At 40.4% G+C, this 57,671-nt stretch carries 50 protein-coding genes and 2 pseudogenes (1 of these 52 running past the window's edge); 25 read left to right on the top strand and 27 right to left on the bottom strand.

Annotated elements, in window-relative coordinates:
* Positions 1-67 (bottom strand): annotated as a pseudogene (locus FTT94_RS16835) (helix-turn-helix domain-containing protein); the annotation flags it as partial.
* A gap of 362 nt (positions 68-429) precedes the next feature.
* On the opposite strand from FTT94_RS16835, the gene FTT94_RS07515 reads away from it, so the two are divergent.
* A complete protein-coding gene (locus FTT94_RS07515; protein WP_180170519.1) occupies positions 430-1,728 on the top strand; it encodes an MgtC/SapB family protein in 1,299 nt (432 codons plus the stop codon).
* A 23-nt stretch (positions 1,729-1,751) separates the two neighbouring features.
* Here the strand turns inward: FTT94_RS07515 and yddG are convergent, their stop codons facing one another.
* Positions 1,752-2,675 carry an aromatic amino acid DMT transporter YddG gene (yddG, locus tag FTT94_RS07520; protein WP_180170520.1) on the bottom strand — a complete coding sequence of 308 codons (924 nt, stop codon included), beginning with the start codon at positions 2,673-2,675 and terminating at the stop codon, positions 1,752-1,754.
* A 265-nt stretch (positions 2,676-2,940) separates the two neighbouring features.
* Between yddG and FTT94_RS07525 the strand changes: the two genes are divergently transcribed.
* The 7 genes and pseudogenes from FTT94_RS07525 (at position 2,941) to FTT94_RS07555 (ending at position 8,296) form a co-directional block, all read left to right on the top strand.
* Positions 2,941-3,144, top strand: a complete 204-nt coding sequence (locus tag FTT94_RS07525) for a hypothetical protein (protein WP_180170521.1) — start codon at positions 2,941-2,943, stop codon at positions 3,142-3,144.
* Positions 3,145-3,168: 24 nt separating this feature from the next.
* Positions 3,169-3,336, top strand: coding sequence for a hypothetical protein (locus FTT94_RS07530; protein WP_180041432.1), 168 nt, complete (start codon positions 3,169-3,171; stop codon positions 3,334-3,336).
* Between the two features lie 959 nt (positions 3,337-4,295).
* Complete coding sequence (locus FTT94_RS07535) at positions 4,296-4,862, top strand: hypothetical protein (protein ID WP_180170522.1); 567 nt, start codon at positions 4,296-4,298, stop codon at positions 4,860-4,862.
* Between the two features lie 96 nt (positions 4,863-4,958).
* Positions 4,959-5,921: an allantoinase PuuE gene (gene puuE / locus FTT94_RS07540; RefSeq protein WP_180170523.1), complete on the top strand. Its 963-nt coding sequence runs from the start codon at positions 4,959-4,961 to the stop codon at positions 5,919-5,921.
* A 143-nt stretch (positions 5,922-6,064) separates the two neighbouring features.
* On the top strand, positions 6,065-6,568 hold the full coding sequence (gene uraD, locus FTT94_RS07545; protein WP_180115657.1) for a 2-oxo-4-hydroxy-4-carboxy-5-ureidoimidazoline decarboxylase: 504 nt from the start codon (positions 6,065-6,067) through the stop codon (positions 6,566-6,568).
* A complete protein-coding gene (gene uraH / locus FTT94_RS07550; protein WP_180023718.1) occupies positions 6,565-6,885 on the top strand; it encodes a hydroxyisourate hydrolase in 321 nt (106 codons plus the stop codon). The genes uraD and uraH overlap by 4 nt, the downstream gene beginning before the upstream one ends.
* A gap of 30 nt (positions 6,886-6,915) precedes the next feature.
* A pseudogene (locus tag FTT94_RS07555) lies at positions 6,916-8,296 on the top strand (nucleobase:cation symporter-2 family protein).
* Between the two features lie 207 nt (positions 8,297-8,503).
* Here the strand turns inward: FTT94_RS07555 and FTT94_RS07560 are convergent.
* Together FTT94_RS07560 and alc are read right to left on the bottom strand one after the other, a co-directional pair.
* Positions 8,504-9,004, bottom strand: a complete 501-nt coding sequence (locus tag FTT94_RS07560; RefSeq protein WP_180170524.1) for an ureidoglycolate lyase — start codon at positions 9,002-9,004, stop codon at positions 8,504-8,506.
* Positions 9,005-9,093: 89 nt separating this feature from the next.
* Positions 9,094-10,101 carry an allantoicase gene (gene alc, locus FTT94_RS07565; RefSeq protein ID WP_180170525.1) on the bottom strand — a complete coding sequence of 336 codons (1,008 nt, stop codon included), beginning with the start codon at positions 10,099-10,101 and terminating at the stop codon, positions 9,094-9,096.
* Between the two features lie 208 nt (positions 10,102-10,309).
* Here alc and hpxO point away from each other — a divergent pair, with 208 nt between their 5' ends.
* Positions 10,310-11,467 carry an FAD-dependent urate hydroxylase HpxO gene (gene hpxO, locus FTT94_RS07570; RefSeq protein ID WP_180022858.1) on the top strand — a complete coding sequence of 386 codons (1,158 nt, stop codon included), beginning with the start codon at positions 10,310-10,312 and terminating at the stop codon, positions 11,465-11,467.
* A gap of 104 nt (positions 11,468-11,571) precedes the next feature.
* On the opposite strand, the gene FTT94_RS07575 is transcribed toward hpxO, so the two are convergent.
* Positions 11,572-12,501, bottom strand: a complete 930-nt coding sequence (locus tag FTT94_RS07575) for a LysR family transcriptional regulator (RefSeq protein ID WP_180111494.1) — start codon at positions 12,499-12,501, stop codon at positions 11,572-11,574.
* 248 nt (positions 12,502-12,749) lie between these two features.
* Here FTT94_RS07575 and FTT94_RS07580 point away from each other — a divergent pair, with 248 nt between their 5' ends.
* Positions 12,750-13,805, top strand: coding sequence for an aromatic ring-hydroxylating dioxygenase subunit alpha (locus tag FTT94_RS07580; RefSeq protein WP_180050827.1), 1,056 nt, complete (start codon positions 12,750-12,752; stop codon positions 13,803-13,805).
* Positions 13,806-13,892: 87 nt separating this feature from the next.
* Here FTT94_RS07580 and FTT94_RS07585 read toward each other — a convergent pair whose 3' ends face one another.
* On the bottom strand, positions 13,893-14,333 hold the full coding sequence (locus FTT94_RS07585; RefSeq protein WP_168379617.1) for a DUF2147 domain-containing protein: 441 nt from the start codon (positions 14,331-14,333) through the stop codon (positions 13,893-13,895).
* A gap of 524 nt (positions 14,334-14,857) precedes the next feature.
* Here FTT94_RS07585 and FTT94_RS07590 point away from each other — a divergent pair.
* On the top strand, positions 14,858-15,694 hold the full coding sequence (locus FTT94_RS07590) for an SDR family oxidoreductase (RefSeq protein ID WP_180170526.1): 837 nt from the start codon (positions 14,858-14,860) through the stop codon (positions 15,692-15,694).
* Positions 15,695-15,873: 179 nt separating this feature from the next.
* Here FTT94_RS07590 and benE read toward each other — a convergent pair whose 3' ends face one another.
* From benE to catA, 6 genes are all read right to left on the bottom strand, one after another.
* A complete protein-coding gene (gene benE / locus FTT94_RS07595) occupies positions 15,874-17,097 on the bottom strand; it encodes a benzoate/H(+) symporter BenE (RefSeq protein ID WP_180111500.1) in 1,224 nt (407 codons plus the stop codon).
* A 63-nt stretch (positions 17,098-17,160) separates the two neighbouring features.
* On the bottom strand, positions 17,161-17,946 hold the full coding sequence (gene benD / locus FTT94_RS07600; protein ID WP_180073801.1) for a benzoate diol dehydrogenase BenD: 786 nt from the start codon (positions 17,944-17,946) through the stop codon (positions 17,161-17,163).
* Positions 17,947-17,960: 14 nt separating this feature from the next.
* Entirely contained in the window at positions 17,961-18,977 is a 1,017-nt protein-coding gene (benC, locus tag FTT94_RS07605; RefSeq protein ID WP_180022863.1) for a benzoate 1,2-dioxygenase electron transfer component BenC, read from the bottom strand.
* A 94-nt stretch (positions 18,978-19,071) separates the two neighbouring features.
* Entirely contained in the window at positions 19,072-19,581 is a 510-nt protein-coding gene (gene benB / locus FTT94_RS07610) for a benzoate 1,2-dioxygenase small subunit (RefSeq protein WP_180111504.1), read from the bottom strand.
* Entirely contained in the window at positions 19,578-20,975 is a 1,398-nt protein-coding gene (benA, locus tag FTT94_RS07615) for a benzoate 1,2-dioxygenase large subunit (RefSeq protein WP_180027181.1), read from the bottom strand. Before benA ends, benB begins: the two co-directional genes overlap by 4 nt.
* 85 nt (positions 20,976-21,060) lie before the next feature.
* Positions 21,061-21,981: a catechol 1,2-dioxygenase gene (catA, locus tag FTT94_RS07620; protein WP_078193335.1), complete on the bottom strand. Its 921-nt coding sequence runs from the start codon at positions 21,979-21,981 to the stop codon at positions 21,061-21,063.
* A 280-nt stretch (positions 21,982-22,261) separates the two neighbouring features.
* On the opposite strand from catA, the gene FTT94_RS07625 reads away from it, so the two are divergent.
* The 4 genes from FTT94_RS07625 to FTT94_RS07640 all read left to right on the top strand — a co-directional run bounded on the left by FTT94_RS07625 (position 22,262) and on the right by FTT94_RS07640 (position 28,676).
* Positions 22,262-23,176, top strand: coding sequence for a LysR family transcriptional regulator (locus FTT94_RS07625; protein WP_180170527.1), 915 nt, complete (start codon positions 22,262-22,264; stop codon positions 23,174-23,176).
* A gap of 191 nt (positions 23,177-23,367) precedes the next feature.
* A complete protein-coding gene (locus FTT94_RS07630) occupies positions 23,368-24,741 on the top strand; it encodes an MFS transporter (RefSeq protein WP_180170528.1) in 1,374 nt (457 codons plus the stop codon).
* A 123-nt stretch (positions 24,742-24,864) separates the two neighbouring features.
* Complete coding sequence (locus FTT94_RS07635) at positions 24,865-26,178, top strand: DcaP family trimeric outer membrane transporter (RefSeq protein WP_180170529.1); 1,314 nt, start codon at positions 24,865-24,867, stop codon at positions 26,176-26,178.
* A 368-nt stretch (positions 26,179-26,546) separates the two neighbouring features.
* Positions 26,547-28,676: a TonB-dependent receptor domain-containing protein gene (locus FTT94_RS07640; RefSeq protein WP_180170530.1), complete on the top strand. Its 2,130-nt coding sequence runs from the start codon at positions 26,547-26,549 to the stop codon at positions 28,674-28,676.
* Positions 28,677-28,784: 108 nt separating this feature from the next.
* Here FTT94_RS07640 and FTT94_RS07645 read toward each other — a convergent pair whose 3' ends face one another.
* Both FTT94_RS07645 and FTT94_RS07650 read right to left on the bottom strand, forming a co-directional pair.
* A complete protein-coding gene (locus FTT94_RS07645; protein ID WP_180170531.1) occupies positions 28,785-30,221 on the bottom strand; it encodes an amidase in 1,437 nt (478 codons plus the stop codon).
* A 120-nt stretch (positions 30,222-30,341) separates the two neighbouring features.
* Positions 30,342-31,766 (bottom strand): PLP-dependent aminotransferase family protein, encoded by a 1,425-nt coding sequence (locus FTT94_RS07650; RefSeq protein ID WP_180109357.1) that lies wholly within the window; start codon positions 31,764-31,766, stop codon positions 30,342-30,344.
* Between the two features lie 197 nt (positions 31,767-31,963).
* On the opposite strand from FTT94_RS07650, the gene FTT94_RS07655 reads away from it, so the two are divergent.
* Complete coding sequence (locus FTT94_RS07655) at positions 31,964-32,785, top strand: hypothetical protein (RefSeq protein ID WP_180170532.1); 822 nt, start codon at positions 31,964-31,966, stop codon at positions 32,783-32,785.
* A 213-nt stretch (positions 32,786-32,998) separates the two neighbouring features.
* On the opposite strand, the gene FTT94_RS07660 is transcribed toward FTT94_RS07655, so the two are convergent.
* Positions 32,999-33,157, bottom strand: a complete 159-nt coding sequence (locus FTT94_RS07660) for a hypothetical protein (protein ID WP_168379604.1) — start codon at positions 33,155-33,157, stop codon at positions 32,999-33,001.
* A 121-nt stretch (positions 33,158-33,278) separates the two neighbouring features.
* Entirely contained in the window at positions 33,279-34,160 is an 882-nt protein-coding gene (locus tag FTT94_RS07665; RefSeq protein WP_218955996.1) for a LysR family transcriptional regulator, read from the bottom strand.
* A 163-nt stretch (positions 34,161-34,323) separates the two neighbouring features.
* Here FTT94_RS07665 and FTT94_RS07670 point away from each other — a divergent pair, with 163 nt between their 5' ends.
* The 9 genes from FTT94_RS07670 (at position 34,324) to FTT94_RS07710 (ending at position 44,770) form a co-directional block, all read left to right on the top strand.
* Positions 34,324-35,841, top strand: coding sequence for a CoA-acylating methylmalonate-semialdehyde dehydrogenase (locus tag FTT94_RS07670; RefSeq protein WP_180170534.1), 1,518 nt, complete (start codon positions 34,324-34,326; stop codon positions 35,839-35,841).
* Positions 35,842-35,856: 15 nt separating this feature from the next.
* Positions 35,857-36,750, top strand: coding sequence for a 3-hydroxyisobutyrate dehydrogenase (gene mmsB, locus FTT94_RS07675; RefSeq protein WP_180114644.1), 894 nt, complete (start codon positions 35,857-35,859; stop codon positions 36,748-36,750).
* A 91-nt stretch (positions 36,751-36,841) separates the two neighbouring features.
* On the top strand, positions 36,842-38,497 hold the full coding sequence (locus FTT94_RS07680; RefSeq protein ID WP_180170535.1) for an AMP-binding protein: 1,656 nt from the start codon (positions 36,842-36,844) through the stop codon (positions 38,495-38,497).
* 120 nt (positions 38,498-38,617) lie between these two features.
* On the top strand, positions 38,618-39,745 hold the full coding sequence (locus FTT94_RS07685; RefSeq protein ID WP_078190717.1) for an acyl-CoA dehydrogenase family protein: 1,128 nt from the start codon (positions 38,618-38,620) through the stop codon (positions 39,743-39,745).
* Between the two features lie 81 nt (positions 39,746-39,826).
* A complete protein-coding gene (locus FTT94_RS07690) occupies positions 39,827-40,600 on the top strand; it encodes an enoyl-CoA hydratase (RefSeq protein WP_180170536.1) in 774 nt (257 codons plus the stop codon).
* A gap of 23 nt (positions 40,601-40,623) precedes the next feature.
* Positions 40,624-41,649, top strand: coding sequence for an enoyl-CoA hydratase/isomerase family protein (locus FTT94_RS07695; RefSeq protein WP_180054714.1), 1,026 nt, complete (start codon positions 40,624-40,626; stop codon positions 41,647-41,649).
* A 202-nt stretch (positions 41,650-41,851) separates the two neighbouring features.
* The gene (locus FTT94_RS07700; RefSeq protein ID WP_180008152.1) at positions 41,852-43,189 is read left to right on the top strand and encodes an MFS transporter; all 1,338 of its coding nucleotides are present in this window, start codon (positions 41,852-41,854) and stop codon (positions 43,187-43,189) included.
* Positions 43,190-43,707: 518 nt separating this feature from the next.
* On the top strand, positions 43,708-43,944 hold the full coding sequence (locus FTT94_RS07705; protein WP_078193741.1) for a VF530 family DNA-binding protein: 237 nt from the start codon (positions 43,708-43,710) through the stop codon (positions 43,942-43,944).
* Between the two features lie 127 nt (positions 43,945-44,071).
* Entirely contained in the window at positions 44,072-44,770 is a 699-nt protein-coding gene (locus FTT94_RS07710) for a DUF1826 domain-containing protein (protein WP_180170537.1), read from the top strand.
* 105 nt (positions 44,771-44,875) lie between these two features.
* On the opposite strand, the gene FTT94_RS07715 is transcribed toward FTT94_RS07710, so the two are convergent.
* The 11 genes from FTT94_RS07715 to FTT94_RS07765 form a co-directional block, all read right to left on the bottom strand.
* Complete coding sequence (locus FTT94_RS07715) at positions 44,876-48,031, bottom strand: efflux RND transporter permease subunit (RefSeq protein WP_180170538.1); 3,156 nt, start codon at positions 48,029-48,031, stop codon at positions 44,876-44,878.
* The gene (locus FTT94_RS07720) at positions 48,021-49,247 is read right to left on the bottom strand and encodes an efflux RND transporter periplasmic adaptor subunit (protein ID WP_180170539.1); all 1,227 of its coding nucleotides are present in this window, start codon (positions 49,245-49,247) and stop codon (positions 48,021-48,023) included. Before FTT94_RS07720 ends, FTT94_RS07715 begins: the two co-directional genes overlap by 11 nt.
* Positions 49,248-49,260: 13 nt before the next feature.
* Positions 49,261-50,583: a TolC family protein gene (locus FTT94_RS07725; protein WP_180170540.1), complete on the bottom strand. Its 1,323-nt coding sequence runs from the start codon at positions 50,581-50,583 to the stop codon at positions 49,261-49,263.
* A gap of 47 nt (positions 50,584-50,630) precedes the next feature.
* A complete protein-coding gene (locus FTT94_RS07730; RefSeq protein WP_218948337.1) occupies positions 50,631-51,062 on the bottom strand; it encodes a cation efflux protein, CzcI-like in 432 nt (143 codons plus the stop codon).
* A gap of 198 nt (positions 51,063-51,260) precedes the next feature.
* Positions 51,261-52,664: an amino acid permease gene (locus tag FTT94_RS07735; RefSeq protein ID WP_180170541.1), complete on the bottom strand. Its 1,404-nt coding sequence runs from the start codon at positions 52,662-52,664 to the stop codon at positions 51,261-51,263.
* Positions 52,665-52,877: 213 nt separating this feature from the next.
* Entirely contained in the window at positions 52,878-53,516 is a 639-nt protein-coding gene (locus FTT94_RS07740) for an ATP-binding cassette domain-containing protein (protein WP_180170542.1), read from the bottom strand.
* Positions 53,503-54,201, bottom strand: coding sequence for a molybdate ABC transporter permease subunit (gene modB, locus FTT94_RS07745; RefSeq protein WP_180027004.1), 699 nt, complete (start codon positions 54,199-54,201; stop codon positions 53,503-53,505). The genes FTT94_RS07740 and modB overlap by 14 nt, the downstream gene beginning before the upstream one ends.
* Before the next feature lie 3 nt (positions 54,202-54,204).
* Positions 54,205-54,966 (bottom strand): molybdate ABC transporter substrate-binding protein, encoded by a 762-nt coding sequence (modA, locus tag FTT94_RS07750; protein ID WP_180170543.1) that lies wholly within the window; start codon positions 54,964-54,966, stop codon positions 54,205-54,207.
* Positions 54,967-54,975: 9 nt separating this feature from the next.
* Positions 54,976-56,226: a molybdopterin molybdotransferase MoeA gene (locus FTT94_RS07755; protein ID WP_180170544.1), complete on the bottom strand. Its 1,251-nt coding sequence runs from the start codon at positions 56,224-56,226 to the stop codon at positions 54,976-54,978.
* Positions 56,223-57,146: a bifunctional molybdenum cofactor biosynthesis protein MoaC/MoaB gene (gene moaCB, locus FTT94_RS07760; RefSeq protein ID WP_180170545.1), complete on the bottom strand. Its 924-nt coding sequence runs from the start codon at positions 57,144-57,146 to the stop codon at positions 56,223-56,225. The genes FTT94_RS07755 and moaCB overlap by 4 nt, the downstream gene beginning before the upstream one ends.
* 60 nt (positions 57,147-57,206) lie before the next feature.
* Positions 57,207-57,671, bottom strand: partial view of a molybdenum cofactor biosynthesis protein MoaE gene (locus tag FTT94_RS07765; RefSeq protein WP_180170546.1) — the 3' portion only. Its footprint extends 99 nt past the window's final position; the window shows 465 of its 564 coding nt (coding positions 100-564); its start codon lies off the right edge, out of view; the stop codon is at positions 57,207-57,209.

The following is a 57,671-nucleotide window of genomic DNA, read 5'->3' on the forward strand; positions in this document are numbered from 1 at the left end:
GCTTGGCCAGAAAAATGAGTCGTTCTCGCTGTTCTAAACTAAGTGGTACAGAAACAATTCGAGGCATGTGTGAACATCTGTTAACTAAAAAAACTTTTTCGCATGATTAGTTATTTTTGTCAACTTAGTGGTGATTGCGGCGATTATGGTGATTTGGGCTTAATATGTGCTTTAAACAGTCATGAAGGAAAATAAAGGCCAAATTTAAGTCAGATTTTCGAATATTTTTTTAATTAAAATATGAGAAAAATTAATGTTTACTAAGATATTTATCATGGAATTGTTTATGATTTAAAAGATGATTAAACTTTGAACATGATTGAAAATGCTCAATTTGTCCAATTTATATATTTATTTTTCGAATTTTAGCGTTAATTTTTTTTATTTATATTACCAAAATAATCAATGTTTTGATGGGAGGGCTTAAATTTGGAAATACTCATACAAACATTATCCTTCCCCGCATTGTTAACGATTTTAGCTTCGGCTTTAGGCTGTGGATTGCTCATCGGTTTGGAGCGTCAACGTAACAACAATTTAGACAGTGAACAGAGCTTTGCCGGTTTACGCTCATTTACCATTTGTGCATTGTTAGGAGCACTGTGTTTTTTAATCCATTTAGCTGTTGGTGTGCTCGGTGCAATTGTCGTCAGTATGTTTAGCTATTATGGATTAAGCCAACAAAAACAAGATATTGGAACAACCACTGAACTTGCTTTTGTCATGACTTATTTAATCGGCGCCGCTTGTGTTTTTAATATTCCATTGGCTGCGTGTTTGGCTGTGGTGCTGACCCTCATATTATTTGGAAAAAAAGGCTTACATCATTTTGCAGCACATTGGATCAAAGACTATGAGTTAAGAGATGGGGTCTTTTTACTGGCATTGATCCTAATTGCCTTACCTTTAACTCCAAATCAAGCCTATTGGGGTTCAGTATTAAATCCCTATGTGATTTTAAAATTACTGATATTGATCTTGGTGGTGCAGTCATTAGCGCACATCGCCAAGCGGCTTCTATCTTCTGATAAAGCGATTATCTTATCGGCCTTGGCATCAGGTTTTGTGTCGAGCACAGCAACAATCGCAAGCTTAGGCATGGAAGTACGAGCAGGAAAAGCCAGTGCCAAAAGTAATGCAGGGGCAGGACTTTTTTCATGTGTTGCGACATTGGTTCAACTCTTGATCATCGTCCTTGGGGTGAGTTTTGCATGGTTTAAAATATTAGTTATACCAAGTATCGTCGGCATCTTGATATTGGTCCTTGCTGCGCTATATCTGATTTATGGCTCATCTCAAGTTCAGCATAATAAAGAGACAGAACCCGAAAAACTTTGTGTAGAAGCGAATGAACCAGCGCCGTTAGAAAATACCGATAGTCGAATGTTTAGCTTAAAACAGGCGGCAATCATTGCCATCACGCTTACTTTGATCCAAGCACTTGTTTATGGATTAAATCTCGCTTTAGGTGATAAAGGCTTAATTTTAGGGACATTATTAGCATCACTCTTTGAAGTCCATGCAGCTATGGCAACCGTGGTGATGCAAGGTAATATCGACAATTTAACATTGGTTTATGCTGTGGTGATTGGATTATCAGCCCATGCGATTTCAAAATGTGTGAATGCATTTCTCACAGGTGGCTGGAAATATTTTCTATATTTTGCACCAACACAGTTACTTCATATGCTGTGCCTAATCGCGGTTTTGCTATTCAGTTTAAGATAAATGAGCCAAGTGACTGCTTCTTATTATTCATGGCGCAATTGCATTAATCTGGCTTTAATTTGTGGCCAACTGGTTGAAATCCAACATACCAGCGAACCTAATGTCACCAAAATGGCACCATGCCAAAAACTTAAAGTCAGTGGTGTCTGTAATATAAACATTGAAATAACCGAAGAAAAAATCGGACTAAAATACGATAAAGTTACCAATATCGTAATATTGCCTTTTATAATACCTACATTCCACGCTGCATAACCCAATGCGGTCACGATGGACACGATTAACATATACTTACCGGTATGTAAGTCTACGGCAGGCATTCGCGGGATACCGTGAAATATCAACATTTTTAGCCATAGCACAATGGTGATCACGACGAAAAAGAATGAAATAGGGTTATGCCCATGACTGTATTTACGTGTAATCACACAATAGAGTGACCATAAACTCGCGCCCATAAAAGCAAGAAAATAGCTAAAGGGATTGGACTGAATGTTGGTAAAGACTGTAGACCAGTTAAAACTTCCGTTACCAGTTTGGATTAAAATAATGCCGCCCAAACTAATGGCTAAACCAATGATTACGAAAAAGTTAAATTTTAATTCTTTAAATAATATTAACGCGGCAATTGTCAGACTCGGCCATAAATAATTGACCAAACTGATTTCAATCGCTTGTTGAGCTGTTTGAGCCAAAGCAATGGCATACGAAAAACACAACTCATAAATCACAAATAAAAGGGTGGCGTATATCAAAAATTGGCGCGGAACCAGTTTAAGGTTTGGAATTTTAAATAAGAGCAATAGAATAATTGCGCTCAAGGTATACATAAAGAGCACAGCAAGATCAGGGCCAATACTGAAACTAATTTTCTTAAGTAAACCAACAATAGAAGACCATTGTAAGATTGCACTGAATCCAATCAGCGTTGCAAGATTTTTGGACATGATTGCTCGAAGATTTCGCAAATGGCGAATGAATTTTTAATTTTTATTATAGTCTTTATTCAGTCGTTTAGTATAAGCGTGAAATTATCAAACTCTATTTAATTAAAAAGATTTAGAGCTCGTCGTACGTCAAGAGCAGCATGGCGATGAACTAGGTTTAGATTCTGGCTTATTAACGCACGATTTAAAACTTGGACAATGTATTCATGCCTATATTCGCGCGAATCCAAATTTTCACTTAGCAGAGGGCGTTAAGTCGGCAATTATGATTGGCAATGGCTCAGGAATGGCGGGTTTGCTTTCACATCTTAAGCAACGTGTCGCAACAGAGCACTATCAAAACTGGTTAATTTATGGTGAGCGTCAACAAGATTTCGATGCAATTTTTGCTGATGAACTGCATGAATTACAAAACCAAGGTAAAATTGCAGAAATCGATCGGGTATTTTCTCGTGATGGATTTGCTTAAAAATATGTGCAAGATGTCCTAGTTGTGAAAAAAGCTGAATTGATTGATTGGCTAGAGCAAGGGGCTTGTCTCTATATCTGCGGCAGTTTAAATATGGTTAAAGCGGTAGATGCCACTTTGCAAGAGATACTGGGCATTGAACAACTGCATACACTGCGTAAAGCAGGTCGTTACCGCCGTGATGTGTATTAAATAATTGATGTCTACTGAAGAAGTAAATAATGATGCAGTTCGTAATGAGATGGATCGATAGTTTAAAAAGGAACAATAATGGATAAATTTGTAATTAGAGTTTATCACGATTATAAAAGGCTAATTATAGCTATTTTTTTTATTATTGAGTTTTTGATTTTTTTAATAAAGTATTACTTTTTTGGGATAGGTTTCTGGAGTTTTATTGGTGCAGTAGTTTTTTTTATTATCTTTGTTGATCTAATTTATAATGGGAGTTATTTGTTGATCGGGAAGATAAAAAAAGAAAGTGAAGTTTATGAATATTATATTAGGTTTATCTATATTTTTGTAATTTATTTATTTTCAATATATTGCATTGTTGAGTGAAGAGTAAAATTTAAAAATTATGAGTAAATATTTTTTTTAATATTTTGTAGAGTTTTGCTCGTTTATGGCTCTATTGCATAAAGATTCTTAAGACAGACCACCATAAGTCACTAAAACTTATGTAACTTACTTGGATGTGAGGTGGGCCTAATCAAAATCTTTTGTCTTCTCCAAAGCGTGGATTAATCAATTGCTAGCCAATCTTATTGTTTGAATCTTTTATTTGGAACTGAGTGAAAAATGACTTATGAATATAAATTAATTTTCAGAGTTAAGTGTGTTGATTTTACAAAGAATATTTGATCATGACGCTTTAAATTTATCAATAATTAAGTATAGTTATGCCATTAAAAAATTACTAGATTAAACAAACAATGAGAATGCACATTTTTTTAAATTCCTTACTTACGATGTTTTGTTCAATTTCAATATTTATGGTCATTTTTATATATTTTTTATCTAATTGGCAAATATGGGAAAAACATTTTACATTCATTAGCTTAATATCATTTTTAATACTGGCAATTTGTTTTTACTTTAAATATAACGAAAAATTGAATGATGATGATATTTTATTCAAGCAGTTGCCAATGAAAGTACGGCTACCAATAAGAACTTCAACTATATTATTTTTAAACCTAAATTTGGGTTTTATCTTATTTATATTGGCAGTGCTTACAATAGTAATTACAGCTAATATATGGTTTATTACACTTTTTATTTTTAATATTTGGAATGCAATAATTTATCATCCTCATATTTGGTTTGTGGATTCAATTGATTTAAAACAAGATATAAAAAATAAAACAAATGAATTTGAGAGTCTAAGACAGGAGAAAGGTGATTTTGAATATTTTAATGATGGTTTCACTTGTACTACAACTGGGCCTGAATTAAGCACAAAAACTATATTATGGAAAGATATTCAAAGTATAGATGTCGTACGCCAAGATCTTGGACCCTTTGATGAGATTCAACTCTATATATTGTGTTCAAATACAATCATTCATATTACCGAAAATACAGAGGGTTATTACTATTTCATTGATCAACTGCATCAGAATTTTCCAGAAATAGATGAAATTTGGCAAATTTCAATCATTACAGATGATTCAGGGCAACCATTCAATATTTTAAAAAAAGGCAATGGTCATTGATATGAAAAGCTATTTAGCCGTCTACGACATTGGCGCATAATTTGCTTGTTTCTACCTAATTTTTTACTGTTTGATATAACAAATTAGGAAGTTAAAGTGACTACAGGCTACTTACGTGGACAAGACTTAATTGATCAGATCCAACAACAGGATTATTCCAGAGATCTAATTGGATATCATGGCGATGTACCTCAAGTCGTATGGCCTAATCAGGCACGTATCGCAGTGCAGTTCGTGTTGAACTATGAAGAAGGTGGAGAAAACCACATCGAACATGGGGATGCAGGATCAGAACAATTCTTATCCGATATTATTGGAGCGGCCAGTTTTCCTACCAAACATATGTCGATGGACTCGATGTATGAATATGGCTCCAGAACCGGTTTTTGGCGGATACATGAAGAATTTAAAAAACGTGATTTACCCATGACGGTCTTTGGCGTTGGTATGGCTTTAGCACGTAATCCTTATATCGTCGATGCGATCAAACAAGCCAACTATGATGTCGTTTCACATGGTCAACGCTGGTTACATTATCAAGATATGCCGATAGAGCTGGAACGTCAGCACATGGATCAAGCGATTAGTGTGCTTGAAGCATTATTTGGAAAGACGCCTATTGGCTGGTACACAGGGCGTGACAGTCCCAATACACGTCAGCTATTGGCTGAATTTCCGCAAATCAAATATGACTGCGATCACTATGGTGATGATTTACCTTTTTGGAGTCATTTGAAGAATGAAAGTGGTCAAACCCGTCCACATTTAATTATTCCTTATACACTCGAAAGCAATGATATGAAGTTTTGTTCACCGGGTGGTTTCAACAGTGGTGAACAATTTTATCAATACCTTAAAGACGCTTTTGATGTGTTATATGTAGAAGGTGAAAGCGCTCCAAAAATGTTATCGATTGGGATGCATTGTCGTATTTTAGGGCGACCAGGCCGTTTTAAAGCACTACAACGATTCTTAGATTATGTGCAATCACATGAAAAAGTCTGGATCTGTCGCCGTGGTGATATCGCGGAACATTGGTATACACATCATGCAGTCTAATAAAAAAATATTTGGATAAAGAGGAGCTTAGCTCCTCTTTTTTTAGGCCTGTACTTAGGTAACTGACATCATAGACCTAGGTTGGCACTGATATTGCAAAACTAAATTTGAACAATAATTCAATAATTTTAGGCGAATTTATAGTGCAACTTGTTGAATTTAATAAAGCATCCGAAGCAGATGTAAAAACTTTTTTAAAGCACTGTGTGCAAATTGAAGGCTGGGCAGAACACATTGTAGCGCAGCGTCCTTATACCTCTATCACCCAAATCACAGAGCAAGCAGTAAAAGCTGCAAATGCTTGGACTTGGGATGAAATCAAAAATGCTCTAGATAACCATCCACGGATTGGTGAAAAAAAGGCACAGGCTGAATTAAGTAGTTTGGAACAACAATTTTCAAATCGAGAACAGTCTGAAATTTCAGCAGATGAAGAAACTCAATTTGCATTGCTCAAAGGCAATATCGCGTATGAGAAAAAGTATGGTTATCTCTTTTTAATCAAAGCTTCTGGCCTCAGTAGTGAAGATGTACTACAGGCGCTGCAATATCGATTATTGAATGATCCTGAAACCGAAAAACGAATTGTTCATCATCAACTGGCTGAAATTGCCTTATTAAGATTAAAACAGGAGCTTAGCGCATGATTAGCTCACATATTTTAGATACCAATCTAGGCAAACCCGCAGCAAACGTCAGCATTCAATTATTTAATGCACACGGAGAGTTACTAGGTTCAGCCCAAACCAATGCTGATGGTCGCGTTAATGATTTTGCGCTGAAGGACTTTACAGCAGGTGCTTATAGCCTTGAATTTGCGACTGCTGAATATTTTCAGACTTTAAATACCGAAACCTTTTTTCCAAAAGCTGTGATTCATTTTTATGTAAAAGATGCCTCGCAGCATTTTCATATTCCTTTACTCATCAGCCCATTTGCATATTCAACGTATCGTGGCAGCTAAGAGCAAAGTTAAAAAATAGGGGATATAAAAATGACAGAACAAAATAAAACAGTTTCACCAGAACATGAATATTTAGGCGCAGGGAAAAGCCTTGCCTATGGACTACAGCATGTATTAACCATGTATGGCGGTATTATCGCTCCGCCATTGATTATTGGTACAACCGCGGGACTTGAACCTGCGCAGATCGGTTTATTGATTGCGGCGGCGCTTTTTGTCGGTGGCTTGGCGACCATACTACAAACCGTCGGTGTGAACTATATCGGTGCAAAATTACCCTTAGTACAAGGTGTTTCATTTGCAGGTGTGGCGACGATGATTGCCATAGTAACCGCAGGCGGTGGGCTTTCTGCTGTTTATGGTGCGGTGATTGTTGCATCTCTAATTGGCTTTTTTCTAGCACCTTATTTTTCAAAAATTATTCGTTTTTTCCCACCGATTGTGACTGGCTGTGTGATCACCGTGATTGGTCTTTCATTGCTGCCTGTAGCGGTACGCTGGATGATGGGGGGGGAACAATAAAGCACCAGACTGGGGAAGTGCTGAGAACATCAGTTTGGCATTTTTAACTTTGGGTATTGTGATTGCGCTGAATTTAACCCGTAATGCAACCATCCGACGTTTATCTATTTTGTTGGCCATTGTCTTCGGTACAGTGCTGGCTTATGCCTTTGGCTTTGGCGATTTTTCTAAAGTTGCAAATGGTAACTGGATTCAATTTCCAAGCTTCTTTGCTTTTGGTATGCCAACTTTTGAGTTAAGTGCCATTATTACCATGCTGATCGTGACTTTAGTGATTATGACTGAAACCACAGCAGATATTATTGCCGTTGGGGAAATTGTTGGTACTAAAGTGGATGCTGAGCGTATTACCAATGGCTTACGTGCAGATATGCTATCTAGTGCAGCAGCGCCAATTTTCGGTTCATTTATGCAAAGTGCTTTTGCACAAAATGTCGGTTTAGTAGCGATTACTGGCGTTAAAAGTCGCTTTGTTGTCGCAGCGGGTGGGATGATCTTGGTCGTCTTAGGCGTTCTACCAATTATGGGGCGACTGATTGCAGCGATTCCAGTCCCTGTATTAGGTGGTGCTGGTTTAGTTTTGTTTGGAACGGTTGCGGCAAGTGGTATTCGTACCTTGGCGAAAATTGACTATAACGAGCAAAAGAACCTCATCATTGTTGCGACTGCGATTGCAGCAGGTATGATTCCAATTATCGATCATTCTTTCTATGCAAACTTCCCGAAATGGGTGCAAACACTCTTTCATTCAGGCATTAGTTCAACTTGTTTGATGGCGATTATTTTAAATATTGTGTTCAATCATTTGAATTTATTTAAAAATAAGGAAGTGACTATGAGCAAAGATCAGGTTAAAAAACCAAGCATGGCGATAGATGTGCATCATTAATCATGGCAGATCTTGGGTCTTGAACCATACGATGATTCATAGAATATAGTTTGTATAGAATAAATAAAGCCCTCTAAATTGAGGGCTTTTTTAATGCGTTATGTTTAAATTAAATAATATCAAGAGATGAAATAAATTATGTATTAACAGATGGTTAGATGGTTTTTAGTCTATTTAACTCTAAGTATTTAAGCTAAAAATAAACAATTAGTTTGAAATGTGAATAGGCATTGGGAACTGGAACACATCACAATTATGTCCAGTCCCAATACGATCGATGACGGCAAAGCTGCTTGGTGCTTCGAGTGTCAGGAGAGGATGATGCCATGTTCCTGCACGATAGTTGACTCCTTGGCTACCATCAGTGATGAAAGCACATAGCTGTGTAAGATCAGGGCTGTGATCATCCAACGCAGGTGCAACTACCACTAAAAAAGCCTGCGCTTGCATTGGAATAAACGCTTGTGAGCCGTTGGGATGACGCTCCAACATCGAAATCGTAAAAGGCAATTCAGTGGTTTTGATATTTCTAAAGATGCTAATTCCAGCAACCGCATCACCTGAAATTTCTGTTTCTACGAGGGCATGATATCGCTCTGTATGTGCATCATTGATGTGGAAAAAATCATGTCCAGTTGTGCAAATGACCTCTCCAAAAGGCGCAAAGCCTTCAATACTGAGAGCTTGTATTTTTATGCTGTGTGTCATGTTTAGATATCTTATAGGGCATTTAATTAAAAAAATTGAAACCAAACACATAGGAAGCACGAAGGCTTCCTATGTGATTAACACTGCAATTAAGGATGTATTTTTCCCCATAACCGTATGCGACTAATCCCCCCGTCAGGAATCATATTGATGCGGATATGCGATATTTTTTCATGCTTTAAAATCTCACTAACGAAGCTATGAATATGATCCATCTGCATGTCTTGTGCGTCGAGCAAAAACGGCCAGAACATACTTTGCGGAATCAGTTGAGGGTCAGTGGCATCTTCTACATAGATCGCTTGTATGGAAACCTGCGCAGGGAAGTTGCCTTTAAAATGGGCAGTATCAATATCAATTTTTTCAATTGCACCAGATTGACCCAAAGCCAAAATACACCAGTCAAAACCTGGTGCACGGCGACGTTTAGTTTCCCAACCATCTCCCATATTGATGCCGCGACCAGGGTTAATTAAGTTTCGTGGATGTCCAAAATGAGCATCACTATAAGCAATTACGCGTCCACCATTTTCCAGTGCAACAAGGTCTAATGTGCTCGTATTGTCTTGAATTTGAACCTGAACTTCACCATAGACTTTAAATCGTGCAATACCACCGTCTGGGTATATATTTAAACGCACATGGGTAAAAACCTGATCATTTGAGACCTTCAATATATGGTGTTGGCTCGGGCCCAATACGGTATTGTCTAAGATATTGACCCATGCTGCCTGTGCTAGCTCACCATTTGGTGCAAAGCAGGCTTCAACTGATGCGGAAGCTGGATAATTCCCTGTAAAGAATGTTGTATCAATATCTAAGGCTTGAATTCGTCCAGCAACACCGAGTTGGATGATTGCCCAATCATAACCTGCATGGCGTTTACGACGCGTTTCCCAACCATCCATCCATTTGCCATGATCATCAAATTTATCTTCGACGAAGATAGGTGCATTAAATTGAAGCATGCGTTTTGCTTCTGCAAAAAAATCATCTGAACATTCAAGTATTTTTGCACCAATACGGTCATCTGCTAAATTTGTAAGTGTCTGTAATTGTGCAGGAATATCAAAAATTTGTGCGAGTAAAGTCGCCATATATAAAATCCATTCACTATTTTCATTTAAAACATATGCATTTTGTTTTTAGTGTTAAAAATTTAACATTTGATAAAAACTAGCATTTACACGTGTTTAGAAGCACAGCGTGTGCCAACTTTAGATTTTTTTATTGTTTGTTTGAAAAAATGGCATGCTTTTCGCTTTTTAGGAGAAAGATATTTAAAAAAACACAGGGGAGTTATAGATGGACATTACAATTATTGGTGCAGGTATGGCGGGCCTAACGACAGGGATCGCTTTGAAAAAATTTGGACACCAAGTAACCATCTATGAACAGGCAGAACAAATTTTACCTGTTGGAGCCGCTATTTCTTTATGGTCTAACGGTGTCAAATGTTTGAACTATTTGGGGCTAACCGAACAAGTCGAAAAGCTCGGTGGCAAGATGGATCACTTAGCCTATATCGATGGCTTAACTGGTGATGTTATGACGCAGTTTAGTCTGTTTCCTTTAATCGAAGAAGTTGGTCAGCGACCTTATCCAGTTTCACGTGCAGACTTACAAAATATGCTTATGAATGAGTTTGGCCGCGAAAATATTCATCTAGGAAAAAAAATGGTGAGCTTCTCAGAACAAGATGATCAAGTGATCACATGTTTTGCCGATGGAAGTGAGGTTCAGGCTGATTTATTGGTTGGCGCCGATGGTACACATTCATTGACACGGGCGTATGTATTGGGGGAACAAGTTGAGCGCCGCTATGCAGGTTATGTCAATTGGAACGGGTTAGTCGACATTTCAGAAGAATTTGCTGCGGCAGATCAATGGACGACATTTGTAGGAGAAGGTAAACGTGTTTCGCTGATGCCCGTTGCCGACAACCGATTCTATTTCTTCTTTGATGTCCCTTTAGCAGCAGGCTTAGAAAATGACCGCACACAATATAAGGCTTTATTTAAAGAATACTTTAAAGGTTGGTGTGAACCGGTGCAAAAGCTGATTGATGCTGTAGATGCCCAAAAAACCAATCGGGTAGAAATTCATGATATTGAACCTTTTGCAGATTTCTACAAAGGTCGTGTGGTGATCGTGGGTGATGCAGCACACAGTACAACGCCGGATATTGGACAAGGTGGCTGCCAAGCAATGGAAGATGCAATTTATTTAGCCCGTTCTCTGCAAATCAATACTTTAGGCTTACAAGATTCATTGCGTCGTTATCAAAATAAACGTAATGAACGTGCCAATGAATTGGTACTGCGAGCGCGTAAGCGTTGTGATGTGACCCATATGAAAGATGAAAGTGTGACGCGTGAATGGTATGCAGAACTGCGTAAAGAACAAGGCAATCATATTATGAAAGGCATTATTAGTAATATTGTAGGTAATCCATTGGATTAAAAAATAAACAGATAAAACTTTAGCTTTCAGCAGCCAGTACGGGTTATTCGCACTGGCTTTTTTTTACAAAAAATTAAGTGACAAAAAAAGCCTAAATAATGGTTTTAGGGGTTCAAAGATTTTAAATTGATCTTAATTTCTTCCATTTTTTCCACCAAAAGATTAATCATGATCTGAGAAATTCGAGAGGTTTGGCGCTTCGATGCGACACATAAAGCGATGGTCAAACTGTGTAAGCCTTTTTCACGGATCGGTTTAAAAATAATCTTATTATTCTCAAGCAGTGGTAAAGCATCCATGTATGACATCAAACTGATACCTAATTGCTGTTGAACCAATGACAATATCATTCTAATGTCATTACATTCGATCTTTTGAATCGGACTAAACTTATGATGTTTATATAAAGTCTGTACATATTCACTAATAATGAGTGGATCACTCGGCAAAATATGCCGTTCATTTAACATATCTGAAAGATAAATTTTATCCATCCCACCCAAGGTATGATGCGGCGACATCACAAAGCCCAACGGAATTTCTATAAAGGATAAAATCTCTAATTGGCTATGGCTTTTGGGATTTAAAATAATGCCAAAATCTAATTCTGCATCGACGATTTTTCTGGAAATATCTTCACTGCTATTCATGCTGATATTGAGGTTGATCCACGGATAGGTTTCAGCCATCTTTTGAATGCAGTCGACGACGAAACTGTCATTCAAAGCTGCAATAAAGCCCATTTCAATGTTTCCACGGTTTAAGCCTTGGATTTCATCAAATCGAGTTCGTGTCAGTTGATATTCTTTTTGCCATTTTAATAAATCGGCATACAGTAATTCACCCGCAAGCGTCAGTTTTAAGCCCTGAGGGAGTCGTTCAAATAGGGCAACCCCCAGTTCTTCCTCTGCCAAAACGATTTGTCGATGTACTGCCGAGACTGAAATAAAAAGTTGTTCAGCAGCTTTGCGTAGACTTCCAGTCCGTGCAACCGCCATAAAATATTCAGAAAATCTAGAAAAAGTAATCGACATACAGGGTTCAATCTCTATCGCGTGATTAGCGAATTATAATGTTATGCATTTTAAGCGATATTCATGCCAGCTTTATCAAATCGTGCAGAGATCAATGCTTATTGTTCTAAAAAACAGAACAATCTATGCAAATCATTCTAATAGACAGAAATGTGTTTAGATTTTAATTTCGACTTAGAAAATAAGGATTTAGCAAAATTTAAATAGTGCTAAATGCTAAAGAAATATTGAAAATGTCGAGATGAACTATGAATGCCATTCCAGTACTCAATTTATTTACCCAACCTCAGTGCAGTACATTTGATGCCAACGACTGGAATATTTTGGCGCAGCATTGGTATCCCGTTGCACGTGTAGAAGATGTTTCGACTGAACCGCAACAAGTGCAATTACTCGATGTAAAAATGGCGTTATATCAAACTGAAAGTGGAAAAATTCATTTGGTTCGTGACATTTGTCCACATCGAGGGGTGCCATTAACTAAAGGCTGGGTCAAGGGTGAAGACATCATTTGTCCATATCATGGTTTACATTATAACGGCGCAGGAAGGTGTGTAAAAATTCCCGCACAGCCAGAGCTGACTCAAATTTCAGAGCGTTTTTCATTAACTAAATTTCCAGTTGTATTGAAATATGGATTGGTGTGGACCAGTTTATTTAATCGCGATGAATCTACGGCCAATTTTCCAGATTTAGACACGTGGGATAACGAGCAGCACCAATCTATATTGCCACCTTATGTAGATATTGGTGGTTCAAGTGGACGTCAGCTCGAAGGCTTTATTGATGTTGCACATTTCGCATGGGTGCATCATGAGAGCTTTGCAGACCGTGAAAACCCCAAAGTGAAAAAATATTCGACAGTGCGTACAGACTATGGACTACATACAGAATATCTCAGTGATGTGAGTAATTATCCGCATGGCTTACAACATTTAGCGCCAGAAGATTTTTTATGGAAAAGAACGTTTGATGTCTATCCGCCATTTTCTGCAATTTTAACCATCGATTTTCCTGAAAATGGGGTGTTAAAAATCTTAAATGCTTGTTGTCCTGTATCGCATAATAAAACCCGTTTATTTGTGCCTTTAACTCGTAATTTTGATACCACTGGCGATTTGCAAGCGGTCTATGATTTTAATGCACAAATTTTTGCTGAAGATCAGGACATGGTGGAAAGTCAAAAACCAGAGGAATTGCCACTGGATATTAGTATGGAGGCGCATTTCGAAGCAGATCGATCATCGACAACCTATCGTCGCATATTAGCTGAATGGGGGTTAAGCAAACGTTATACCGTTTAATATATAAATTCCAAAATTTTTAAATTTGAAATTTTCATGCAAAAAAGCGACTCAATCGAGTCGCTTTTTGAATTTGTACGATACGGATTAGTTTACACGTATCCATGTCTGGCTGCGTCCAAGCGCGGATACTCCAATATAGCCACGACCATTCAAGGTCTTACCGTCATTCGACATTTTTGCATTGAAGCTATAAGTTTTACCATTTTTCGGGTCAGTAATTTTACCGCCGTCATAGGTATTTTTACCGGTATTTTTCAAACCATTCACGATTTGCACACCGAGTAGTGGTTTATTGTGGAATTTACCTACACATTTTTGGCAGTTTTCTGCTTCACCCGGGGTGAGTACATCAACGATTTTTGCAGATAAAACGCCCTTTGATGTTTCATTAAATTGAACTACAGATAAAGGTTTTTTGGTTTGGTCATCGATGGTTTTCCATTTAGTACCATGCAATGGATCAGCAGCCAAAGCTAAGCTAGACACCAGTGACAAACCGATTAGGCTAAGAGTTGTTTTTATCATTTTAGAACCTCTATTGAACATAGTAAGAGATGTGCATCCCTGATCTCCCAAAGGGTGGATACACAAGACTTGGAAAATTACAAAGCATCAGCCTTGTTGTCTTCAAGGGCTATATTCACAAAAAAATAAGTATATATTGTGGATTTTATATACTGATTTTGAATATGTAGAATCTGGATCGTGTAGAAAAATAGAATAAATGTTGAGCTTTGTTTATAACATTTGGGATTTGTATCACTTTTATAAATATCAAACGCTGTTTGAGCTGAAAAATTTAGAGCTACAATCCCAAAAAAAGCCGGAGCTAAAAGGCTCATTAAAGCTTTTAATTTTTGCTCTAATCATGTTGAATTACATTAATTTGATTTGAAGCAATAACGCTAAAGAGCTATGTATAGCATTCATATTTTACAATTAAATAAAATCATTTCATTCATAGATCAGTTCTCGTTAAGCTTGTGTTATGAATAATATGAAAATGCAGCTTGTTCACTGAACGAGATTAAGTGTGTATAGGAATAACGATGAAAAATTTTAACAACAAAGTCGCAGCCATTACTGGAGCAGGTTCAGGTATTGGGCAGCAGTTAGCCATTCAACTGGCTCAATCAGGTGCGCATCTAGCATTAAGTGATCGCAACCTTGACGGTCTTGCACAAACGGCTGAAATGATTAAGTACACCGGTATGAAAATAATTCAGACCCAATTAGATGTGTCTGATCGTGCCGCTGTAGAGCAATGGGCGGCTGCAACCCAAGCTGAATTTGGCCAGGTCAATTTGATCTTTAATAATGCAGGTGTCGCGTTAGCCAGTACTGTAGAAGGTATGCATTATGATGAAATTGAGTGGATTATGAATATTAATTTCTGGGGCGTGGTATATGGGACAAAAGCATTTTTACCGTATTTAAAACAAAGTGGCGATGGACATATAGTTAATATTTCCAGCTTATTTGGTTTGACGGCTCAACCGACTCAAAGTGCCTATAATGCAACGAAGTTTGCGGTACGAGGTTTTACTGAATCTTTACGCCAAGAATTAGACTTGGAAAATGCTGGAGTCAGCGCAACTTGCGTGCATCCGGGTGGGATTCGAACCAATATTGCAAATAGCGCGCGTATGAGTGACAGTATTCGTGCGTTAGGGATGAACCCAGATAGGGCAACCAAAGCATTTAATAAAGTGCTAAAAACACCGCCTGAAGTCGCAGCAAAAGTCATTTTAGATGCGGTAAAGCAGAATAAACGTCGAGTTTTAATTGGTAATGATGCCAAAATTATTGATTTAATTCAGCGAATTGCACCTACACGTTATGCCCAAGCCATAGATCTACTTAGTGGTAAGAAAAAACGTAAATAATTCAAAGATAAGTAAAAAAGGGATGATGCAACATGATCCCTTTTTTATCCTATAGAGCTCTTAATTTCGAATATTGAATTTTTAAGTTTAAATGACAAGAAAATCAAAAAATTGAGTTTTCGATTAAACAAAGAAGATGTAATTTTCCATCTTCTTTGTATTAGCAATGCGTTTGGATATTATGAACTTTTAGAATCTTGAGTCGTTGTCATTGGCGCTTGTGTAGTTACACGGTTGGTCAAAATGACATGTGCCGCAACACCGATACAAATCCCCCAAAAAACCGAGCTTAGCCCTAAAAAATGCATACCTGAGGCTGTCGCTAAAAAGGTGATCAGCGCTGCATCACGGTTGGCCTCATTTTTCATTGCAACCGACATATTTGTTCCAATCGCACCTAATAACGCTAGACCTGCAAGTGCAGCGACCAACTCTTTAGGTAATAGGCTAAATAACATGACAATGCTGCCTGCAAATAAGCCGCCTAAAATATAAAAAATACCATTGGCAATACCGGCTATATAGCGTTTTTCTTTAAGTTCATGTGCATCTTTGCCCATACACATGGCTGCGGTGATAGACGCTAAAACAATAGTAATGCCTCCGACACATGCTACAGCGAGCGAGGCAATACTGGTCGCTGTAATAATGGGCTTAGCTGGCGTGTCATATCCACTGAGTTTCATGATCGCCATCCCCGGAAGAAATTGACCACTCAGACTGACTAAGATTAAGGGAATCGCCAAATTTAAAGTTGAGTTCCAAGTCCAAATTGGGGCAATAAACTGCGGTATAGCGAGTTGAAAATTCACATCAACAGGATTAATTTTTCCTAATGAAAAACTCAAAACGACTCCAGTCAGTAAGACCCAAATCATCGCGTAGCGTGGCGATAGTCTTTTCGAAAAAAGAAAGACCAATAACATGCCAAAGACAATGATCGGCATACTATCTGTAGCAGTGAACAGTCCAAGCCCAAACTGAAATAAAATACCTGCCATCATTCCCGCAGCGACATCTTGAGGAATCCATTTTAAGAGTTTGTCAAAATAGCCGGTGATGCCAATCAAAAATATAACGATAGCGGATGTGATATAAGCCGCTATGGCTTCATTCAGTGAAATATTCGGAAATAGGGTGACTAAAAGAGCCGTACCGGGCGCTGACCACGCGGTAATCACCGGGGTTTTATATTTAATAGAGAGATAAATACCCGCCAGCGCAGCACCAATAGAAATCCCCCAAATCCATGAAATCATCATGGCTGGGGAAACTTGAGCTTTTTGTGCGGCTTGGAAAAAAATAATTAGTGGGCCTGAATATGAAATCAGCACGGCTAAAAATCCTGCAACCGTCGCTGAGATCGACCAATCTTCTTTTAATGTTTTTAACAGGGGTGCCATCGCTTTTGCCTCCATGCGACTATGTCAATGAGCCTGTTGAATTTAACCAATGATTTTTAGAGATTAACCTTGATCTCCACCACCAACAGGGACGACTGTTCCTGTCATATAAGATGAATCATCGGATGCCAAAAATAAGATGGCATTGACTTGTTCCTGAATTGTGCCATAACGGCCTAAGAATGTGCGGTCAATGGTTTGATCGACCACGTCTTGCATCCATTGTTTTTCATGATCTGACAATGGGTTGGCGTTTCTAGGTACTTTTCGTGGTGGTGCTTCTGTGCCACCTGTGGCTACGGCATTGACTCGAATACCATCTTTTGCATGCTCAAAAGCAAGAGCAGCGGTTAAGCCATTGACCCCACCTTTTGACGCTGAATATGGCACACGGTTAATACCACGGGTTGCAATAGAAGATACATTTACAATCGTCCCTTGCTGATTTTGAATCATTTCAGGTAACACGGCTCGGCAGCACCACATAGTTGGAAATAATGAACGATTAACTTCCTTAATGATTTCTTCTTCTGAAAACTCTTGGAAGGGCTTCATCCAAATCGCACCTCCGACGTTATTGATCAAGATATCAATTCGGCCATATTTTTTAATGGCTTGGGTAGCAACTAATTGAGCGCCTGAATATGTTTCAAGATTGGCTTTAACAATAATGGCATCGCCATTATGGGCTTGAATATCGTTCAGCGTATCTTCAACAAAATCTGAAAGATCTGCCAATACCACTTGAGCGCCTTCTCGGGCCACTTGTAGTGCGACTCCACGACCGATACCTTGAGCGGCACCGGTTACAATGACAACTTTATTGCTAAATCTGGCTTGTTCTGACATTAAACTATTCTCCCTTAATTCGCTGAGAATTTTTCAAACAAGAAGTTTGCAGGTTTAACGCCTTCGGTATCTAACCAGCCACGTACAGCTTCAACCATCGGCACAGGACCACAGAGATAAATATCTACATCGCCGTTGTTTAACCAATCTTTTTCAACATGACTGGTCACATAGCCTTTACGTTCATGCTGTGACTCAGGGTGAGCGACCACAGTACGGTATTCGAACCAAGGGAGTTCGCTTTGTAATTCATCGAGCTTGTCTTTTGCCACGATGTCAAAGTCATTGGTTACGCCAAATACAAGACGAACAGGTTGTTCAGAACCTTTTTCTTCAAGCACTTGTAACATGGACATAAACGGCGCAATACCTGTACCACCTGCAAGCATGACCACAGGGCGGACGACATTACGCAGATAAAAACTACCAAAAGGACCTTTGAAGGTCATTTTGTCGCCGGCTTTCGCATCGGCACTCAGGAAGGTACTCATTTTTCCTTCAGGGACATTACGAACCACGAAGCCTGTTAAACGATTGCCCGGCTTTGAACTAAACGAATACGAACGAGTTTCTTCAGTCCCCGGAATGCCGACATTGACGTATTGACCTGCCAAGAAGTTAATGTCAGGTTGATCTTCATCCAGTTGAATATCAAAGGTAATCGTAGAATCCGACATATTTTCAACACGAGACAATGTACCTTGAAACTCATGAATTTCAGTTTTACACACGTCAGATGATGCACTGATTTGGAAAACCGCATCTGAACTAGGACGACATTGGCAAGCTAAAATATAACCTTGCTCTGCTTCTTCGGGGGTTAAAGCGTCTTCGATATAAGATTCTTCAGGCATGTCGTAAGTACCCGACTCACAAAATGCACGGCATGTCCCACATGCGCCATCACGGCAATCTAGAGGGATATTGATTTTTTGACGATAGGCTGCGTCGGATAGGGTTTCACCTTGAGCAACACTAATAAAACGAGTAACGCCATCTTCAAATTGAAGTGCAACATTATGGTTTGACATGGCTGAATATCCTTTTGAAAATCTGGTATAACGTGTCCTTTCAGCCAAATATCCTTCTGGCTGAAAGTAAAAACTTGCTTAGTGAAATAAGCTTTTAGAGGTGATAAATATCAATAACTTGGTTGATATAATCGTTTTTCAGAACAACATATTTGCTGAGGATTTTTGGCTGCTCACCTGAAAAATCAATTTCATAACGTGACATGCCAAAGTAGCTATAGTTGGTTTTGTAGCGGAAACTTAAGGTGTTCCAGTTAAAACGCACCGTTACTTTGTTGCCATCACGTTCAATAATCTCGACATTATTAATGTTATGGCTAGTTCGTGTATCCGGCATCGTGGCAGATGAACGCTCAGTTTTAATGCGGAAGACACGGTCTTCTAAACCTTGGCGGTCTGGATAATAAATCAAAGAAATCTCAGACTGCGGATCTTCCGTTAGGCGGTCGTCGTCATCCCAAGCTGGCATCCAAAATGATGCAGTTGGGGCATAGCACGCTAGCCATTCATCCCACTGTTCATCATCTAAAAAACGCGCTTCACGGTAGAGGAACTGAGATACAGCTTCAATGCTTACGCTGTCTAAATGTGCAGTTGCATTCATGCGACATCTCCTTGTTCATTTGCGACTTGTTCTGCCAATTCTTTTTCTTCAGCAATGGCATGTTTCATGGTTTTTAACCAATATTGATGCTGAGCAAGGTAAAGACCTTCATCTTCGGTTTTGATGCCACTTAATAGCGGTTTTAATCCAATTTCATTGGCTGCATCATCCGGTCCATGAATCCAGTGTTTTGAACCACGGCACATGTCGTTCCATTCCAGTTCAATCCCTGCATAACCTGCTTGGCAGGCACGGAATTCTTCTAAATCGTCAGGTGTTGCCATGCCTGAAGCATTAAAGAAGTCTTCATATTGACGAATACGACGTGTACGTGCTTCTGGCTCTTCACCGACAGGGGCGATACAGTAAATGGTGACTTCAGTTTTATTGACAGAAATCGGGCGTAAAACTCGAATTTGTGAACCGAATTGATCCATCAAATAGACGTTTGGATAAAGACATAGGTTACGTGAACGCTCGATCATCCATTTCGACATCGGTGCGCCGAATTTTTCGGTATATTCATCGGCTTTGCTAAAGTTTGGACGGTCTTCTGGGTTAGCCCATTGCGTCCATAACAACATGTGACCACTGTCAAAACCATAAGAACCACCGCCTTGCTTGCCCCAAGAACCCGCACTCATAGCACGAATATTATCCGCTGCTTGTGCTTCTTTACGGTGCTGTGTGGTGGCTGCATAGTTCCAATGCACGGCTGAAACGTGATAGCCATCTGCGCCATTTTCAGCTGTCAGTTTCCAGTTACCTTCATAGGTATAGGTAGATGAACCACGTAAAACTTCTAAACCATTTTCCGACTGACCTTCGATCATGTCGATAATTTTGGTGGTTTCACCTAAGAATTCTTCAAGGCTTGGCACATCAGGATTTAAGCTACCAAATAAAAAGCCTTTATAACTTTCAAAGCGCGCGACTTTTTTCAAGTCATGTGAACCATTTTGGTTAAAGCAATCTGAATAACCCGCTTCGGCAGGGTCTTTAACTTTGAGCAATTTACCTGAGTTATTAAAAGTCCAACCATGGAATGGACAGGTGTAGGTTGCTTTATTGCCTTTTTTATAACGACATAACTGTGCGCCACGGTGTGAGCAGGCATTGATCATGGCATTCAGTTCACCATTACGGTTACGTGCAATGATAATGGGCTGGCGACCGATATGAGTCGTGTAATAATCATTGTTATTTGGAATTTGGCTTTCATGTGCCAAATACACCCAGTTACCTTCAAAAATGTATTTCATTTCAAGATCAAATAACGCTTGATCGGTAAATACTGAGCGGTGCAGTTTAAATTCACCAGTGTCAAAATTATCGACAAGAAGTTCATCAATACGATCTAGATGGCTGGTGTTAATTACAGGAATACGTGGCATGTCCATTCTCCGACTGTCCAATGAGGGGATAGTCGCCGAGTTGTCAAACTTGGATGAGACAGCTCGGCTTCCTTTGAGTGAGTAATTAAGCGCTAGCGCGTCGACGATCTACTTCAGTATTTGGTGCAGCAGCTTGTTCTTTAACTAACTCAACATTAAAGCTAATGTGCTTAAACGGTTGGTTTAGACCACGACGTGCAATTTCAGCTTCGTCTGTGATATCAACAGCAGTTGCCACCAGACCATCACGAGTTGCAAAGGCAAAGTCGTCCCAAAGGTATTTGTCACCTTCGATGTTGAATTGAGTGGTTAGCTTGCGGTAACCCGGTGCAGAGATAAAATAATGTACATGTGATGGACGGTTACCATGACGGCCTAATTTGTCTAAAACAAATTGAGTTGTGCCTTCTGGAGGACAGCCATAACCAACGGGCATCGTGGTTTGTGCAACATATTTTCCGTCTTGGTCAGAAAGAATCGTACGGCGAAGGTTGAAGTCAGATTGAGACTTATCAAAGAAAGAATAGTTACCTAGGCTGTTGGCATGCCAAATTTCAACTTTAGCGCCTTCAATGATGTTGCCTTCGGTATCCGTTACTGTACCTTCAATAAACAGTGTTGGAATTTTATCGGTTTCCGTACCATCATCCATACGAGCAAAGCCCACTGATTCAGGTGCGCCAGCCACATATAAAGGGCCTTCAATGGTACGTGGTGTACCACCTGTAATACCTGCTTTCGCATCAGCTTCATCCGCACGTAAATCAAGATAGTGCTCTAAACCTAAACCTGCGGCTAAAAGACCTAATTCGTTTGCTTGACCCGCGTCTGTAAAATACTCTAGACCTTTCCATAGTTCAGTTTGAGTAATATCCAGATCTTCAATCGCTTGGAATAAATCACCCAATAAACGTACCACAACTTGCTGTACACGTTGGTCAACAGGCCCTGTTGCTGTATCTACGTTCATTTGTTTAACCAGAACATCAATCTCTTGACGGTTCATACTATATCTCCTTAAGTATGCATTTAAGTATGGGTGGCTATCACTCGATAAAAGAGGTCTTTGGCTGCCACGTTCCTTGTTTGGTTGTCTAACAATACTTTTTAAGTTGTTTCGTGTAGCAGCTGAAGTTTCTTTCAGGTATGGGCTGCACGATGTTTTTGATCTGTTGGATGGGATTAAATTTGCTTAATCCTGTCTATGTGATATACCTTAAAAGAATAAAATCTTCACGTCGAAGATCAAATTTGCATTTTATTATACTTAATAGGTATCGATAACCATGGAACTAAGACACTTAAGATACTTTGTCGCGGTGGTTGAAGAGCAGAGTTTTACCAAAGCGGCAGAAAAACTATATATAGCTCAACCACCTTTGAGTCGGCAGATTCAAAATTTGGAACATGAGCTTGGAATTCAGTTATTTGAACGCGGTAGCCGTCCGCTTAAGACTACAGAAGCAGGCCAATTTTTTTATCATCATGCTTTAAAACTTTTGTCTAATGCAGAAGAAATTAAATCAATGACGAAACGAATCGGTTTGACAGAAAGAACAGTGACAATCGGTTTTGTGAGCTCTTTATTGTTTGGTTTACTCTCGAATATTTTGTACTTATTTAAACAACAACATCCACATTTAAAAATAGAAATGGAGGAAATGGCCACCACAGAACAAATCAAAGCATTAAAGGAAGGTCGTATAGATGTCGGCTTTGGGCGTTTGCGTATTTCAGACTCTGCAATTAAACGGGTTTTACTGCGTGAAGAACGCTTAGTAGTTGCCTTACACGCTAGTCATCCTTTGGCACAAAAAAAGGAAGGTATATATCTTGCAGATCTGATCGATCAGCAATTGATTTTTTATCCAAATCACAACAAACCAAACTTTTCGACCCAAGTGCGTGGCATATTTTCAGAGTATGGTCTGGAACCTAAAAAAGTACGTGAAGTACGTGAATTACAACTGGCACTAGGCTTTGTTGCAGCGAACGAAGGGGTTTGTATCACCCCAATGAGTGCCCAAAGTGTGCAATTAACACATTTAACCTTTGTTCCGATCTTAGATGAAGCCGCGATTAGCCCTGTATTTATGGCTGTGCGTAATATGGATGAAAGCGAAGATATTCGTGGTTTATTTGATAGTGTTTATCAAGTGTATGATTTAGAAGCGATTCCATATGATCGTGCTGTGTTTTGAGTATGCTGTCGCTAGACGTTCAGATGAACTGCACTTATGAAAAGATCTATTTAAATAAAGCGGAATCAAGGGATTAATTTGTATTCAACTTTTTAGGTATACAAACATGCCTAATCGGTTTTGGACATTAAGCACCGACTTATTCATTGTGAAAAGCGAATTTTACAAGCTTCACAATTAGGAGGTGGGCTATGCAAAACCAGAAAATTAATATTAATACCTTGGTTGATGAAGCCAAATTTACGCCATTTCATTGGGGTGTTTTAATTTGGTGTCTTTTGATTATTATTTTTGATGGTTATGACTTGGTGATCTATGGCGTTGCCTTACCGTTGTTGATGCAAGAGTGGTCATTATCTGCGGTACAAGCCGGCTTACTGGCAAGTACGGCTTTATTTGGCATGATGTTTGGTGCCATGTGTTTTGGCACACTGTCCGATAAAATTGGTCGTAAAAAAACCATTATGATCTGTGTCAGTATTTTTAGTGGTTTTACCTTCTGCGGCGCTTTTGCAAGTACGCCAGTCGAGTTTGGTATTTTACGCTTTCTTGCCGGTCTAGGCATCGGTGGCGTTATGCCGAACGTTGTGGCGTTAATGACAGAATACGCACCAAAACGTATACGTAGTACCTTGGTTGCACTGATGTTTAGTGGTTATGCCATTGGTGGTATGGCTTCAGCATTATTGGGAGCTTGGTTAGTGCCTGTATATGGCTGGAAAATCATGTTTTATATTGCGATTATTCCATGTCTTGCATTGCCTTTAATCTGGAAATTCCTCCCTGAGTCATTGATGTATTTAACCTCAAAGCATCAAACAGATACGACTCGAACGATTGTCTCAAAAATTGCCCCTGAACAAGTCCTCACAACAGATACTCAATTTGTACTCAATGAGGTTTCTGAAGAAGACAACGCTCCGTTAAAAGCATTATTTCAACAAGGCCGTAGTTTCAGTACGTTCATGTTCTGGATTGCATTTTTCATGTGCTTATTGATGGTTTATGCACTTGGAAGTTGGTTACCAAAATTGATGATTCAAGCTGGCTATTCGCTAGGTGCAAGTATGATTTTCCTCTTTGCACTGAATATTGGTGGAATGGTAGGTGCTATTGGTGGTGGTGCTTTGGCAGACCGATTCCATATCAAGAAAGTACTAAGCATCATGTTCATGTGTGGCGCATTGGCTTTAATCTTACTGGGCTTTAACAGTCCGCAAATGGTTCTGTATACCTTAATTGCTGTAGCAGGCGCAGCTACCATCGGTTCGCAAATCCTACTTTATACCTTTGTCGCACAATACTACCCAACCACGGTACGTTCTACAGGTATGGGCTGGGCATCGGGTATTGGACGAATTGGTGCAATCGTTGGACCTGTGCTTACAGGGGCACTGTTAACCATGAATTTGCCGCATCAAATGAACTTCTTGGTGATAGCCATTCCCGGTGTCATTGCTGCTTTAGCGATCTTTATGGTGAATTTGCAAGCGTCAGTAGAGGCATCTACTCAAGGTCAATCACGAAAGATCAATACACAAGCCATTAAAAATCCAGCGAATTAAGCCGGTATTTAAAGATTTAACATTACCCCAAAATTTTAGTTTCCAGGCCTGATGCACAGCATGAGGGCTAGTGGGAATTGTGACAAAAAATAAGGAAAGGGCATCGCCCAAATCGAGGTCAGGATGAAAACTCAAAAGCTAAATTTAGTCAAAAAAACCTTTAAAATTAAACCGATGCTACTGGCTTGTGCAGCTGTGTTCCCCATGTGGACACATGCGGCAGTCAGCGAGGCTGAAGTTGAACAGTTGCGTGAAGAAGTCAAAGCGTTAAAAGCCATGATGCAGCAATATGTTCAACAACAAAACACCTTGTCGAGTGAAATCAAAGATGTAAAACAACGACCTGTAGTTGCTGCACAGACTCAAAAAACGACTCAAACACCGAGCCTGAGTTTAAATACCAAATCGGGCGCTGAGTTTAACTTGTATGGCAATGTGCGTGCAGATGCATCTTATCAGGCAGAAGGCGGCAGCTTATCTCGCCTGTATAACCAAATGAATAGTGTTCCGCTAGAAGGGAATGCTGAAAGTTCAGATCGTTTAAAAGCAACACTTGCTGCCACACGTTTAGGACTAGACTTTAAAACGCCGACTCAAGTGGGCGATGTAGGCGGTAAAATTGAAGTCGACTTTTTGGGTGCGAATGATGGACTGCGGATTCGTCATGCCTATTTGACCTATGGTGATTGGTTGGTGGGGCAAACATGGTCTAACTTTGCTGTACCTGATTATATGCCTGAAACCATTGATGCATTGGGCTATGTCGGTGGTGCTGTTAAACGTACACCGCAAGTTCGCTATAGTCACAAATTTAGTCCTGAGACAAATCTAGTACTTGCCGCAGAAGATTCTAAGGATGACAGCTCAAATATGCGTTTGCCTGCATTAACAGCGCGTTTAAACCATAAAATGACAGATACACTCATGTTGAGCGCACGTGCGATGGGTGCTGAAAAGAAAACGGATACGGATACAGAAACCGCATGGGGGCTTGGTCTGGGCGCAAAACTAGATTTGACGGATAAAACAGTGCTCAAGGCGGATTATTACCATGTCAAAGGCGACAGTAGTTTTGTGTCATGGACCAACCAAGGCTTTGTCACTAATGCGGATAAAGACATCATCGCAACCAATGAATTTGACTCGATTACAGTAGGTTTAACTCAACAAATTTCAACACAATGGCGCGGAACATTGGGCTATGGTTATATGAAAGCAGATAATAATGCAGATTATGTCAATTCATTAGTCGATAAAACCAAGGCCAATAAAAACTTGTGGCAAGCATGGGCAAATGTATTTTACAGCCCTGTTAAGCCGATTAGTTTAGGTCTGGAATATGTCTATGGTGAACGTGAAGCTTTTGGTGCTGCGCCAAATGGCAGTACTAAGGGTGAAGATAACCGAATCAATGCGGTCGCGATGTACAACTTCTAATGCCGTTACAGAGAATTGTTTAATTTAAATTGCCTTAGAAATTTCAATATCAATTTAACGAGAGCGTGATTGAAAGTATGTTCAGGTTTTGACATCTGACTTTCCGACAATCTTTCAATGCGTGCTCTCAATCCATACATGCCCTTGATCTTTATCGATTGAGGGCTTTTATCTTATTTAGAAACTTTTATTTTTGACTAAAAAATATAATTATCTGTTTTATTTCATTTAACAAATCATTTGAATATAAAAATACGAAGAAGGATATTGATAAAAATCATGAATTTTGAAATATTTTGATACATACATGACGATAAAACACACTACAATCCTTGCCGTCAATTTCGTTTCACTTAGAAGACGCAATCATGGATGTCCCTCAATTTTCCAAATATAACAACACGTCACTTAAGCTTTTAAGCCTGATGATGCTCACCGCGATGGCACCATATAGTGTTGCAGATAGCAATGTATTACCTGAAATTATCATCAACGTTGAACAAAGTTCAATGGATGAACAAATAAAAAAAGCACTAACCAAAGTAAATGGTGCAACCAATGCGATCGTTGCAGCAGACATTCAAGATATACCGAAGCGAACAAATGCTGATTTATTTAAAAATCAACCGGGGATTTACGCGGCATCTTCAGGAAATGAAGGGGTGAAACTGTCGATACGTGGCTCGGGGATCAATCGTGCACCGGGGGCGCATGCTTCAGGGTTGTATGTAACCTTAGATGATTTGCCATTTACAGGGCCAGGAGGAACACCTTATGAACTGCTTGAGCCGCTGTGGGTAGACCATATAGAGGTTTTACGAGGGGCTAATGGTTTAACACGTGGCGCATTAAGCTTGGGTGGTCTAATTAATTATACCAGCCCAACCGGAAATAATGCAGCAAAACTGTCAGTGCATCATGAAATGGGTAGCCACGGTTATCAAAAAAGTGAAATCAGCTCAGGACAACAAATCGGTGACTTAGACTATTATGTTTCATTAACACAAAGTGATGATGATGGTTATCAAGATCATTCCTCAAGCCATAGCAAAGGTATATCGGCCAATGTGGGATATCAAATAAACCCTAACCTAGATACACGTTTTTATCTGCGTTACCGAGAGACTGAACACCAAACGCCGGGACGTCTAACCCAACAACAGATTGAACAAAATCCAAAACAAGCAGTAGCCCTAAATATCTCGCTAAAAAACAATCGTCCGCAGCCGGGAAGTCTTTGGTTGGCGAATAAAACCAATATGACTTTGGACTCGGGCGATCGTTTACAGTTGGGTCTGGCCTATCATCATTATCCGATGGATTTGCAAGAAGGGTTGTATAGTACTGATGTTGACTATGATGATATCAGTACCTTATTTAACTACCAATTTGACCGAATCTTGTGGGGGCATGAAAGCCAAAATACTTTAGGTTTTCGTAGTACTACGCATTTGCCAGTTGGTCAGGTCGTTGAACGTTTGCGTGTTGCGCAAGGCGCCTATGCTGCGGGTACAGAAACGCGGCATTACACCTACCAAGGTGGTGACTATGTTTTACATTATGCCAATGCCTTGGCACTACACCCACAGTTTTGGCTCGATAGTCGAGTTGCATTGGCGTACACCCATCGTGAAAGTGAAGTGACATGGCCTGTGCAAAGTCATAAAGAAAATATTCGTGAATGGAATGTCCTGCCATCGCTTGGTTTTCGATATCAAATCCAACCTGAAACTCAGCTCTTTGCCAATGTCAGTCGAAGCTTAGAAGCACCACATCCTTGGGCTTTAATTTGGGGTTCGGATCAAAAGTTCCCCGACGAAAGTGGCGCAGCAACGGGACGCCAAAGTGCTCCGATACATTTGAATAGTCAGACAGCGAACACTCTTGAACTAGGTGGGCTTGGTCAACATGCACTGGGTGAGTGGAATATTGCATATTACTATTCACAGGTTAAAAATGAACTATTGGCCGTTGAAATCCAATCAGAGCCTAAAAAGATTATTGCTGAATCAAATGCTTCAGACACCATCCATCAAGGGATTGAAGTCGGTTTAAACAGTTCACTTTGGCAAAATGATACATATGGACAAGTTCAACTAAAACAAGCCTATACCTTGAATGATTTTCACTATAAAAATGATGCGGTATTTGGAAAAAATGAGCTTGCAGGAATACCTAAACATATCTATCAGGCTGAACTTAAATACGAACATCCTTTAGGCTTTTATGCTGCGGTCAATACACTTTATGCCGCAAAGGTCGCAACTGACTATGCCAATAGTGTCTATACAAAAGATTGGCAAATTTGGGGAGCATCGTTCGGTTATATACAACCGCAAAAACAGTATATGGCGTGGTTGGATTTCAGAAATATAGCTAATAAAAAATATGCATCTACCGTCACACCGGGTTATAACGATGCCGGCAAAGATCCTGCTCGTTTAACACCGGGTGAAGGTCGGGCGGTATATGCAGGACTGACGTATCATTTTAATTAAGCATCTTGTATTCAAATACAGTGATCCCTTAAAAAGCCTTATTCTGCGGATTTAAAAATAAAAAAGGGAGCCAATCAGCTCCCTTTTTTTAAATCTTTGATTGAGTTGTTAAGCAGTACGAGGCATATCTTGAATACGTCGCCATGGCTGAGCTTCTTCAATTTCATACGCTAGTTCGATCAAGGTTTTTTCATCACCGACATCGGCTGAAATTTGCATACTGATCGGTAGTCCGTCGTTTTGCGTTTCTCCCATAGGAATCGACATACCCGGCGCACCCACCACATTTTGGATAGGTGTAAATGTCACATAGTTCTGTATACGCTCAAATAACTGGTCAAACGGTAATTGAGGTGACAAATAGCCAATTTTAGGTGTGGTATGTGCAAGTACAGGCGATAGCAAAACGTCATAATGCTTAAAGATTTCACGATATTGTTGCTGCATTTTCTTTAATCGATACAGAAATAGCGGGGTTTTATAAAAGTTCTTTTTATACAACTTCGATAAACCAACGGTTAAGTGATCTAACTCTTTTGGATTAAAGTCAGCGCCAAAGATTTTCTTGCCAAAGGTACTCAGTAAAAAGGATAACATCCCCCAATATTCACTAAAATCTTCAACAAAGCTTAAGGCAAAAGGTAACTGAAGTTCTTCAACATGATGGCCTAATTTTTCCAAGAGTGCTGCACTATGCATTAAGGTTGCAGTTGTTTCGCTATCTATTTGCCCTGTAATCGATTGCGGGACTAAACCGATGCGTAGTCGACGTTTAGAAGGGCCATGAATCATGCCTATGCGTGGCAGTTTTTTATTGTAATAACTTGACTCCATTCCTGCATAGAAATGCGCTGTATCGCGTATGCTACGGGTTAGGACACCTTCACTGATGATATTAATCGGAAGAGAGCCTGCTGCTTCACTGTCATAAGTACGACCACGACTAGGCTTTAATCCAATCAAACCGCAGCATGCAGCAGGGATACGAATCGAACCACCGCCATCATTGGCATGGGCAATCGGCACTACACCGGCTGCAACGAGAGCTGCAGAACCGCCAGAAGACGCGCCGCAGGAATAACTTAGATTCCAAGGGTTATAGGTGGCTGAGCCATCTTTATATTCGGTACTGGCATTTAGACCAAATTCAGGGAGCTTAGATTTTCCTAATACGACAAACCCTTGATCTAAGATTTGTTGGCTAATTTGAGGATTACGATCGGCTGGTTTTGAACCTATGGCCTTTGAACCATGGCGTGATGGCAATCCTTGATAATCTAGATTATCTTTAAAGAAAAAAGGGACGCCCGCAAATAGACCATGTTCAACATATTGATTTTGCTCTAAAGCACGCTGAAAACAGTCCAATTCAATGGCATTTAGATACGGATTGACTTGTTCCGCACGTGCAATGGCCGCTTGTGTTATTTCCTGTACAGAGGCTTCTTTAGATTTGATGAGCTGTGCAATCCCCACAGCATCTAGATCTGTGAGTACATCCGAACTAAAGGCATGTATGCGTTGACTGTGTTTGTGATCTTCCATGAACTAACCTATTTGTTTTTTGAATTTTGGTAAATGTTGAATGAATTCGTTGTTATCTCAACAACAAATATATGTATTTGAACAATATCTGTTTGAGCATAATAATGACAATAAAAATTGTCAAATATTCGTCTGATCTGAGGAAAGTGCAGAGATTGTACTAAGGAGGGCATCTAAAGCCTGTTGAATCTCATCCTTCCATGCAAAGGAACAATTTAAACGGATATATTGAGTTTTGGCTTCCGCAACATTAAATAAACGGCCTGGAGCAACGCCAATCTGCTGTTGAATTAGGGCTTCATAGACTGCCATACTTTCAACATTTTCCGGTAGTTTTAACCAAAGAAAATAACCACTTGGATGATATTGTAATTTGCATCCAGTCGGTAGGCGGCTTTCTAAATAACGGTAAAACTGTAATTTATGCTGTTGTAGACTTTTTCTTAAGACCCTTAAATGTTTTTCATAATGATAATTTGAAATAAATTCCACCAAGGCATTTTGCAATAAGGTATTAACGGAAATCGTGCTCATAAGCTGTAAGTGTTGAATCGCTTGAGAATATTTACCCGCATGCACCCAACCGACCCGAAATGCAGCGCCCAACGTTTTAGAAAAAGAAGAGCAATGTAAGACCATATTATTTTGGTCAAAATATTTCATTGAAACAGGTTTCTTAGAGGCATAATGCATTTCCTCATACACATCGTCCTCAATTAAATGCACATGATATTGGTGTAATAACACGGCAATTTTTTGCTTGATTTCATCACTCACTGTGAAGCCAACAGGATTATGCGAATTCAGCATCAGCCAACAGATCTTGACGGGATAAGTTTTTAAAATATGTTCAAATGCGGTTAAATCAAAACCGTCTTGTGGATGTTCAGGTAAGGTCACCACTTTAAGGCCTAAGCGCTCTGCAGCTTGCAAGGCGCCATAGAAAATATTTTGCTGTAACACAATATAGTCACCCGGTGAAGCTATTGCCTGTAAGGAAAGATTCAGTGCATCCATACAGCCTGAGGTAATCACAATATCCTCTGGATCTGTGGCAATGCCTTGCATGCAATAGCGCTGTGCAATTAACTTACGTAGGGCTAAATTACCAGGTGGAAGATTATCAATGGCATCGTAACTTTTGGAATTTCGGGAAATTTGCCCCATGATTTGGGTTAACTTTTTAGAAAAAACAATGTCTTGAGCTGGAAAAGCTGATCCCAAGGGAATGGTTTTTTCATCTTGTATTGATTTTAAATACTTAAATACTAGTGAGTTAATTTCAACCGGTGTGTTTAAGGACACGATTTGAGTTTGTTCAGCCTCTATTTCGACTAAGCCTTGCGCCACATAGTAGCCAGATTTCTCACGTGCATAGATTAAGCCACGCGATTCTAACTCCTGATAAGCATTCATGACTGTGATTAAACTAAAGCCGGACAACTGCACTTGTTCACGCAAAGACGGGAGCTTTTCGTGCGCTTTTAAAGTGCCATTTTCAATCAGTTGACGTAGGTGCTGAGCAAGCTGTTCCGATTTATACATAGTCATCAACAAGACAAGATTCTGTTATAAATATATCAGTAAAATTAATTGTGCATTATATTTTTATAACAGATGAGTCTGTACTGTTATATGTTTTTTCAAATTCACTGTATCTAGTTTTAAGCTTGAATTTTTTATAAGGTGTATTGACAACAACACTTGTGGCGTCAAATGGTATGGAAGTTAGGGAGTTGAGTATGTTTAAAGCCAGTGAATTAGAACTGTTACAACATTTACTGGTGGATGTTCCATTGACAGATTCAACGCTGCATCTGCTGCAACAACAGCATACTAATTTAGAAGCGGTGCTGTTACGCAGTCGAATTTTGCGACAAGTACAGCAAGTGGGCTATGTCAGTATTTGTCAGGAGCATATGCACGCCAAGGCTGAAAATGCGGCTTTTTTATTTGCACCCTTTATCTTAGCGAATTTGAATCAGAAGGTGATCTACGCTACACCGCAAAGCCCTGAAAATGTTGCAATATTAAATCGTTATTATCATGCTGAGGCTAAACTTAGCGCATTTAAAGTTGATGATGTTTTATCGGGACTAAATGTCTACATTGAGCTACATAAAGAACAACTATCGCCAGCAGAATACTTCTATTTTGGTTTGATCAATAGCTTATGTAATCCGAAAGTTTCCAAAATCATTTGTATTACACATCTACATATCGACTTAGAAAAATTAAAACAGCTCGCTGAATTTTTAGATGTTGAAATCCATGTCTTGGCGGATAAAGTTGAACCGATTGATTTTGATCTAAATCAAATCAATATGTTAAAGCTGCTATTTAAAGACAAAGATCAGCAATATATCGATTTATGCCAAAAATTTTCGTTTATTAACGCCAAAATTTTACAACGATTAGGTTTATATGAGTTTGACCGTTCGCAAGTCTTGGTAGAAGACATGTTTTATTCAGAGCATATCTTTGAAAAAATGTCGGTCTACGTGAATACATTCAAACGCATCTTCAGCACCAAGTTAAAAAACCGAGTCCTGCATAAGCGATAAAGATGACTAATTAAGTTTATAGCTGTGAATTGATCACTTTAAAAATGCAAAAAGCTTGTAAATCTAGACTTACAAGCTTTTTTTAAATTCAAATTTAAACCAATTTATTTGGCCTAATGATCCGATTAATACTTTATGAACTGATCATGAGCAAACATGAAATGTAAGATATTCATGCAATAGCGAGTTGCAATAAGTGAATAATACTGTCGCTTAAGGTAGATAGGAATTATCTGCACCAACGACAAACGCTACACCAATACAGAATAAAAGCACATAGATCGAGAACCAAATAATGGCACGTTTAAAGGCCTTATCTGAAATTTCACTGTCTGCATATTTTTGCGGTTTTTTAGGCTCTTGATTGCTCATAAGATGTACTCTAAATCCATAATGGTTATAGGTGATTATTGGGGTATATCACTTAAAAGCATAGATACAACATTCATCTAAATTTCTATAACAGTTATAGTTTAGAAGAAGCCATCCTGACTTAATCCATTAATAAACTATGATATTGATCGGTTCTTTTTCTCAAAAAGTCCCAGACCAGCTTAATGCGCGGCTCATGCTGTAAATCGACTAAGGTCAGCATCCAAAAGGTATGCACAAAACGAACATCTTGCGCCAAGACTTGTTCTAATTCGGGTTTTTCCTCGGCCAAAAATTTGGGCAATATTGCCAATCCTGCACCCGCACTCACGGCAATTTGTTGTGCCAAAATACTGCTACTTCTAAAGTTAGCATTGAGCTGAATAGGTAAGCGCTCTAAACAATACAGTTCTGGGCTATAGACTAGATCATCTATATAGTTCACAAAAGTGTGTGATTTTAAATCTTCTAATGTATGAATGGGTTGCATGTTTTTTAGGTATTCTTTACTGCCATAAATCTTTAAACAATAGTCTGCTAGTCGAGTAATGATATAGGGGCCGGATTTCGGCCGATCAATTGAAATAACAATATCTGCTTCACGATGTGAAAGCTTGATCATTTTCGGCACTGGAATAAGGTCAATAGTCAGTAGAGGGTATTTTTTGGACAATTCTGCCAAGAGCTGTGTCAAAAATGCTGTTCCAAATCCTTCGGGTGTGCCAATTCGCACACGACCTTGCATAGGTTGGTTAGGTTTTTCGATTTGTAAAAATGCCTGTTCCATTTGTTCTACCCGAGGAACCAGTGCCAAACCTTCTAAAGTGAGCTCATAACCTTTGGCTTCACGTTTAAATAATGGCGTGCCTAAAGCCAGTTCTAGCGCATGTATACGTCTAGAAACTGTACTGTGCTCAACACCGATAATACGTGCGGTATTGGTTAGGGTTTTCGCACGAGCCAAAACCAAAAAATACTGTAAATGATCCCAATCTACTTTCATTGTTATTGTCATCCCTGTGCATATTTGCACATCAATCGTGCGTGAATCTCTATTGGTAGTCAAAATTTTCTTTGCTAGTTTGAAGTGAATTGGAAAATATAAATATAAGGCTTTTGGATATTTTCTAAGTCAGTACAAAACAATAAGTGCCTATGGAGAGGTCATGAACACAATGTCAAATATTCAGTCAGCGACGGCTAAATTATTAATTAACGGTAAATTTATAGAGTCAAACACTACAGAGTGGCAAGACATTCTAAATCCTGCAACTCAAGAGGTTTTGGGTCGTGTTCCAATGGCGACTATGGAAGAAGTGGATGCAGCGATTGCTTCAGCGCAAGAGGCTTTTAAAACATGGCGCTTAATGCCTGTTCAAGCACGTATGCGCATTATGCTGAAGCTACAAGATCTCATCCGTAGCAATATGAAAGAGATTGCCCGCGTACTGACTGCTGAGCAAGGAAAGACACTTGCAGATGCTGAAGGTGATATTCAACGTGGTTTAGAAGTCGTTGAGCATGCGTGTTCGGTTGGCACACTTCAAATGGGCGAATATATAGAAGGTGTTGCACGTGGTGTGGATACCTATACCTTGCAGCAACCTTTGGGTGTATGTGCAGGAATTACGCCATTTAACTTTCCTGCGATGATTCCACTGTGGATGTTCCCAATGGCGATTGTCAGTGGAAATACCTTTGTTTTAAAGCCATCTGAACAAGATCCATTATCGACCATGATGCTTGTAGAACTTGCGATTGAAGCCGGTATTCCAGCAGGCGTATTGAACGTAGTGCATGGTGGTAAAGACGTTGTTGATCGTTTATGTACACATCAAGCTATTAAGGCCATTTCATTTGTAGGCTCTACAGCCGTTGGTACACATGTATATAACCTTGCAGGACAGCATGGAAAACGTGTGCAGTCGATGATGGGGGCCAAAAACCATGTGGTGGTAATGCCGGATGCCAATAAAGAACAAACTTTAAATGCCCTCGTTGGTGCAGCATTCGGTGCGGCAGGTCAGCGTTGTATGGCTTTGTCGGTTGCTGTCATGGTTGGTGAAAGTAAAGAATGGGTCAATGAACTGGTTGAAAAAGCCAAAACGCTGAAGGTCAATGCAGGGCATGAGCCGAATACCGATATTGGCCCAGTTATTTCACCTCGCGCAAAAGCACGTGTACTGGATTTAATTCAAAGCGGTGTAGAACAAGGCGCAGAACTGTTGCTGGATGGTCGTGATGTTCAAGTCATTGGCTATGAGCAAGGAAACTTTGTCGGAGCAACGATTTTTAATCAAGTTTCAACCGATATGCGCATCTATACCGAAGAGATCTTTGGACCCGTATTAGCCATTATTCATGTCGATACTCTGGAGCAGGCGATTGAATTGATTAATGCCAATCCATTTGGCAACGGTGTTGGACTATTTACACAAAGCGGTGCAGTCGCTCGTACATTCCAAAGCGATATCGATATTGGTCAAGTGGGTATCAACATTCCAATTCCTGTACCTGTACCTTTCTTTAGCTTTACAGGATCGCGTGGTTCAAAACTGGGTGACTTAGGTCCATATGGTAAGCAAGCAGTTCAGTTCTATACACAAACCAAAACCATCACCAGTCGTTGGTTCGAAGATACACAAGAAAAAGGTGAAGTGAATACCACCATTAACCTACGTTAATTTAGGAGTTCAAGGATGAATATTGCCTTTATCGGTTTAGGAAACATGGGCGGAAAAATGGCTCAAAACCTACTCAAAGCAGGTTTTACGGTTTACGGTTTCGACTTAAGCGAAATTGCGATTCAGCATTTTACTGAAGCAGGTGGCATCGTTTGCCAAAGCCCACAAGATGCCGCGAAACAAGCAGATGTCGTGATTAGCATGTTGCCTGCTGCCAAGCATGTCAAAGAGGTGTACTTGGGAGAAAATGGTGTATTGGCGGTAATGAAAGCAGGAAGCTTATGTATCGATAGCAGTACCATTGATCCGCAAACCATTAAGGATATAGCCGAGGCGGGTGCTGCACATCAGATAAAAATCTGTGATGCACCTGTTTCAGGCGGAACTATTGGTGCTCAGGCAGGTACATTAACCTTTATGGTCGGTTCGGATGATCAAACCTTTGAAAAAACCAAAGCGGTATTGGGCCACATGGGTAAAAACATTGTGCATTGTGGTGATGTGGGTGCAGGTCAAATTGCGAAAATTTGCAATAACTTGATTCTTGGTATTTCCATGGCAGCCGTTGCTGAAGGTATGGCACTCGGTGCGCGTCTGGGAATTGATCCTCAAGCCTTAGCGGGTGTGGTGAATAGTTCGAGTGGACGTTGCTGGAGTTCGGATGTATGTAATCCATGGCCGGGTATCTCAGCAAATGCACCTGCGGGACGTGGTTATACCGATGGTTTTGCAACTCAGTTGATGTTGAAAGATTTAGGATTGGCTGTAGAAGCCGCAGGACAAGTCAAACAGCCAATTATTTTAGGCGGACTGGTTCAGCAGATGTATCAACAGTTGTGTTTACAAGGTAATGCACACTTAGATTTTTCCAGCATCGTGCAGCAATACTTACCTAAGGACGCTGAATAATCGCATTGAACTTTTAAATCTAGCCTAGGGATGGCTAACAATACAAACACTCGTGTCGGAATAACAATAAATTGAGACTAAGGTAGAGAAGATGTCGAATTATCAAGATGTTGCAAAGGCATTTGACTTAAATCATGCTGCCAAAGAAATGCTATCAGGCTCTTTAGAGCAATTAAATGCATGTTATGAATGCTGTGACCGTCATACGATTGATCAAGATAAGGTTGCACTGTATTGGCAAGGTAAAGATGGATGGAAAGAACAATATACCTTTGCAGAGCTGCAAAAGTGGTCGAGCCAATTTGCCAATTTTTTAAAGTCACAGGGTGTGCAAAAAGGTGATCGTGTATCGGGTTTATTACCCCGTACAGTTGAATTACTTGTGGTGATTTTAGGGGCTTGGCGAATAGGTGCTGTATATCAACCGCTGTTTACCGCCTTTGGCCCCAAAGCCATTGAACATCGTTTACACCTTGCACAAAGCAAATTGGTGATTAGTGATGTTGGTAATCGCAGTAAATTAGATGAAGTTGCACATTGTCCTCAAATCGTTACTGTTGCAGATCCAGCGGGTCAAGGGATACAACAGGGAGATTTAAACTTTTGGGATGAAGTAAACGCACAGTCTACAGATTGTGAAATTGTCCTACAGAGCATCAATGATCCATTTCTTTTAATGTTTACTTCAGGTACCACAGGTCCTGCAAAGCCCTTAGAAGTCCCGCTTAAAGCTTTGATCGCTTTTGGTCAATATATGAAAAATGCGGTAGGGCTATGTGAAGATGATTCGTTTTGGAATATTGCTGATCCAGGTTGGGCTTATGGTTTGTATTATGGAATCACTGGGCCACTTTTACTTGGACATGCAACACTCTTTTACGAAGGTGGTTTTAGCATTGATAGTCTCTGTCAGATAGTAGATGACTACAAAGTGACGAACCTTGCAGGCGCACCGACAGCGTATCGGATGATGATGGCAGCTGATCCTGAACAAATGGCAAAACTCAAAGGGAAATTTCGAGTCGTCAGTAGCGCTGGTGAGCCGCTTAACCCTGAAGTGTTCCGCTGGTTTAAACAAGTTTTAGATGCACCGATCTTTGACCATTATGGTCAGACTGAAGTTGGTATGGTGGTGTGTAATCACCATGGTTTACAACATGATATTCGCGCAGGTGTCGCAGGTTATGCCAGTCCGGGATATCGCGTGGCGGTTGTTGATGAACAAGGGCAAGAGCTACCTGCAGGAACGCCAGGAGTACTGGCTGTCGATATTAGTCAATCACCGATGATGTGGTTTGGTGGCTATAAAGAAAGTCGTAAGTCACCCTTTGTAAAGCATTATTACCTCACTGGTGATACCGCAGAATTACACGCAGATGGCAGTATGAGCTTCGTTGGTCGTAATGATGATGTGATTACCACATCAGGTTATCGTATCGGGCCATTCGATGTAGAAAGCGCTTTACTTGAGCATGATGCAGTGATTGAAGCTGCGGTCATTGGTGTACCTGATCCAGATCGGACAGAAATCGTAAAAGCTTTTGTAATTTTAGCTGAGCATGTCACAGCGTCCGAAGAATTAGCAGAGCAGCTGGGGCAATTTGTGAAAAAGCGCTTATCCGCACATGCTTATCCACGATTGGTGGAGTTTGTTCAAGAACTGCCGAAGACTCCAAGTGGAAAAATTCAGCGTTTCTTATTAAGAAATCAAGAGATTGCGAAACAATCCACGCAGCATGCAAGTTAAATGACGTAACGATTAACCCTAAATTTATGCCGAACAATCAGGATCCAAATCAAGCTTTCATTCAGTTTTAGTCATTTTCAAAGTGGATGAAAGCAATTGATTGATGTACAGGAAGATAAGATGCAATTTACCGAAGAACAATTATTAATTCAGGACATGGCACGCAGTTTCGCACAGGAACAAATTAAACCTCAAGCAGCTGAATGGGATAAACACGGAACCTTTCCCAAAGCGGCATTAGCGCAGATGGGGGAACTGGGTTTATTGGGTATGTTGGTATCAGATGAATGGGGTGGTTCAGATACAGGTAATCTTGCCTATGTTATGGCTTTAGAAGAGATTGCCGCGGCCGATGGGGCAACCTCAACCATTATGAGTGTACATAACTCGGTAGGCTGTGTTCCTATTGCTAAATTTGGCACAGAAGAACAAAAGCAGAAATATTTAGTGCCTTTAGCCCAGGGCAAAATGATCGGTGCATTTGCATTAACTGAGCCGCATACAGGTTCAGATGCTGCTGCCATTAAAACTCGTGCAGTCAAAGATGGAAATGAATGGGTGATTAATGGTGCTAAGCAGTTTATTACCTCGGGACACAATGCAGGGGTCATTATTGTCTTCGCTGTGACTGATCCGAGTGCAGGGAAAAAAGGCCTGAGTGCTTTTATTGTCCCAAGAGAAACACCCGGTTATGAAGTGATTCGTACTGAAGAAAAGCTTGGATTACATGCCTCAGATACCTGTCAAATCGCACTCACAGACGTGCGAGTGCATGAAAGCCTAATGTTAGGAAAAGAAGGTGAAGGTTTGAAAATCGCCTTATCAAATCTAGAAGGCGGTCGTATTGGTATAGCGGCGCAAGCAGTTGGTCTTGCACGTGCAGCATTAGAAGAAGCAACCCGATATGCCAAAGAGCGTATTACTTTTGGTAAACCAATTTTTGAACATCAGGCAGTTGCGTTCCGATTGGCAAGTATGGCAACAGAAATAGAGGCCGCACGCCAATTGGTCTATCACGCGGCACGTTTAAAAGAAGCAGGACAGCCTTGTTTAAATGAAGCGTCTATGGCCAAGCTTTTTTCATCTGAAATGGCTGAGCGTGTTTGCTCCGCAGCATTACAAGTCTTTGGTGGTTATGGCTATCTCAAAGATTTCCCGATAGAGCGTATTTATCGTGATGCACGTATTTGCCAAATCTATGAAGGTACGAGTGATATCCAACGTTTAGTAATTGCCCGCAGCTTATAACGTTGTCATTAAGACATTTAAATGAAAAGGCTTCAGATATGAAGCCTACTCATGAATATTGAACATATATAGGGATCTCACATGCAATTTGAAACGATTCTGCTTGAAAAGAACAATGGTGTTGGACTTATTACTTTAAATCGTCCTCAGGCCTTAAATGCATTAAATAGCACATTAATTCAAGACCTTAATTTGGCCTTAGATGATTTAGACAGAGATTCTTCCATTGGCTGTATGGTTATTACAGGTTCAGAAAAAGCCTTTGCCGCTGGTGCAGATATTAAAGAAATGGCTGAACTGAGTTTCCCAAATATTTATTTGGATGATTTTTTTCATCTGGCAGATCGAATTGCTCAGCGCCGTAAACCTCTAATCGCAGCTGTCAGTGGTTATGCGTTAGGTGGAGGCTGTGAGTTAGCACTCATGTGCGACTTTATTTACTGTGCCGATAATGCAAAATTTGGTTTACCAGAAGTAACTTTGGGTGTAATCCCGGGGATAGGTGGGACACAGCGTTTAACGCTTGCTATTGGTAAGGCCAAAGCCATGGAAATGTGTCTGACTGCCAGACAAATGGGCGCAGTAGAAGCAGAGCAGAGTGGTTTAGTTGCTCAAGTCTTCCCTAAAGAGGAGTTAGTCGAAAAGACCTTAAATGCTGCTAAAAAAATAGCCGAAAAATCTGTAGTGGCAACCATGATGATCAAAGAGTCAATTAACCGTGCATTTGAAGTCAGTTTGCAAGAAGGTTTACGCTTTGAACGTAGAACATTCCATTCGATTTTTGCAACTCAAGACCAAAAAGAAGGCATGCAAGCATTTGTTGAAAAGCGCCAAGCCAATTTTAAAAACAATTAAAAATAAAAAAGGATTATATGGATATGAGTACAAATAACTTAATGATTGAAGAACATGGACATTTAGGCCAAATCAGTTTAGATCGCGTGGCAAGTTTAAATGCCTTGTCTTTGGAAATGATTCAAGGGATTCAACAGCAATTAGCACTATGGGCTGATCAAACTAATATTCATGCTGTACTTATTCGCTCAAATAGTCCTAAAGCATTTTGTGCAGGTGGCGATATTCGTTATCTCTATGATAGTTATATGAATGGTAAAGAAGATCATCAAGCTTATTTTCAAGCTGAGTATGAAATGCTGAATACCATTCGTGCGTATGAAAAACCCATTATTGTCATACTTGATGGCTATGTACTTGGCGGTGGATTTGGCTTGGCCCAAGCATGTCATGTGCTTATCAGCAGCGAAAAATCTAGATTTGCCATGCCTGAAACTGCCATTGGATTTTTCCCAGATGTGGCTGCGACACACTTTTTATCACGTTTAGATGATATTGGTGTGTACATGGCAACTACAGGCGATCAAATCAGTGCTAGCGATGCGTTGTATCTAGATTTGATTGACTACCATGTTCCGAGTGAGCAACTTGTTCAATTAGAAGAAGAATTAAGAAATTCCAAGCAACTCAGCAAGGAAAATATTGAACAATTGATTGCGAAATATATTACTCGACCAGCGGAAAGTGAACTTAGTCAAAATGCAGATTTAATTCGTAAGCATTTTGGTTTTGAGAGCATTGATGCCATTGAAAATAGTCTTGAAAATGAACAGCATAATGATGCTCAAGTGTGGGCGCTAAAAATACGCAATACCTTGGAACAACGATCTCCAATCGCGAAAAGAATCAGTTTACAACTCCAGCATTTAGGTCGTGGTCTTTCACTGAAGCAATGCATGCAAATTGAACGACATTTACAAGACGTTTGGTTTCAACATGGCGATATTGTCGAAGGTGTGCGCGCATTAATTGTGGATAAAGACAAACAGCCAAAGTGGCAACAGTCTAGTCCGACCTTAGATAAAATAATGGAGGAAATATCTATTTAATCAGTAATTTAAAAACATTCACGGTTCAAACACTTGGGTAATATTCATATTCAATTTCTTATTCAATATGAACAAGTGACTCAGCGTAAATTAAACATATATAAGATCTAAAAATATTGATTTTCATGAAGAAAATCATCACACAAATCAAGCATCGTGAAAATGCAACATAGAAATATCTTGCAGAATAAGGAAGATAACAATGCAAAATGTACAGGGAAACACAGCTCCACCAGCTAAGTCTTCGCATCGTTTAGCAGGTATTTCCAGCATGGTGGGTACAACCATCGAATGGTATGACTTTTTTATCTATGGTGCTGCCGCAGCACTCATTTTCAATCGACTTTTCTTTCCAAATCTTGATCCATTAACTGGCGTATTGGCAGCATTTGCCACTTATGCTGTTGGCTTTATTGGTCGACCACTTGGTGGAATTGTTTTTGGTCATTTCGGCGATAAAATCGGTCGTAAATCAATGTTATTGGTCACATTAATGTTGATGGGTATTCCAACGGTGATGATTGGGTTGTTACCGACATTTGAAACCATTGGTTATTGGGCAACGGTCTGTTTAATTATATTAAGATTTATACAGGGCATGGCCATGGGTGGAGAATGGGGCGGAGCAGTCCTCATGGCGGTAGAGCATGCGCCAGCGGGTAAAAAAGGCTTTTGGGGAAGTTTACCGCAAGCCAGTACAGGTGGTGGTTTATTGCTCGCTTCGGTAGCTTTAGGCTTAGTCTCAATGTTGCCTGAAGAAGCACTATTTAGCTGGGGTTGGCGTCTGCCATTTTTAGCCAGCATTATTTTACTGGCTGTAGGTTGGTATATTCGAGTGAAAGTGCCTGAGTCACCAGACTTTGAAAAAGTTAAAGCTCAAACCGAAACAATTAAAGTTCCAGCAAAACAAGTGTTTAAAAATCATCCTAAGCAGTTGATTACGATTATTTTATCTCGAGCTGCTGAAAATGCTTGGTTCTATTTAGCATCGACATTTGCTTTAGCCTATACAACCACACAGCTAAATATTCCTAGACAAGACATTTTGTTTGCAACGATTTGTGGTGCTGCGGTCATCATGGTCATTACGCCAATTTTTGGGCATTTGTCTGATAAAGTTGGGCAAAAAAACATGTTCAGATTTGGTTTATGCGTACTGGCTTTATACAGCTATCCATTTTTTGCAATGTTAAATACCAAGGATCCTGTATTGGTTTGGACGGCCATTGTGATTGGTATTGGCGTAGTTTTTCCTTTGATGTATGCGCCGCAGTCACAGTTATTTTCACGCCAATTTCCAGCAGAAATACGTTATAGCGGTATTTCAATCTCAGTTCAATTTGCAGGCGTGCTAGGTGGTGGTTTAGCTCCATTAATCGCGACGAAATTGTTGAGTATTGGTGATGGAAGCCCCAATTTAATTATTGCCTATATTTCAGGCTTTGCAGTGATTGCGATTATTGCGTCGTCATTTTTAAAGCCGGATCAAATAGAGCAAAAAACAAAAGCATTTAGCAGTAAAGAAATTAAATCTTCATAAATCAAAAATCAGGTAAACAGTAGGCTGATTTAAATATAGAAATTAATGTGAATTAGCCATAGCAATCGTTGTTATGGCTTTTTTCTTGTCTGAGGATTGTAGCAGGACAAATAATATTGTCAGTATTGCGTAGGATCTTGGCGGCACAAAATATGTTTGATGTGTAAGAGCAACAAATCAAGTTTGTTACACAGATGAAAGATTTAAGCACCAATAAATTAAAAAATATTAAATATCAAAGTCTTAATTATACTATTTCGTATAATGTATATTATGTTAAATAGCATATCCAAGACTGTGGCCTACACAACGCATCCGTTGCCACAGCTCGACATCGTGAATCTGTAAAATTATCATTCACGATGCCGAGTACGCTAATGAACATAATATACGTTATGCCGAAATCAGAATCTTATCAATTGGCGAATCTGACGTTCCTGATGTTTAAATTCAAACCCTCTCATTTTTCAACTCGCTCAGGTTATAATAATGGTCTCCCAAAATATGATTGATCTAATATGAGCACCTCCAATGACCCTTTACACGGCAAAAAACTTGCTGACATCTTGGATGAATTATTGGATTACTACGGTGGTTTTGAAGGCTTAAGTCGCAAAATTGAAATTAGATGTTTTTGCATAGATCCAAGCGTTAAATCATCACTACGATTCTTACGTACTACACCTTGGGCACGTGAAAAAGTAGAAAGCTTATATTTGTATGTCTTACGCCAAAAAGCCAAACAGAAAGCGTAACGATGAATGCCTATGCTCGAATAATTTTGTATAGCAGTTTATGGTGTAAGATAAAATAAAACTGCTTATCCTTCTAGCACTTCCTTGTACGCAGTATCTTCGCCTCAGATTTAAATTGATCCCTATTATGAGCAATACTTTTTCCCAGCATCCTCAAATTGGTGTAGTCACTACATTTTCTGAATTGATTCATAGTCATTTCGAAGGTCAAATGAATGCGCTTTGCTGGCAACGCAACTTACAAGGCGACTTTAAAGAAATAGTCGAAAAACTAGAACTGATTGAAAATATTACTGAAGTTTCCATAGATGATCTGAAGAAATTAACGCTTTCAGCGCAAGGTCATTTAGCCAGAGAAATTATTTTAAATGACATGCAACAATTAACAGCATTTGGTGCATCACCCTCGCTTAATTTGCTCAAATGTTATGAACGAGATGATGAATTCGATTTCATCTCAACTGATGTTTATTCTCTTCATGTCGATCGATCACCTATCGCTACCGATACCTTTTTATGTACATATTATGGTGCTTCCAGTGATATTGTGCCAAATGATCAAGTCACACAAAAAATCTTAATTCCTGAAATACGAGAGCAACTCAAAGCTTTATACGATGGTCCTGTCTCAGAATTTGATGACTTTTTAGCGGAATATTTTTTTGATTTACATTATCAGCTCAAAGACAATGCTGTGCCTGTAAATCTTGGCAATGGTCATCTATGGCGTTTGGCGGTTGATCATCCTACACAGCCAGTTTTGCCTTGTGTGCACCGCGCACCTGTTGAAAATGCAGGTGAGTATCGGCTTTTGCTGATTTGCTGATTTTAAATATTGATTGGATTCTGAGTCCATACGATCCATTCTGTCTAATGAATGAACCGTATGGGGTAATGCAATATCGTTTTAATCTAGATTTATTAGTCTATGTTATTTAGATCGAGATGTATTAAGCCAGCGGTAAAGCACAGGCAATAGCACCAAGGTCAGCAAGGTGGAAGAAAGAATACCGCCAATCACCACAGTCGCTAAAGGCCGTTGTACTTCTGCACCTGTACCTGTTGCCAAAGCCATTGGTACAAAACCTAAAGAGGCAACACTGGCGGTCATCAGTACTGGGCGTAATCGAAGTACAGCACCCTGCCATACGGCTTCATGTAATAGATATTTGTCCCTCAGCTCTTTAATAAAGGTCAGCATGACTAGACCATTCAGCACAGCAACGCCTGAGAGCGCAATAAAACCTATACCGGCCGACATCGAAAGTGGAATATCCCTAAACCAAAGAAACAGTACACCGCCCGTTAAGGCAAAGGGTACGCCAGTAAAGACCAGCAGACTTTCTTTCACATTATGAAATACTGCCATTAATAAAATAAAGATGGTCAGTAGTGCTAAAGGAATGACAATTTGCATTCTTGCTTTGGCAGATGCAAGGTTTTCAAATTGACCGCCATATTCAATCCAATAACCGCTTGGTAATGCATATTGTTTCAGCTGAGTCTGCATATCCGCCACAAAAGAACCTAAATCACGGCCTTCAACATTGGCAGTCACTACAATACGGCGTTTACCATTCTCACGGCTGACTTGATTGATCCCATCTACATTAGAGACTGTGGCAACATTTGAGAGTACAATACTGCCACCATTTGGCAACTTTAACGGTAGTTGTGAAATCGTACTTACATTACGATCTTGATCATTTAAACGAATAACAAAATCAAAACGGCGATCACCTTCTAAAATCTCCCCTACACTTTGTCCACCGACACTGGCTGCCACAGTATCCTGTATAGATTTAACGTTTAAACCATATTGCGCAGCCAAAGCCTTATCTATTTCAATATTTAATAAAGGTAAACCTGAAGTTTGTTCAACTTTTACGGCGCTGCTCCCCGCAACTTGCTGCATAATTTTGGCGATCTTAGTGGCTTCTGTGTTGAGCACTTGCATATCATCGCCAAATATTTTGACGCCCACATCACTACGCACACCTGAGATCAACTCATTAAAGCGCAGTTCAATAGGTTGGGAAAACTCACTGTTATTACCTGGAATTGTAGCCACATAAGCCACCATACGGCCACGCAGTTCATCCACACTTTCTTTAGGGTTTGGCCATTCATTACGTGGTTTGAGCATGATATAACCATCGGAAATGTTCGGAGGCATTACATCGGTTGCTACTTCTGCCGTACCTGTACGAGCAAATACAGCCTGAATCTCTGGGAATTTTTTCAACAGCAGTTTCTCAGCGTTTTCCTGCATTCTTAATGATTCTTCTAAACCAGTGCTAGGAGAGCGCATCAGTTGAACTGCAAAATCACCTTCACTCAGCTGTGGTGCAAACTCACTGCCAATTTTAGTGCTTAAAAGCCCAGTAATGAGCAGTAAACACAGTGCAAAAGTCATCACCACAGCCTTGTAATGAAAGGCTGTATTTAAAATTTGAAGATACTGCTTTTTCAGCCAAGTCATCCAACGGCTTTCTGTTTCTTTAATTTCACCTTTTACCCAAAGCGCTACAGCTGCAGGTACAAATGTAATAGACAGAATGATCGCCGCCACAAGTGCCAATACCACAGTTAATGCCATCGGATGGAACATTTTTGCTTCTACACCGCTTAAAGCAAAAATTGGCAAATACACCACTAAAATAATTAATTGTCCAAATATCAGCGGACGGCGTGCCTGACGTGCAGCCAAAAAGACTTCTTTAAAGCGTTCATTTTGCGTTAATGGACGTTTCAATATTTGCTGTGCATGGGCTAAACGTCGTATACAGTTTTCAACAATCACCACTGCACCATCAACAATAATCCCAAAATCCAGCGCACCTAAGCTCATCAAATTCGCGCTGATATTCTTTTGTGCCATGCCGGTTAAGGTAAACAGCATTGATAGTGGAATAATGCAGGCTGTAATTAAGGCGGCACGGATATTACCTAAAAAGATAAATAAAATGATGATGACTAGAATTGCGCCTTCAACCAAGTTCTTTTGAACGGTTTTAATGGCTTTCTCTACCAATGTGGTACGGTCATACACTGTTTCAATCTTTACCCCTTTGGGTAAGCTGGCTTGAATGTCTTTAATTTTGGCATCTACAGCTTTCGAGACAGTTCGGCTATTTTGTCCCATGGCCATCATAGCAATACCTAAAACAGTTTCTTCCCCATTATAGGTTGCACCACCTGTGCGCAAATCATTCCCTATCGATACTTGTGCAATATCACCCACCCGAATTGGACTGCCGTTGGGGCTGTCAATCATGGTGTTTTCAATATCTGAAATGGTGTTTAAGGTTCCCGGCACTCGAACTGTTAACTGCTGACCATTTTCCTCAATAAAACCTGCACCACGGTTTTCATTATTTTCCGTGAGTGCTTGCTGTAATTGTTCTAATGACAGATTCAGCTGTTGCATGCGGTTTAAATCAGGTGAAACCACATAGGTTTTATTAAAACCACCAATACTGTTGACCTCGGCAACACCTTGTACACGCTGTAATTGCGGACGCACAATCCAATCTTGAATTTCACGCAAATCCATCGCGCTATATGCCGTGCCATCTGCTTTTTTGGCATTGGGTTCAGCTTTAAGCACCCATTGATAAATCTCGCCCAAACCTGTCGAAACTGGCGACATCGTCGGAGAAACTTGAGCAGGCAATGACGACTGTACTTCCTGTACCCGCTGATTAATTTGCTGACGTGCCCAGTAAATATCCGTACCATCTTTAAATACAATGGTGACTTGTGATAGCCCATAACGTGAAATTGAGCGGGTCAGCTCCAAATCTGGAATACCTGCCATCGCATTTTCAATCGGATAAGTAATCCGCTGTTCAACTTCTAACGCTGTAAAGCCATTGGCCTGCGTATTAATTTGCACTTGGGTGTTGGTAATATCAGGTACTGCATCAATCGGCAGTTTTTGATAACTGTAAATCCCGACGGCAATCCATGTGCAGACAAACAGCATCACCCAAATTGCATTTTGAATTGAAAACTGAATAATGCGTTCGAATAGACCTTCTGGCTTTGGTAAATCTGTGTTCGGGTTCTCTGAATTAGTGTTCATGGCCAGCCTCGTCTTTTTCCAGTTCAGATTTCAGTAAAAAACTGCCTTGGGAAATATACTTTTGCCCTGCTTCAAGACCTGAAAGCACTTCTAGCCATTGCCCATCACTGGATGCTTGTCCAAGTTTTAGCGCTTGTGCTTTTAAATGCACTTGGCCTTTTTGCTCAGATTCGACAATAAAAATACTGTCTTTTCCCTCTATGCTTTGTACGGCAGACTTTTGCACCCGTAATGCTTTTTTAGTGCCCGAATCAGCCAATAGCACATTGACCATCACATTTGGGCGAAGCTCAACAGATTGTTGTTTTAATTTGGCACGTACCACTAAGCGTCCAGTTTGCACATCTGCCTGTGAAGTCAGGCTTTGTACCTCTGCGCTATAGAGCTGATCTGAGCCATTGATTTTGAAAGAGACGTTTTGACCTGCTTGCAGCTGGCCTGAATATTGATTTGGCAAATGAAATTCCAGCCACAAATCTTTTAGTTGTTCGATGGTGAACAATTGATCTGCCAATTGCACATTTTCACCTACAACAATATCTTTTTGACTGATTACACCTGCAATAGGCGCACGAATGATAAAACGTCCATTTTGACTGCCATTTACACCTAAAGCTTGCAACCGCGATTGTGCTGACTGTACGCTAATTTGAGCCTGACGATAGGCATTTTCAGCACGCTGAAAGTCTTGTTTAGCAGAAATCCCTTGAGACCACAGCTTTTGCTCACGTTGATAATCTTGACGGGCTAAATCTAGATTGGCTTCTGCCATACGTAAATTGGCTTGCTGATCAATCAATTCAGGCACTGACAGCACAGCTAAGGTTTGCCCTTTTTGTACAGTTTGACCGAGTGCTACATTGACTTGCTCGACATGACCGCTGAAGTTTGGGGAAATATGTGCCTGTTGATCTGTATTCACGGCCAATTTACCCGGCAATTGAATAATATTTTCGACCAGACCATTTTCCGCGGTTGCCATTTTAATTCCTTGTTCCACCATTTGCTGAGCGGTAAGTTGTAGTTCACCTTCTTCTGCATGTTCTGCTTCAGCATCACTATTATTAGCCTCGTTATGCTCTCCTTCATGCTCAGTTTTATCCGCATCGGATTTGTTTGTACTTAACCAAATAGCAGTACACAGCATCAGCGTTAAGCCAATCAAAACTGCAATCATCAAAAGCTGTGAAATTTTTCCATCTTGTTTAATTTTCATGTGATTAACTGCCTTATTGTGCTGATGCGCTGTTGATGAGGGTTTGGGATGCTTCAATGGCTTTTTTATTGAGTTGGCTATAAGCATCTGAACGGCTGATTTCTTCATAACTGGTGCCGATACTTAAGGCTTCAGCACTGAGTGCGCTCTGCCAAGCCTGCGCCAAAATTTGCATTTGGCTAAGTCGAAGGTCTTGGAGTTGTTTTGTGGTTTGCTGTACGTCTGTAATAGCAAATTTACCTGCCTGAAAACCTTGCAAAGTTCGGTTTTGAACCTTTTCAGCCAAACCAATCTGATTGCCTGTGGCATCAAACTGCATACGCAGACCTTTAAGCTGGTGAATGCTGTTGGCGATGTCCAAAACTTGCTGTTTTAACTCGCGCTGTTGCTGATGATTTAATAAAATTTGCTGTTTTTGCGCCATCGGAATGGCATATTGCTGGCGGTTAAAAATATTCAGCGGAATATCCACACCAAGCACCAAAGCCGTATCAGTGGCGTCTGTTGGAGACTTGGTACGTGACATGCCCATATTTAGGGTTGGGTTTGGACGTGCCTGTACTTTTAAATGTTCAATTTGCTGATTTGCCTGCTGAACATTCAAGGCATACAATTTTTGTAGCCAACCTTCCGATAAATTACGCTCAACTAAACTTTGGCTCTGTTCAGGCCAAGGCGTAACGCTGTTATTCAACGCAATTTGCGACGTAGTTTCACCCCATAAATTAGAAAGCTGACGCGCCACAGTTTGCTGTTTTAAAAGCGCCTGTTGGTATAGACGCTGTATTTCCAAAGCTTCAATTTGAGCGCGCTCTACATCCACCAAAGCAATACTGCCTGCCTGATAGCGTTTTTGCGCGCTGTCCAAATTAGATTTACTGAGTTTGAGCTGTGTAGCGTAAATCGATTGCTCATTTTGAGCGATGGCTAGCTGTGACCATGCAAACTTCGCAATCAACTGACTTTGCGCATTCCAAATTTGCTGTTGCAACTGTATTTGCTGTGCAGAGGTACTCGCGAGTGCTTGATTGATTTTACGCTGACCGAATACATCCATTGGCTGGCTGATTCCGATACTGAGCTCTTGATCTTGATTGTTACCAAAACCATTTTGTTCAATCGATAGGCTTGGGTTCTGCCAGAGCTTGCTTTGGCGCACATTAAAATCTGAGATTTGCTGTTGTTGTTGCCAAATATCTGTTTGTGCTTGGTAATTTTGTACTTTGGCAAATGCCGATTCAAAACTACTAACATTTTGCGCAAAAGTACTTTGTAAGGCCGTCGAAATACCGACAGCTAAGCCTAGACGTATAAACGCCGTAAAATATAAAGACATGATTTTTCCCACTCATTTATTAATAAAAGTGGCGGGAATGTTTTAGGCTACCCCGCCATTAGCGGGGCATAAACAGGAGGAGGTGTTTGCAGTAAGAGATCAGGTGCTTGATAAAGATTCTTCCAAACAAATTTTGGCGAATATTCAAAGGCCTGATGTGCAATAAAAAGAATCGATTGTTGATTTTGTACAATCAAATGCGTCATAGACGGCAAATGGTCTTGATGATCTTCACCAAGTTGCAGATCGTTAGCGATATTTTTGACTGGTTTGCTACTGGATTCATCAGATGCTTGATGCAACGAATGCTGTGGATCGGTTTCATTGCTAACGCATAAGATATTTTGATGATGACCAAAATGATAGCTTTGAACAACTTGAGTTTGCTCTTCATGCACACAGAAAGCGGCTGCCACGTTCCAAAGGCTTTGGAACATGAACAATCCAACTAAGACTGTTATCCATGTCGCAGAACGCATATTGCATCAATCAAGAAAATTTTAACGATTATAAAGCTTGGAGTCGGTCGAAGGTCAAGTGAATCTTTGAATTTGTCTTAAAAATGGATTGCCATAGAGATATAACGTAAGGCATTCGCTTTAATCCCCTGACACGGCACATGCTAAAGACAATCCATTGGTTCATGATTACGATTTTTATCGGCGAAACCTTTATTTTTAATTCAGTTCGGAATCATTCTTTACTCTAGATTTTCTTGTCACAACTAAGCCGCAGAGAACCACCAATGTCGTAACACCTAAAGATAATGAAGTTTCATAACTGTAGGCTGGAGATAAAAACATATAGATCAGCACACTTAAGATCACCAAAATGACTGCCCATGTCAGCCATGGAAATAGCCACATTTTAAACGCAACCTCAGTTCCATTTTTTTCGATTTGTGTTCTCAATTTAAGCTGTGAAAATGCAATCACTAAATAAACCAATAAGGCAATTGAACCTGTTGTAGACAGTAAAAATCCAAATACTTGGCCTGGAAATAAATAATTGACTGCACAGCAAATTAAGCCCACTACAGACGATGCAAATACAGCAATAGCAGGTACACCAGAGGCATTAATAGATGTGACCCATTGAGGTGCTTCTTTACGTGTCCCCAATGAAAATAGCATCCTTGATGAACTATAAAGTGCGGCATTCATACAACTTGCAACTGCAATAAATACCACACTATCAATAATCAATTTTGATTGAGGGACATTTAAACTGACCAAGACATATTGGAAGGTGCCTAATTGTTGTAATTGCGGTGAACGCCAATCTACCAGTGCAACCGTTATAAAAATTGAAACCACAAAAAATAAGATGACCCGATACAATACTAAATTGGTTGCACGTTTAATTTTTTGTTCAGGATCTTTTGATTCTGCTGCAGCGATCGATAGTATTTCTACACCAAAGAATGAAAATGCTGAAATCAATATTGCTGAAAGTACACCACCCAGGCCATTTGGCATAAATCCATCATTTTTGAACAGATTTTCTACACCACTCACGTCAGGTGCTAAGGGCCAAAATCCAAATATTGCGGTGAGTCCAATGGCGATAAAAATCACAATAGCCAAGACTTTTATCAGAGAAAACCAAAATTCAAACTCACCAAAACTTCGAGTACTAAAAAAGTTGGCTAAACTGAGAAGCACAATGAAGAATGTTGCAAATACAGCACTGGATATTGATGGAAACCATGCATGCAAAATTTCTGCACCGGCAATTGCTTCAATAGGAATAACTAAAACCCAAAACCACCAATATAACCATCCGATAGTAAAGCCAGCCCATGGCCCTATGGCTTTTCTTGCATAGGTTGAAAATGAGCCTGTGTCAGGTTGAGCTACTGCCATCTCCCCCAACATTCGCATGACTAAAAAAACCAATATACTGGTAATAATATATGCAAGAACAGCGGCTGGCCCGGCTTTTGCGATAGCAGCAGATGACCCAACAAACAGTCCAGCACCAATTACACCACCAATACTGATCATCGTGATATGCCGATTAGATAGCCCTGCACCCAGTTTTGCAGTTGATTTATGTGTGGCTAAGCTATCATCATGCATCGATTAGATTCCCTGTCTGCACGTTCAGTCGTACAAATCATTATTTCCAAGATCATTAGGAATAAAAAAGGGAAAACGCTGTGTTCTCCCTTGTTTTGTAACAATTTAATCTAGAAAATGAGTTTTTCATAGTTCTAATCAAAACTTTAAGATGCATCTTAATACCATTTTTTCATCTAATTCACTGTTATTACTTATATAATTTATATTTATTTAAAAACTTATTTGACCATTTTCTAGATGCAAAATATGGGCTTTTAAATAATCTAACTCATCACTATGATGCGTGACATATATCATCGGCAGCGCCGACTGTTCTTTCACCGTGTTTAAAAATGGCAATATTTGATCTTTCAGCCTGCGGTCAAGTCCTGTCAGCGGTTCATCTAACAGCAGTAGATCAGGCTGTGACAGCAATGCCCGGCCTATGGAAACACGCTGCGCCTCTCCGCCAGATAGTTCATGTGCCCGCCGTTTGAGCAGTGGCTTCAACTCAAGCAGATCCGCTACTTGCTGAAACTGAAATTGTGCATTTTCCTGAGCAGCTAAGTTCTCTGCATATTGCAGATTTTGCTGCACATTCATATGCGGGAAAAGCCATGCTTTTTGAAAAATCAGCGCAATACGGCGTTTATGCATCGGCACGTTAATATTCTGCGCTATGTTAAACACTTCACGCTGATTCAGCGATATATAACCTTGCTGGGGCTGCAGCAGACCGGCCAAACTTTTCAGCAGCGTAGATTTGCCGCTGCCTGATGGCCCCATAATGCCCAGCAGCTGATCCTGCATCTGCAGCCGAGCCTGCAATTGAAAATCTGCATATTGAAACTGAAAATCACACTGAAGCATGGCCGGCTCCGAGTTTTCGCTGATAGCGCTGTAAAATATAATAATTGGCAATCAATGCGCCAAAAGCCGCCAGCAATGAAAGGATCACTAAACGCATTGCGGCCTCTTCACCATTTGGCTGCTGTATCAGCGAATAGATAGCAATTGGAATGGTTCGGGTTTCATCAGGAATATTACCCACAAAGGTAATGGTTGCGCCAAACTCACCTAGACTTCGGCTAAAGCCTAAAATGCTGCCAATTAAAATCCCTGGTAAAGCCAGCGGCAGGCTGATTGAGACAAATACCCGTAAAGGATGTGCGCCTAGTGAGCCTGCAACCTGCTCAAGCTGTTGATTGATCATTTGAAAAGACAAACGGATCGGCTGCACAATCAGCGGAAATGACACAATCATCGATGCTAAAACGGCGCCTTTCCAATTAAAAACCAGCTGAATTCCCCATTCAATTAGCATCTTGCCGATCCAGCCATTTGAACCAAACAGCACCAATAGCAAATATCCTAGAACCACCGGCGGCAGCACCATTGGCATTTGTAAAAGTGCTTCGACCAAAAATTTTAAATGAAACTCATAGCGCGCCAAAACCCATGCCAGCCCTATAGCAAATGGTAAGCAAAATACAGTGGCGCAAATGGCAACCTTAGCCGACAGATACAAGGCGCTCCACTCTTCAGGGCTTAGCATGCTTTAGCCCTTCACACCAAAGCCATAATTCTTAAACAGCATTTTGCTTTGCGCATGGTCTTTAAGATAACGGTAAAACTTCACGGCCTCAGGTTTAGCTGCGCCTTGATGTGTTAAAGCCAATGGATAAATGATCGGTTGATGGGTATGGTTTGGAAAAATCCCGGCTATTTTAACTTTAGAACTGATCATCGCATCGGTACGATAAACAATCCCCGCTTGGCACTCACCTCGTTCGACAAAAGCCAAAGCCGATCGTACATCATCTGTCCCGACAATCCTTCCATTCAAACTTGATAGCCAGCCCAACTTGGTTAGGCTTTGTTTGGCATATTTTCCAGCAGGTACAGACTCCATTTGCCCTGTACATAAGTGACCTTTGAATGCCTTGGCAAAATTAAACTGCGGCACGGCTTTAAATTGCATATTCACCGCTTTAGGCGTAATCAGCACCAAATCATTGCTTAGCATGTTGAATACTTGCTTTGCAGGTATTTTCTGTTTTTGCACCAAATAATTCATCCAGTCCACATCTGCTGAAAAATACAAATCACTTGGCGCACCGGCTTCAATCTGTTTGGCTAAAGCAGATGACGCGCCAAATACCGGTACAATTTTGATGTTTGGATTCTGTGCCTGATATTGCTTTGCAATATCGCTGATAGCATTGCTTAAACTGGCTGCAGCATAAATTTTGACTATTTCCGCCTGAGATGCGCCAGCAATGAAGCTCAGTCCTACTGCTAAAATAAATTTGAATCGCATAGCAAACTCCTAATGCTGAATAAATACGCCTTGAAGAATTTGTCCTGCTTGCACAGACTGCCCTGCAGGAATCCGAACAATGCAATTGGCTTGCATTAAATTGCTCAACATATGCGACTGCTGTTTAGACAGGCTGGTTAGTTGAAGCTTGCCTTGCTTATCAAAGTGCGCCGACATTCTTAAAAACCGCTCACGTGCATCTGCTTTTAGGTCATGTGTCATGACTGCGCTGAACCAGTCCAGCGCAGGTGTTTGACCTTGTAGGGCTTTCAATAATCTATCTGTATAAATTTGCATGCCGACATAGACTGCAGCGGGGTTGCCCGGCAGTCCGAGTAAATAACAGGAACTGCTGTCAGGACGTAAGTATTGTGCAAACAGCATCGGTTTGCCGGGTTTTTGTTTCACTTTCCAGAAAATTTGCTGAAAACCGATGTCCAAGGCTGCCGGCCGAACAAAATCATAATCACCGACAGATACGCCGCCAGTCGTTAAAATTAAATCAAAGCTGTCTTTTAAACGGTTGAATAAATCTAAAACCGCCTGTTTTTCATCTGCAATATGAATCACTTCAACTTGGACGTGCTGCGACTGAAACCATACTAAAATCAGCGGCGCATTGGCATCAAATATTTTACCTGCACGATAATCTTCTATATTTTGTGCAACTTCATCACCTGTAATGACCACCGCAACTTTAGGGTAAGCGTAGACCTCACAATGAGAAATACCTGCCATGCTCAGTGCTGCAATTGCCCCAACCGTTAGCTTTTGACCACGGACAGCCAAACATTGTCCGACTGAGAATTCCTCACCTGCATCACGAATATCCGCATGCTTATTTAAAACTGAAGTCAATTCAATTTGCTGTGCATCCGCTTTCACAATTTCTTGCCGCGCTACTGTAGTCGTGCCTTCAGGAATCGGCGCGCCAGTAAATATACGGACAGCTTGGCCTGCTTTTAAAATAGTTTCAGCCGTTTGCCCTGCGCGGATTTCTCCAATGAGCTCAAATTGCGTACCTGCTTTAATTTCACCCGCCGCGCAAATGGCATAGCCGTCTACAGCGCTTTGAGCAAATAAGGGCAGCTGAATTTGTGAATGCACATCTGCCGCCAAATAACGGCCTAAAGCGTGTTGAAGTTCCAAAGTTTCATGTGCCAAACTTTGCGTATGTGTCTGAATCAGCGCAAGAGCCTCGTCAACTGAAATCAGTCCAGCCTCAGCACCGCAGCCTGTATGCAATACAGCTTGGTTCATTGATAGCCTCCTACATGCGGAATATTCTTCTGCACATCAAATAGATGTACCAAGGCAGGTAAAATGGCAATAAGTGATTCTTTTGCGCCTTGTCTGCTGCCCGGCAATGTAATGACAAGGCTGTTATCTATATAGCCCGCAACACCACGGCTAAGCGCAGCATAAGGCGTGCGTTTTTGACCAAAACTGCGTGAAGCCTCCATCAAACCCGGAATTTCACGTTTTAACAGCGGCTGTATCGTTTCTACAGTTAAATCTTTTGGCCCTAAACCCGTACCGCCCACGGTCAAAATCAGCGGATATTGCGTCTTATGCTGTTCAATAAGAGCCAAAAGCTGTTCAGGACTGTCCGGTATCACTTGATAGCTGATGTTGCTGAAGTTTGCTTCTTCTAAAATTTCGAGGACATTTTGCCCTGTAGTATCTGATTTTTTACCGGCAGCAACCGTATCTGAAAGCACAATAATCGACGCCGATAAGCTTTCTTTCAATACACGGGTAAAATGTGATTTACCGCCTTTTTTCTTTTGCAGTTTCACCTGATCTAGGCATAAATCTTCAGGCTCACAGTGCGGTTTAAGCATATCATACAGCGTTAAACCGGCAAGACTGACCGCAGTTAATGCTTCCATTTCCACACCCGTTGGGCCAATGGTTTCGACCACAGCACTGATTTCGACATGCGCCTCAAATAATTCATATTCGACATCTGCACGGTAGATCGGCAGCGGATGACACAGCGGAATGAGTTCATCCGTGCGTTTTGCGCCCAATATACCTGCAATCCGTGCGGTTTTCAGCGCATCGCCTTTTTCTGTATTGCCATTACGCAGCAGTTCAATGCAATGTGGCGGTGCATGCAGTATTCCAGTTGCAATGGCTGTACGGTAACTTTCCGCTTTCATGCCCACATTTTTCATTGCTTTATCCTTATTTTGTTCATTTTCAGCTGTAATATTGAAAATATTGAATTTTGGGTTTTATAAATGCCATTGGTAAATATTGGCGTTCAAATGCATGGTCTGGCTATTTTGATGTGAATGTTCGCATGACTCGCTATGAACATGAGCATGCTTCGTTTCGTGATCTGCCACTTCAGGCGCGTGATCCTTACGAATACAGCAACCCTCTACATATTGGCTGCTGCCGTCCATATAAAACTCTTCTTTCCACACCGGCACTTCATGCTTCACCCGCTCTACGGCCTCTTCACAGGCCGCAAAAGCCTCACGTCGGTGCGGCGCATAGGCCATGGCGATAATGGCAGTATCACCGACCTGCAGCGCACCAATACGGTGTACAACCCGTACATATGACACGCCGTATTTGGCTTGAATTTCCTGCTCAATTTGCCGGATCATTTTTTCAGCCACAGGCGCATAAGCGGTATATTTCAAAGCTTTTACCGCTTTGCCTTCATGGTGATTACGCACCGCGCCTATAAA

It is taken from the genome of Acinetobacter sp. YH12027, assembly GCF_013420085.1.
GTDB lineage: Bacteria > Pseudomonadota > Gammaproteobacteria > Pseudomonadales > Moraxellaceae > Acinetobacter > Acinetobacter amyesii.

Bases quoted from the DNA above. Each gene is read 5' to 3' on its own strand.
- FTT94_RS07690 (WP_180170536.1), top strand. From the start codon at position 39,827: ATGCAATTTGAAACGATTCTGCTTGAAAAGAACAATGGTGTTGGACTT.
- FTT94_RS07720 (WP_180170539.1), bottom strand. From the start codon at position 49,247: ATGAAAATTAAACAAGATGGAAAAATTTCACAGCTTTTGATGATTGCA.
- FTT94_RS07740 (WP_180170542.1), bottom strand. From the start codon at position 53,516: ATGCTTCAGTGTGATTTTCAGTTTCAATATGCAGATTTTCAATTGCAG.
- benB (WP_180111504.1), bottom strand. From the start codon at position 19,581: ATGAATGCAACTGCACATTTAGACAGCGTAAGCATTGAAGCTGTATCT.
- FTT94_RS07580 (WP_180050827.1), top strand. From the start codon at position 12,750: ATGAATGCCATTCCAGTACTCAATTTATTTACCCAACCTCAGTGCAGT.
- benA (WP_180027181.1), bottom strand. From the start codon at position 20,975: ATGCCACGTATTCCTGTAATTAACACCAGCCATCTAGATCGTATTGAT.
- FTT94_RS07710 (WP_180170537.1), top strand. From the start codon at position 44,072: ATGAGCAATACTTTTTCCCAGCATCCTCAAATTGGTGTAGTCACTACA.
- FTT94_RS07725 (WP_180170540.1), bottom strand. From the start codon at position 50,583: ATGTCTTTATATTTTACGGCGTTTATACGTCTAGGCTTAGCTGTCGGT.
- FTT94_RS07640 (WP_180170530.1), top strand. From the start codon at position 26,547: ATGGATGTCCCTCAATTTTCCAAATATAACAACACGTCACTTAAGCTT.
- FTT94_RS07735 (WP_180170541.1), bottom strand. From the start codon at position 52,664: ATGCATGATGATAGCTTAGCCACACATAAATCAACTGCAAAACTGGGT.
- FTT94_RS07695 (WP_180054714.1), top strand. From the start codon at position 40,624: ATGAGTACAAATAACTTAATGATTGAAGAACATGGACATTTAGGCCAA.
- FTT94_RS07680 (WP_180170535.1), top strand. From the start codon at position 36,842: ATGTCGAATTATCAAGATGTTGCAAAGGCATTTGACTTAAATCATGCT.
- FTT94_RS07585 (WP_168379617.1), bottom strand. From the start codon at position 14,333: ATGATAAAAACAACTCTTAGCCTAATCGGTTTGTCACTGGTGTCTAGC.
- FTT94_RS07715 (WP_180170538.1), bottom strand. From the start codon at position 48,031: ATGAACACTAATTCAGAGAACCCGAACACAGATTTACCAAAGCCAGAA.
- FTT94_RS07590 (WP_180170526.1), top strand. From the start codon at position 14,858: ATGAAAAATTTTAACAACAAAGTCGCAGCCATTACTGGAGCAGGTTCA.
- modB (WP_180027004.1), bottom strand. From the start codon at position 54,201: ATGCTAAGCCCTGAAGAGTGGAGCGCCTTGTATCTGTCGGCTAAGGTT.
- FTT94_RS07660 (WP_168379604.1), bottom strand. From the start codon at position 33,157: ATGAGCAATCAAGAGCCTAAAAAACCGCAAAAATATGCAGACAGTGAA.
- FTT94_RS07730 (WP_218948337.1), bottom strand. From the start codon at position 51,062: ATGCGTTCTGCGACATGGATAACAGTCTTAGTTGGATTGTTCATGTTC.
- FTT94_RS07655 (WP_180170532.1), top strand. From the start codon at position 31,964: ATGTTTAAAGCCAGTGAATTAGAACTGTTACAACATTTACTGGTGGAT.
- catA (WP_078193335.1), bottom strand. From the start codon at position 21,981: ATGAACCGTCAAGAGATTGATGTTCTGGTTAAACAAATGAACGTAGAT.
- FTT94_RS07645 (WP_180170531.1), bottom strand. From the start codon at position 30,221: ATGGAAGATCACAAACACAGTCAACGCATACATGCCTTTAGTTCGGAT.
- moaCB (WP_180170545.1), bottom strand. From the start codon at position 57,146: ATGAAAAATGTGGGCATGAAAGCGGAAAGTTACCGTACAGCCATTGCA.
- benC (WP_180022863.1), bottom strand. From the start codon at position 18,977: ATGTCAAACCATAATGTTGCACTTCAATTTGAAGATGGCGTTACTCGT.
- benD (WP_180073801.1), bottom strand. From the start codon at position 17,946: ATGTCAGAACAAGCCAGATTTAGCAATAAAGTTGTCATTGTAACCGGT.
- benE (WP_180111500.1), bottom strand. From the start codon at position 17,097: ATGGCACCCCTGTTAAAAACATTAAAAGAAGATTGGTCGATCTCAGCG.
- yddG (WP_180170520.1), bottom strand. From the start codon at position 2,675: ATGTCCAAAAATCTTGCAACGCTGATTGGATTCAGTGCAATCTTACAA.
- FTT94_RS07635 (WP_180170529.1), top strand. From the start codon at position 24,865: ATGAAAACTCAAAAGCTAAATTTAGTCAAAAAAACCTTTAAAATTAAA.
- FTT94_RS07665 (WP_218955996.1), bottom strand. From the start codon at position 34,160: ATGAAAGTAGATTGGGATCATTTACAGTATTTTTTGGTTTTGGCTCGT.
- FTT94_RS07560 (WP_180170524.1), bottom strand. From the start codon at position 9,004: ATGACACACAGCATAAAAATACAAGCTCTCAGTATTGAAGGCTTTGCG.
- FTT94_RS07700 (WP_180008152.1), top strand. From the start codon at position 41,852: ATGCAAAATGTACAGGGAAACACAGCTCCACCAGCTAAGTCTTCGCAT.
- alc (WP_180170525.1), bottom strand. From the start codon at position 10,101: ATGGCGACTTTACTCGCACAAATTTTTGATATTCCTGCACAATTACAG.
- FTT94_RS07575 (WP_180111494.1), bottom strand. From the start codon at position 12,501: ATGTCGATTACTTTTTCTAGATTTTCTGAATATTTTATGGCGGTTGCA.
- FTT94_RS07670 (WP_180170534.1), top strand. From the start codon at position 34,324: ATGAACACAATGTCAAATATTCAGTCAGCGACGGCTAAATTATTAATT.
- FTT94_RS07705 (WP_078193741.1), top strand. From the start codon at position 43,708: ATGAGCACCTCCAATGACCCTTTACACGGCAAAAAACTTGCTGACATC.
- mmsB (WP_180114644.1), top strand. From the start codon at position 35,857: ATGAATATTGCCTTTATCGGTTTAGGAAACATGGGCGGAAAAATGGCT.
- FTT94_RS07625 (WP_180170527.1), top strand. From the start codon at position 22,262: ATGGAACTAAGACACTTAAGATACTTTGTCGCGGTGGTTGAAGAGCAG.
- FTT94_RS07755 (WP_180170544.1), bottom strand. From the start codon at position 56,226: ATGAACCAAGCTGTATTGCATACAGGCTGCGGTGCTGAGGCTGGACTG.
- FTT94_RS07685 (WP_078190717.1), top strand. From the start codon at position 38,618: ATGCAATTTACCGAAGAACAATTATTAATTCAGGACATGGCACGCAGT.
- FTT94_RS07630 (WP_180170528.1), top strand. From the start codon at position 23,368: ATGCAAAACCAGAAAATTAATATTAATACCTTGGTTGATGAAGCCAAA.
- hpxO (WP_180022858.1), top strand. From the start codon at position 10,310: ATGGACATTACAATTATTGGTGCAGGTATGGCGGGCCTAACGACAGGG.
- FTT94_RS07650 (WP_180109357.1), bottom strand. From the start codon at position 31,766: ATGTATAAATCGGAACAGCTTGCTCAGCACCTACGTCAACTGATTGAA.
- modA (WP_180170543.1), bottom strand. From the start codon at position 54,966: ATGCGATTCAAATTTATTTTAGCAGTAGGACTGAGCTTCATTGCTGGC.
- FTT94_RS07535 (WP_180170522.1), top strand. From the start codon at position 4,296: ATGAAAGTACGGCTACCAATAAGAACTTCAACTATATTATTTTTAAAC.
- uraH (WP_180023718.1), top strand. From the start codon at position 6,565: ATGATTAGCTCACATATTTTAGATACCAATCTAGGCAAACCCGCAGCA.
- FTT94_RS07525 (WP_180170521.1), top strand. From the start codon at position 2,941: ATGATTGGCAATGGCTCAGGAATGGCGGGTTTGCTTTCACATCTTAAG.